The following is a 57,671-nucleotide window of genomic DNA, read 5'->3' as shown; positions in this document are numbered from 1 at the left end:
CTGGTTTTTGTGTTGATCACCAATTCATTGGCATCATCCAATACAGGAATGGACAAACGATTTGGACGCGTTATCTTTTTATATATGATCAGTACGTTTTTAGCAGCTGTGGTTGCGGTCACGGTTAGCTTTGCGTTCCCACAAACATTGGTGTTAACCGAAAAAGCAGCTCATGAAGCTGCAGCTCCAGGCGGTATTGGCGAAGTCATGACCAATTTATTGAATACCATTGTCATGAATCCCATCGAAGCCTTGGCCAAAGGACAATATTTAAGTATTTTATTCTGGTCCGTTTTGTTGGGATTGGCATTGAAATCCATCGCAGCCGAAACCTCCAAGACCTTCTTAAATGACATCAGTGAAGGCATTAGTACCTTGGTTCGTTGGATCATTAATCTAGCCCCTTTTGGTATCATGGGATTGACCTATCAAATGGTCAGTGCCAATGGTTTAGGTGTTTTTGAAACCTATGGTTCGCTATTGCTTGTATTAGTGGGATCGATGTTGATGGTTGCCCTGGTCGTCGATCCATTGATTGCCTTTCTTTTCTTACATCGAAATCCATATCCATTGGTATTCCGTTGCTTAAAAGAAAGTGGCATCATGGCCTTCTTCACCCGAAGTTCGGCAGCAAATATTCCCGTGAATATGGAACTTTGTGAAAAATTATTATTGGATGAAGAAATGTATTCGGTTGCCATCCCATTGGGATCAACGATCAACATGGATGGGGCCGCCATTACCATTACGATTTTTACGCTCGCAACTTGTAACACGGTTGGAGTTCGGGTTGATTTTGCTACCGCTCTGATCTTAAGCGTCTTAGCAACCTTTGCGGCTTGCGGAGCCAGTGGTGTGGCAGGAGGAAGCCTATTGTTGATTCCTATGGCCTGTTCTTTATTTGGCATTAGTGCCGATGTAGCGATGCAAGCCGTTGGTATTGGCTTCATTATTGGTGTTGTTCAAGACAGTGTGGAAACGGCCTTGAACTCTTCAGGTGATGTCATGTTTGCGGCAACTGCCGAATATACACAATGGATCAAAGATGGCCATCCCGAAAAACTCCCCAAGTTTTTAGGGGGTCAAAGAGATACAAACGTATAATAAAAAAACGTTGTCGCGACAACGTTTTTTATTTGTTGAAGAGTTGACGACGCTCGGTGGATTGAATAAATAAGCGTTTCATCTCTTCTATATCTTCGGTTTTTAAGGCATCTCGAAAATGCGTAATGGCTGTAATAAATTGATTGGTTTCATCCAATAAAATATCTTTATTTAAGATAAATAATTCAGACCATAGATCTTCATTGATCGAAGCAATACGGGTCAAATCGCGGAAACTATCACCGGTATATTCGACCAAATGGCTATTATCATGCGTATTCATCAAAGAAACCGCGATGACATGGGTCAATTGAGATAGGAAACCAATCATTCTATCATGCTCTTGTGGAGTCAGGGTTGCCACACGACTGCACCCTAAATACGATCCCAATTGTTCCGCCAATAAAATACTGGAATGGGTATTTTTTTCGGTGGGTACGACAATAAAGTTCGCATCATCAAAGATGGTTGGATCCGCTTGTTCGATACCACGACTTTCTCGTCCACACATAGGATGGATACTGATCAATTCCAGGCCATCTTTTAGGATCTTTTGACAAGGCGTCACAATATTTGATTTTACACCACTAATATCCATTAAGATGGATCCAGTTTTGATCGAAGATTGATATTTTTCAATCCAAGGTTGGATCTGCGTCGGATATAAAGCTAAAATGATAATTTGGCAACGATCCAATAATTCTTCGGGATTGGTTGAACCTTCAGTAATATAATTGCGATCTTTGGCAATCTGAATGGTCAACGGATTGATGTCAAATCCATAGACGGCATTATGACCCAATTCCATTAATCGACTGGCTAAACTGGCTCCCATAAGACCTAAACCAACGATTCCATAATTCATAGTATTTCCACCTTTCCACCAATATCTTGTATATCCTGAAAAAAGTTTGGATATGATTTTGTGATGGCTTGCGCATCATCAATGATACAAGAAGAGCGTGCACATAAACCAAAAACGGTCATGGCCATCACAATGCGATGATCATTATGACCATGAATGACCACATTATCTTTGGCGTATGTATCTTTACCTACAATGGTAATCGTATCATAGGTACTGGATATCTCCACGCCCCATTTTCTTAATTCGGTTTCCATCGCCTCGATTCGATCACTTTCTTTCATGCGTAAACGTTGTGCATGGATCAAATGCGTGGTTCCTTGACTATAGGCAGCCAAAACACATAAGATCGGCCCTAGATCTGGACAATCCGCTAGATCGATGGTTTGTCCCGTCAACGGTGCTGGATCAATGATCAGATCTTCTTGTTGCCACGTTTTATTCTTTATCGCCTCGATCACCACTTTATCCCCTTGTAAAGAATCCGCATTCATATTTTTTAAGGTCAGAGGACCTTGAATCGCACCCAATACCGTATAGAAAGCCGCTTGTGACCAATCTCCTTCTACGCGTACATCGCCAGCAAGATACGATTGATGAGTCGGAATTTGGTAATGGGTGTCATCGATTGGATGAATCGTGATTCCAAAGGATCTCAACATTTGTAACGTCAGATCTACATAAGATTTAGATTCAAACGGAGGAATGATCGCAATTTGACTTCCTTGATCTAATAATGGTAAAGCGAAAAGTAAACCAGTGATAAATTGACTGGAAATATCACCACGAATGGTATAGGTGCCGGATCGTAACGGTCCACACACCTCGATATGATCCGTTTGTTGAAAGGTGAGTTGTTGTTCATCAAAAATCTGGGTGTATACATCCATAGGACGTTGCATCAAGCGGCCATGGCCCATAAGGGTTGCTTTTTGATTGGATAAAGCGCATAAAGGAATTAAAAAACGCAAGGTAGAACCAGATTCGTTGCAGTCCATTGATACTGGCATCGTTCGTTTTTTGACATTGGTACCAGTAATGATACAAGAAGTTTCTTGTTTTTTGATCGTTGCTCCCAATGCTTCCATACAAGCAATTGTCGCATCGATATCTTTCGAATACGTAATATTCGATATGGTACTGGTTCCTTGCGCTAGGCTGGCACAAATGATGGCACGATGGGCTAATGATTTACTGGAAGGAATCGCAATAGATCCTGCCACTTGCGATGGAGATACTTTTACTCTCATACTAAATCTCCTTGTGCGTTTTTGGACATCCATAGATCCAATAGACCAAATGCCACAACGGAATCAATCACAATACGAGCGCGATGAATAATACATGGATCATGACGACCTTGGATCTGCAATTTTACATTTTCTTTGGTCAGATAATCCACCGAGGCTTGTTCCTTATAAATGGAAGGGGTTGGTTTGACACATGTATGAATGAGGATTGGCATCCCATTGGTGATTCCCCCATTGATTCCCGCATTATGATTGGTCATGGTAAAGATCTTGCCGTCTTGACAGGCAAAATCATCATTGGCCATCGATCCTTTCACATTCGCAAAGCCAAATCCTAAACCAAAAGAAACGCCTTTAACGGCAGGTACCGAAAACAATAAATGCGAAAGAATGCTTTCCACACTATCAAAAGCAGGTTCACCTAAACCAGTTGGTAAGCCAATAACAGCGGTTTCGACAATACCACCCAAAGAATCACCTTGTGCAGCCACTTTTTCAATCAATGATTTCATTTCATCTTCACATTGTGGATCCAAGGTCGCAAATTCCTTTTGATTGACTTGTGCGATTTGTTCTTGTAAGGTATCCAGATCATTCGAAAAAACATCATCATGAATGGTATACAACTGTTCGATATGGGACCCGATCTGGACACCATTGGCTTCAAGGATTTGTCGACAAATACTGCCTGCAGCAACAATGGGTGCGGTTAAACGGCCGGAAAAATGCCCACCGCCACGATAATCTTGAAATCCATGATATTTTTCAAAAGCAGTATAATCGGCATGACCCGGACGCAATCGACCATGTGTTTTTGTATAATCTGAAGAACGCGTATTGGTGTTCTGGATCAACAATGTTAATGGCGTGCCCGTGGTCTTCCCTTCAAAGAACCCCGATACGATTTGAACGGCATCAGCTTCATGACGTTGGGTAGAGATACGACCTTTGGCCTTGCGCTTTTCCATATCCGCTGCCAGACGATCCAAATCAATCGGAAAACCGGCAGGAAGACCGTCTAAGGTGATACCAATGGCAGCTCCATGGGATTCACCAAATAAAGTCATCGATATATTTGTACCAATATTATTCTTCATATGGACCTCTTTCTAATCGGCATCGAATCTTGTCAAACGATAGATTCTCTAAGTTATAAGAACCCGGTGATTGTACTTTCACGACGGTTACGGAATCACGATTGCTTTTTTTATCATGCGCAATATAATGCATCAATTGATCAATCGAATAATCAGGCACTTTAGGCAAATCTAAACGTTCATAGATCCGTAAGATTCGATCTTTTAAAGCTTTATCTTCGATAAAGAACAACATGCCCATGGCTACACATTCACCATGTAGGTAGGTATCCAAGCCGTAGGCACTTTCAATGGCATGACCGATAGTATGACCAAAGTTTAAGATCTTGCGTAATCCTTCTTCTTTTTCATCTTTTTCTACGACTTTTCGCTTGACATCAATGGAACGTGTAATGATCTGTGAAAGATCCAGGGTATCTTGTTCAAATAAATCAACCAAAACAGGATCTTGGATCAATCCGGTCTTTAATGCTTCCACCAAACCATTATTCACTTGTCTATGCGATAGAGTAGTTAACACATCGGGATCAATGATCACGGCTTTTGGTTGCCAAAAAGCCCCAACAATATTTTTATACGATCCCATATCAATCGCGACTTTACCACCTACACTTGAATCCACTTGGGATAATACGGTGGTCGGAATATTGTAGAAATCGATCCCGCGCATATAGCTAGCCGCCACAAAACCGGATAAATCCCCAGTCACACCACCGCCAATCGCAATGATGGCATCTTTTCGCGTCATTTCTTGGGTAGCCAGTTGGTCCAATAACGATTCATATTGCGCAAAGCATTTGGATCCTTCGCCGGCAGGAAAACGCAATACGAACGCATTTTCACATTGATCCTTAACGATTTGGACCCAAGTATCAGGTACTTGATCATCGGTAATGATCGCCATCTTACGATGTGTATCTATGGTATCTTGTATATGATGGATTGCCCCTTTTTCAATGGTAATGGGGTAAGAATTTTCACCTAAATGGACTGTCATCTGCATAAAGTTCCATCCTCCTGTGTACCATCATAGCACGAAAGAAACAAATTTTCAGAAAACGAAATGAAAATTATGATATGATGATACCGGTATGAATCAATTAGAAGAAGCAAGAAGAGAAATCGACGCGGTCGATCGTGAAATGGCGAAATTGTATACGCGTCGTTTGGATGCGGTGACAAAGGTTCTTCAGTATAAAAAAGAACATGGTTTACCCATATTAGATTCCAAACGAGAAGTACAAGTCATCGAAAAAAATGTCGACCAGATCGAAAATCCTCACTATAAAAGACCGTATCGTGATTTTGTGAAAATGATGATGCGAAATTCACGCGAATATCAACAAACATTGTTGTCAAACGAGGTGATCGCATATTGCGGAGTGAAAGGTGCATTTGGCCATTTAGTGACCGAACGCTTATTTCCAGGCAGTCCAACGATCCATTTCAAGTCGTTTGATGAAGTTTTTCAAGCTGTCGTCAATCGAAAAGCACATTATGGTGTGATTCCATTCGAAAATAGTAATTCCGGTTTGGTAGGGGAAGTATTGGATGGCTTACGAAAATATCCGGTATATATCCAAAAAATGGCCGATCAACAAATCGAACAGTGTTTATTGGGTATGCCCGAAGCAACGTTAAAAGATATTGAATATGTTTATTCCAAGGATCAGGCATTGGCACAATCCAAACGTTTTCTCCAACAATTGAGCGTACAAACGATTGCGTATCCAAATACGGCCATGGCAGCTCAATATGTGGCTAGTGAAAATGATATTCATAAAGCTGCCATTGGTGCGAAAGAAAATGCCGATTTATATGGTTTAAAAATATTAGCCGAACATATTGAAGAAAATAGTCAAAATACAACGCGATTCTTAGTGATTGGGCTGGAACCAGCCAAAACGGGAAATCGTTTTAGTATCATTTTTGAAACACAACATATTAGTGGATCTTTGGCAAAAATCATTGAGATCATTGCGAATCATCATTTGAATATGGACAGTATTCAATCGCGTCCACGTAAAAATGAACCATTTGAATATTTTTTCTATATTGAAATATTGGATGACATGCTCGATTCAGACAATGTGAAAGCCGCATTGGCTGAAATCAAAGAAGTATGTGAATCATTCAAAGTATTGGGTATGTATCCCGTTGAAGGAATAGAGGAGGAAAAGAAATGAGTTTTGTGAAAAAGAGTGTAAGTACTGAACCCATTGTCGATACGGTATTTGCGATTGTCAGAAAAGCGAAAGAAGATGTGGCCAAAAATGGTGCCGATGTTGTGACCGATGCAACCATTGGTTCTTTATATGATGAACAAGGACAATTGGTTGCGTTAGATACTTGTTTTTCATCTTTAAAAGCCTTGGATAATCGTGTTTTAGCGAAATATGCATCCGCTTTTACCGGAAATCCTGATTTTTGTAAAGATGTATATGATTGGGTATTGAATGGTAACAGTACATTACCACATGAAGTCATTGCGACTCCAGGTGGAACCGGTGCGGTTGATATGACCATTAGTGAATGCTTGGATGCAGGACAAACCGTAATTTTACCAGAAATTGCTTGGGGATCGTATAAATTGATGGCAGGCATGGATAGTTTGGAAGTGGAAAATTATTCCTTATTTGATGGGGATGCATTCAACATCAAAGATCTGGAAAGAGCTTGCCAAACGGTCATGGCCAAACAAGATAAGTTGGTCATCGTGATCAATGATCCATGTCAAAATCCAACGGGCTATTCGATGACAGTCGATGAATGGAAACAAGTTGTTGCGTTATTAAATGCATGTGCGAAGACCCATGAAGTCGTATTATTGAACGATATTGCCTATATTGATTTTGCGTATGGACAAGAAAAAGCGAAAGATTACTTTAAAGTATTTGATGATATCGATGAAAATGTAGCGGTCGTGGTATCGTTCTCACTATCGAAATCCATGACGGCTTATGGTATGCGTTGCGGGGCTGCCATTGTCATGACTAAAAATGAAGATAACCTACGAGATATGAAGAATGTCTTTGAGAAAGATGCACGTGCTACTTGGTCCAACATCAATAATGGTGCCATGGCTATGTTTGTGGATGTATTGGAAAATCATAAAGAAGAATACAATGCCGAGCGTAGAAAATATGTGGCTTTATTGAAACAAAGAAGCGATATCTTTATTCAAGAAGCCGCTGAAGTTGGATTAAAACACTATCCATATCGAGAAGGATTCTTCGTAACCTTATCGATGGACAATGATGTACGTGATGCTTTCCATGAAGCATTGATGAAAAATCATATTTATACCGTAAAAGTCAATAAGGGAATTCGTGTGGCTGTATGTTCTTTGTCGGTCGAAAAGACAAAGGGTCTAGCCAAAAAGATGAAAGATATCTTAGATCAAGTTGCGTAAGCCTCAGAAATGAGGCTTTTTTATGAAAAAAAGTGAATACGCTTTCAGTAAATTTATTGAAATATTTTATTGACTTTGAAAAAATTAGGACTATACTTGCAAATGTACATAGAAATAAAAGACTTCGAACAAGACAAGATCGATTCAACAGTCCCTGACTAGAGAGCATCACAGGGGTGGAAGTGATGCAGGCAACGTTTAAGAGATTATCCCTTGCGAGTTGATTTCTTGAAGCAAGTAAAGAAATCCGCGGATTCGGCGTTAATGAAAAAGACATTGTTGGATGTCAAAGAGATGTAAATTATTTACATAAACTGAGTGGTACCGCGGAACAGCTTTTCGTCTTAGTAAGATGAAGAGCTTTTTTATTTGTATGTACAAAGAAGGAGAGATTGTATTATGAATGGTTTAGTTTTGTTAGGATTGGTCGCTGTATTATTTGTATGCGCCTATCTATTCTATGGAAGGTATTTAGTTAAGACTTGGGGCATCGATCCCAATGCGAAAACACCAGCACAAGAATTTGAAGATGGTGTAGATTATGTACCTAGTAATAAATGGCGTGTATTCGCTCATCAATTTTCATCGATTGCCGGTGCTGGTCCAGTAACAGGTCCAGTTATGGCTTTAATGTTTGGTTGGTTACCAGCTGTATTGTGGATTGTCGTTGGTGGTATCTTCTTTGGTGCCGTTCATGATTTTGGCGCTTTGTATGCATCGGTTAAATCAAAAGGTAAATCCATGGGACAGATCGTTGAACAATATATCGGTAAAACTGGAAAACGTTTGTTCTTCTTGTTCTGCTGGTTATTCTGTATGATCATCATCGCAGCATTTGCCGATATGGTTTCTGGTACATTCAATGGTTTCTCAGCTACTGGTGCTCGGTTGACACCAAATGGTTCCGCTGCTTCGATTTCGATCTTCTATGTTGTTGGTGCTATCTTATTTGGATGGGTCGTACGTAAAGCCAAATTAGATGGTTGGAAACAAGTTGTATTAGGCATTGTCTTTGTATTAGCCATGTTAGCATTAGGAATTGCGTTCCCTGTATTCTTCAGTAAACAAGTTTGGACATATTTAGTTTTTGCTTATATCTTCTTTGCTGCGATTTCACCAATTGCATTTATGAAACAACCACGTGATTACTTAACTACATTCTTATTTGTTGGTATGATCGTTGCGGCTGTCTTTGGTGTCGTTGTTTCTAATCCAACGATCACAACACCCGCTCTAACCAATTGGCAACCTGTTAAAGGAACGTATTTATTCCCAACTCTATTTGTAACGATTGCTTGTGGAGCTGTCAGTGGTTTCCACTCTTTGGTTTCTAGCGAAACAAGTTCAAAACAAATTGCGAATGAGAAAGATATGTTACAAGTTGGTTATGGTGCTATGCTGCTTGAATCTATGTTAGCTGTCTTAGTTATCGTTGTTGTTGGATCTTTACCAAGTCTTGCAAGCAATGGTGTATTAAATAAACAATTAGCGAGTCTTGCTTTAGCCGATGGTGCAACTCCATTCACAAAATTTGCTGCTGGTGTTACTGGCTTAGTTGATCAATTGGGATTACCACAATCGGTTGGATTATGTGTTATGACCATGTTCGTATCTGCTTTGGCCTTAACGACATTGGATGCTGTTTCTCGTATCGCTCGTATGTCTTTACAAGAATTGGTTGAAGACAACAAATCATTACAATGGTTAACCAATAAATATGTAGCTACAGCTATTTCTTTGTTTGGCGGTTATTTATTAGGTTTAGGTGGATATCAAAATATCTGGCCACTATTCGGAGCAACCAACCAATTGTTAGCTGCCATGACCTTGATCACATTGGCCGTCTTCTTAAAGGTTACAGGACGTAAAGGCGCGATGTTATATGTACCAATGGTCTTCATGTTTGTTGTTACGGTATCTTCATTATGCTTAAGTATCTACAACATCGTCATGAAGTTATTCGTTACAGGTGGATTCGTCTTCATGACCGATGGTTTGCAATTGATCTTCGCAATCTTGTTGTTAGCCCTTGGATGCATGGTTGCATTCAAGTCAGGCAAGAAATTGGTTGAACCACAAAGTCATAGTGGATCCAGCAAGATGGCTTTTGAAGCTCGCAATAAAGACTAATCCATGAAACAGTGTATCGAAAGATATGCTGTTTTTTTGTGCTTGCTAAAAATATCACAAGTTCTATATAATGAGGGAAAGAAAGAGTGGTATTTTTATGGCAAAAATTCTCATTGCACCAAGCAAGTATATCCAAGGTCCTGGCGAAATGAATCATTTGGGTTTATATGCCAGTCAATCGGGAACCAAAGCACTTATTTTGATTAGTCCGGGTGGTTATAAGCGTTCGGGTGCACAAATCGAAGCGAGTTTTCAGGATCAAGATTGCGATCATGTATTTGAATATTTCAATGGCGAATGTTGTATGTCTGAAATCAATCGCTTAAAAGACATCGTTTATGACAATCAATGTGATCTTGTTATTGGTATTGGTGGCGGTAAGATCTTTGATACCGCCAAAGCGGTTGCTTATTATACGAAAAACCCTGTATTTATCGTACCTACTATTGCTTCAACGGATGCTCCTTGTTCTGCTCTATCGGTAATCTATAGTGAAGAAGGCGTTTTTCAAGAGTATTTATTTTTACCAGCCAATCCCAATCTGGTGATGATGGACACGGAAATCATTGTGAAATCTCCCGTTCGTTTAACCGTTGCTGGTATTGGCGATGCATTGGCTACTTATTATGAAGCGCGTGCTTGCCAAAGAAGTGATGCTATTTCTTGTGCCGGTGGAAAAACCACCCAAGCGGCTATGGCCATTGCGAAACTATGTCGAGATACCTTGTTGGCAGAAGGTGTAAAAGCGAAAGTGGCTTTGGAAGCTGGGGGATGCACACCAGCTGTGGAAAAGATCATTGAAGCCAATACCTTACTTTCGGGCATTGGTTTTGAAAGTGCGGGACTTGCGGGAGCCCATGCGATCCATAATGGCTTAACGTGTTTGGAAGAATGTCATGCCATGTATCATGGCGAAAAAGTGGCCTTTGGTACCTTAGTTCAATTGGTATTGGAAGATGCTCCGAAAGAAGAATTGGATGTCCTGGTCCCTTTCTGTATCGAAGTAGGATTGCCAGTCACGATGGCACAACTAGGTGTCAAAGAATTGACGGATCAAAAATGTATGGATGTTGCGACATTGGCTTGTGCAGACAATGATACCTTACACAATATGCCATTTGAAGTCGATCCAACCATGGTTGCCCATGCGATCAAAGCAGCCGATGCATTGGGGCACTATTATTTAAACAAATAAAAACAGCACTTATTGTAGTGCTGCGATTTGAAGGAGTCCTTGTTCATCAATAAGGGCTTTTTTTAGAATTTGTAGATCTTGATCATGGATAACATCGTATTCTGCTCGATTTAAACAAATCATGACCGTTTGAAGAAGTTGTTTCTCTTTGACCCATTGTTCGGTCGAACCAAAGTCTTCATCGGCCAAGCGATGGATGTTTTCATCGGTTAGCACATTCCAATACGATGGGATCGTCGTGGTTGCCGGATTGGTGAAGTTGGGTTCTTGTAACACATTCTTGAAGATGGGAAAGTGATATTCTCGTTCCATGGCTAAAACGGCTTTGGCATAGTAAAGAGCTGCGGCAGAAACATCAGCCATTTCATCATCTTCATAAAATTGTTCCATATCACTGGCAGCTTCGATATAATCTAAAACTTGACCAGGGAGTTCTTTATAGTCGTTTTCGTCGATATGTAAGTACTCATAAAAACTGATTTCTTCTTCTGGTTCATTTTGTACTTTATCCATCATATCTTGTGCCATAGAATTCAAGTCTTCTTTTTGTTCATCACTTAAATTATTCATCATATTGGCAAGGCTTGAAAAATCAATATCACTAAATTTCATATCGTTCATCCTTTCGTAGATAGTCATTATAGCACAAAAGAAAAGCTTGGAAACCCAAGCTTAAACGGATTCTTCTGCGAACTCATCCACCGCAACCGATTGTTTTTCTGGTGCCTTGAAGTAATTCATCGTTTCTTCATAAACGACTTTACGTAAGCCAATCAAACCAATCAAGTTTGGTATAGCCATCAAACCATTGACGATATCCGCTAAGATAAAGATAAAATCCAATGTCATGAAAGGACCAATGGCGATAAATACGATATAAATGATTTTGTAGACTTTGACCGCTTTTAAACCTTTTAGATAGTACATGCAACGTTCGCCATAGTAGTTCCAACCGATGATCGTTGTAAAGGCAAAGAAAACCAAACCAATATTGACAATATATTTACCAACATAAGGAATAAATAAACCATTTTGGAAGGCATATGTGGTCATGGCTGCACCTTCTAATCCAGTTGTATTCGCATTCATGATCAAGATGGCAAGACCAGTCATGGTACATACGATGATCGTATCAATAAAAGTACCGGTCATAGAAATTAAGCCTTGTTCAACATGGGATTCAGTCTTAGCAGCTGCTGCGGCAATAGGAGCAGAACCCAAACCACTTTCATTGGAGAAAATACCACGGGCAATTCCTTTTTGCATCGCAACGCCAAGTCCACCACCAACAACGCTGGATGGAACAAAGGCGGTTTTAACGATCAAATAGAAAACGTTTGGAATGGCAGTTAGATGAGTGACTAAAATTAAGATCACACCAGTAATATAGAATACACACATGAAGGGAATGATTTTTTCAGCTACATGGGCAATACGATGAATACCACCAATGGTAATGAAGGCAACCAAGATCGTTAAGACGATCGCCGTTACATAGTTTGGCACATTAAAGCTTAATGTCAATGCATCGGAAATGGATTTCACTTGGGTGAACGTACCAATGCCTAAAAGGGCAACACCAACGCCAAATAAAGCAAAGATCTTGGCTAATAACTTGGAATGAAGTCCATTTTGAATGTAGTACATGGGCCCACCTGCAATTTGGCCATTTTCATCTTTTACACGATATTTATGAGCCAATAAGCATTCGGAATACTTTGTGGCAATGCCAAAGAAGGCAGATACCCACATCCAAAATAGAGCACCGGGTCCACCAGCTGCAATGGCCGTGGCCACACCAACGATATTTCCCGTACCAATGGTGGATGATAGGGCCGTACACAAAGCTTGGAAACCGGATACATCCCCGTTTTCGTCATTTTCTTCACTGTCACCATGGAAAATATAGTGAAACGCAAGTGGTAATTTCCGGAATTGTAAAAAACCAAGACGGAAGGTAAAATAAATTCCCGTTCCGAGAAGCAAGAGAATCAATGGTAGGCCCCAGATGGCACTATCGATCTTAGTAAGTATGGCAGTAAGCTCAGACATAAAAAAATTCCTCCTTAATTGGAGGAGACATATAAAAAAACTGTATCTCCTCTGTCCTTTTACCTGAGAGTTTTGCTCCTTCGGTGTCCATACGGATCTCTCCAGAGGTTCGTCCAATAGTGATCTATAGACCTGAAATCATTAATTCTTCGGTACATGCTTTCCATGTTCTCTCACTATTTTCATCCGAACACATGAAATATTATAGGTACATCCTATATATTATGCAAGATATTATGCAAGAAAAAATCATAAAAGCGTTGACAAATCGTTTAGGTGTGCTTTGTAAAAGAGATAAAAAATTTAGTATATTTTGCTTGAATGTTGTACAATGAGCTAAGTAAAATAAGACAATTTGCCTTAGGGAGAGTCTATATGACAGATTATCGTTATTTGTTGGATATCGCATTAATATTATTAAGTACCAAAGTTTTTGGTTTATTTACTCGTCGTCTTCAAATGCCTAGTGTTGTTGGGGCTTTGATTGCTGGTATTCTTTTAGGACCTGCTTGCTTAAATCTTGTCCAGATGAGCAATTTAATTGAATCTTTATCCGAAATTGGTGTCATTATTCTGATGTTTGGTGCCGGTTTGGGAACAAGTATTACCGATCTAAAACGAGCAGGACTCAAAGCGTTCATCATTGCCACCATTGGCGTCATTGTCCCATTGATCGTTGGTTATATCATTGGTGGTTTCTATAATGTAGGACCTGAAGCTTGGCTAGGCAATTTATTCTTAGGCGTTATCTTAACAGCAACAAGTGTAGGAATTACGGTAGAAACATTGAAAGAAATGAATTGTTTGGCAACAGAAAGTGGCAATGCCATCTTAGCTGCAGCCGTCATTGATGATGTTTTAGGTATCATTTGTTTGACTCTCGTTTCGGGAATGGCGGATACATCCGTGCATATTGGCATTGTTTTATTGAAAATTGTTTTGTTCTTTGTGTTCGCAATTGTTGCTGGCATCTTTTTACATAAAGCCTTTGAATTTTGGTTTGAACACGATTCACGAGGAGGTCTACAAAGATATTCAATTACTTCCTTTGCGTTCGCATTGATCATGGCTTATATTGCGGAAGCTTTCTTTGGTGTAGCGGATATCACAGGATCTTTTGTTGCAGGTTTGATCATTTCGGGTACGCAACAATGTCCATATGTCACCAAACGAATTGGCACGGTATCTTATATTTTGATCACGCCTATTTTCTTCGCAAGCATTGGTTTAAAACTTTCACCGATTCATTTTACCGGTGAAGTGTTGGCCTTAACTGTCATTTTGTGTATTGCAGCGGTTTTGACCAAAGTTGTTGGTTGTGGCTTGGGCGCTGCCGTCTGTCATTATTCGAAAGAACAATGTATTCGCATTGGTTGTGGTATGATTTCTCGTGGTGAAGTGGCCTTGATCGTGGCCAATAAAGGAATGGCATTAAACTTGTTGCCACAAATCTTTATTACCCCGGTCTTATTGAGCGTAGTCTTCTCAACGATCATTACCCCGATCTTATTGAAGGTCGTTTATAAACATGGTGATAACGATCCAGATTTCAATGTTCAAAATGCATAGGAATACAGTCTGAAGTCTTTTATCGAGATTTCAGACTTTTTTTATATAAGCATAAATTATTGTATGGATACTCCTAGTGGAGTCTTTTTTTTATTTATAAAGTATACACTACATATTGAAAAAGTCTTTTAAAAGTATATACTATAAAGTACAAAAGGTATATTTTATATATATCATTTAGGAGGAAGTACGATGCGAACAAGAGAAGAAGCCTATGTATTGTGGTTTGATGAATTGCGAAGAGAAGATGTGGCATTAGTTGGAGGAAAATCTTCTTCATTGGGAGAAATGACTTCCAAGACCAAGGCACCGGTGCCTTATGGTTTTGCGACAACGGCCTATGGCTATCGATATTTCATGGAAGCAACGGGAACCAATCAAAAGATTCGTGATGCATTGGCCCATTTGCATGATGTGGATGATTCGAATGAACTGTCCAAAGTGTGTAAAGAAATTCGTGAGATCATCATGGCTGCGTCCATGCCAAATGATCTACAAGAAGTCATTGAAGTTGCCTATGATCAATTGGCAAAAAAGATAGGAGAAGCGGATCCATTTGTAGCGGTCCGTTCCAGTGCAACAGCAGAAGATCTTCCCGATGCATCATTTGCTGGGCAGCAGGATACCTATTTGAATGTTAGAGGAAAAGCGGAAGTTGTGGAAAAAGTCAAAGAATGTTACGCTTCTTGTTTTACCGATCGAGCAGTCTATTATCGGGAAAAACAAGGCTTTTCTCATGAGGAAGTTGCCTTATCCGCAACCATCCAATTGATGGCTTTCTCTAAGGCTGCAGGTGTCATGTTTACCGTAGATATTTCGAATGGCTCGGATGAAAATATCATGATCGAAGCAGCCTGGGGACTGGGCGAATATGTGGTACAAGGAACGGTCACACCGGATAATTTTTTGGTTCGTAAAAGTGATTTAGCTATCGTCCGAAAACAAATCAATCGCAAACCCGTGGAATTGATTCAAAAAGAAGATGGTGGTGTTGAAGAACATAAAATTCCTGATGATCGTGCCCATGCCCCATCGATCACGGATGATCAAGTAAAGGCATTAGCTAAAATTGCGTTAGCGATCGAACAACATTATGGCTGTTACATGGACATTGAATGGGCCGTAGATCGAAGAGATGACCAAATCAAGATCCTACAAGCTCGTCCCGAAACGGTTTGGTCACGAAAAAAGAAAGAAAAGAAGGAAGTATCCAATATGACAACAAATCATCTTGTTTTAGTGAAGGGATTGCCCGCCAGTCCTGGCATAGCCACAGGAAAAGTACAAGTGATCCTGGATCCAGATGATATGGATCAATTTAAAGCTGGTGATATTTTGGTGACATCCATGACTTCGCCCGATCTTGTGCCAGCGATGAAAAAAGCAGTAGCCATCATTACCGATGCCGGTGGAATGACTTGTCATGCATCCATCGTATCTAGAGAATTAGGGATTCCATGTATTGTGGGGACAAAATCGCGTTCGCAATGTGCAACCGAGGTCTTAAAAACGGGCATGGAAGTTACTGTTGATGCCCACAATGGGATCATTTATGAGGGTATAGTTGCGGATATGATCAAACCAAAGGAAAAGCCAGAAGCAACAAGTGTCCAAGTGGAATACTTTGCACCGACGGCCACAAAGATCATGATGAATTTAGGAAATCCAGATCTAGCTGAAAAATACGCATCTTTACCATGTGATGGTGTTGGGCTGATGCGTGAAGAATTTATATGGACCACGTTTATTCATGAACATCCTTTGTATATGATCAAGACCGGTCGAGCACAAGAGGTCATTGATCAATTGGCTGATGGCATTGCCAAAGTGGCTCGGGCCTTAAATCCTCGTCCGGTTGTATTGCGGTTCTCGGATTTTAAATCGGGGGAATATCGCAATCTAAAAGGTGGCGAAGAATTTGAACCCGTAGAACCTTCGGATTTATTGGGTTGGCGAGGAGCCAGTCGTTATTATGATCCACGATATATCGAAGGATTTAAATTGGAATTACGCGCTGTGAAAAAAGTGAGAGAAGAATTTGGCTTGATCAATCTACATTGCATGATTCCATTTTGTCGAACAGTTGGTGAGATCCAAAAGATCACGACCATCATGCAACAGGAAGGATTGGTTCGAAATGATGATTTTAAATTGTATTTGATGGCTGAAATTCCGGCAAATATCATTTTAGCGGATCAATTTAATCCATATGTGGATGGCTATTCCATTGGTTCCAACGATTTAACGATGCTCCTTTTGGGTTGTGATCGTAACAATGAAGGCATTTCCTATTTATTCGATGAACGAAATTTGGCGATCAAACGAGCCATTCGTCATTTGATCGAAACGGCCCATCAAGATGGTAAGACGGTTTCAATTTGTGGACAGGCACCATCGGTGTATCCAGAATTTGCCCAATTTCTTGTGCAAAATGGTATTGATTATATTTCGGTCAATCCGGATATGGTCAAGATTACGAAGAAAAATGTGGCATCGTTTGAACAACGCTTGATTTTAGACAAAGTCACCGGTAAAGGTCGCAAGGATCCAGAAGATACAACTTGGTAAATATGATAAAATAAGTACAACTAAGGATGGTGGAATCATGGAGCTGAGTGACCGACAAGAAAAGATCGTTGAAATTGTTCGTCGACAAGGACCGATTTCAGGCAATGCGATCGCATCACAGTGTCATGTCACACGTGCTGCATTACGAGGAGATTTTGAACTGTTGACCTCGTTGGAAATTATTGGTGCCAAAAGAAAATTGGGCTATTACTATATAGGAAAACCGATGGATCCTTTGTACAATACCCTTTTAAATCGAAGTGTTGAGCAATATTGTTCATTACCGGTTGTCGTAGCACCCGATAGCCATGTTTATGATGCCATCATTGCACTGTTTACAGAAGATGTGGGAAGCGTCTTTGTCTCGGATCAAGAGCATTTGATTGGTATTGTATCCCGAAAGGATCTCTTGAAAGCAGCAATGCGCAATGATGATCTGAAGACACTTCCGATTTCGATGGTCATGACACCGAAATCGAAGTTGGTGACGATCTTGGATTCGGAATCCATTGTGGTTGCTGCGCAAAAAATGATTGATCATGAAGTGGATTGTTTACCCGTTCTTCATCAAGAAGAAGATGGATCCCTTCGTATTCGTGGACGAATCACCAAAACGAATTTTACTCAGATCATCGTGGACTTAGCCAAACAGAAAAGGGGATGATGGTGTGTCAAAAACCAAACCGACAATCTATGTTGTTTCGGATTCGATTGGTGAAACTGCAGAGACCGTTGTGCGTGCTGCTATTTCTCAATTTCCTGATGAATCGTTTGATATGATTCGTTTACCGAATGTTCGCGAGTTTTCCCAAATTGATAGCTTGTTAGCGGAAATCGGAAATCAACCCACGATCATTGCGCATACATTGATTTCACCAGAATTACGTACGTATTTGAGTGTGCGTTGCCAACAAAATTACATTACAACGGTCGATATCATGGGACCGATCATGAGTGCGGTGGGAACGATCACGACAAGTTCACCCAGTCTAGAACCTGGATTGGTGCATCGACTTGATCAGGAATATTTTAAGAAAGTCAGTTCCATTGAATTTGCGGTCAAATATGATGATGGTAAAAATCCTGTCGGTTTTTTACATGCCGACATTGTCTTGGTGGGAGTATCCCGTACATCAAAAACACCATTATCCATGTATTTGGGAAATAAAAAGATCAAGGTGGCGAATTTGCCATTGGAACCACAATTGCCATTACCACCTGAAATCTTTCAGGTGCCTCCCTATAAAATTATTGGCTTGAGCGTATCCAAAGAAAAATTAAGTTCGATTCGTAGTGAACGATTAAAAACCATTGGTTTGGAACCAGAAGCCAATTATTCCAATGTGCATTGGATCGAAAAAGAATTAGAGTATGCCAATAACATCATGTATCGTCTACATTGTCGTGTGATTGATGTGACCAATAAAGCCATAGAAGAAACGGCCAGTGAAATCATTGAGATCGTTCAGAAAAATCGAGAACGATACGGCGAAGAATAAATGTTTATGAAAAAAGGTCAATGCCTGGAAAATATTCAGGAGCATTGACCTTTTTATTATGGGCTCTATCCATTGTGTCTTGTAGATTGTACTGGATCCACAAAATATTTTCTGGTGATACAGAACAGGGTATGTTACAAGCAGGTAAAGAAAAAAAGCCTGTATTCAAGGCTTTTGATAACAATGGCGGAGACGGAGGGATTCGAACCCTCGTGCCCGGATGGACAACTCGATTTCGAGTCGAGCTCGTTATGACCACTTCGATACGTCTCCATGCCCGATCATTATAACATAAACTTTCATGAAGAATAAAGAGTTTTATGCAGCTTACGAAAATCCATTGAAAAGGAAAAGTGGGAATGCTAGTATCATGGGTATGATTCAATGGTTAATTCGACGATATACAAAAGGACAAGATCCAACTTCTGCGCATACACGTGATATTGTGGGTCGTATTAGCGGCAGTTTGGGTATCTTTTTCAATATATTTTTATTTGTGATCAAATTTGGCATTGGCACCATTGTCCATTCAATTTCGATCCAGGCTGATGGAATCAATAACTTAACAGATGCAGGCTCCAGTATTGTGTCTGTCATATCTTTTCATTTTGCGAATAAGCCAGCCGATCAAGAACATCCGTTTGGACATCAACGCACCGAAACATTGACCTCCTTTGTGATTGCTTTATTTCTATGTGTCTTAGGCATTCGCATGATGGAAGAAAGTATCCTGAAGATCCAACATCCCAATGCGATTGATTTTCGATGGATCACTATTTTGGTTTTGGTAATTTCCATTTGTGTCAAAGGATATATGTATTTCTATAATATGGACCTGTCCAAAACGTATCATTCTTCTTTATTAAAGGCTGTGGCCATGGATGCCATCAGTGATTTGTTTGGTACCAGTGCGGTATTGCTTTCGACATGTATTTCACCACTGCTTCATGTGAATTTAGATGGATATATGGGTGTCATCGTATCTGTTTTGATCCTTTACAATGCTTTCCAACTCATCAAAGAAACCGTGAATGATTTGATTGGTAAGGCGCCAGATCCAGAAACGATCAAAGCTTTGAAAACAATACTGATGGAAGACGATAAAATTTTTGGTGTACATGATGTCATGATCCATGATTATGGTCCAGGTCAAGTCTTTGCGAGTGCGCATGTGGAAGTCGATGCCGAAGATAATATCTTGGATATTCACGATACCATTGATAATTTGGAACACATAGTCAAAGACCAGCTACAAATGGAATTGGTCCTTCATATGGATCCGGTAAAGATCAATGATCCATTGACGAATCAATATCGATTGGTCGTAAAAAATGCGATAAAAGAAATTGATGAAGGTTGGACTTTTCATGATTTCCGTATTGTGGATGGGCCCACCCATACGAATTTAGTATTTGATTTAGTGGTGCCATTTAATGAAAAAAGATCGAAAGCCGAGTTGACCCAAATCTTGGAAGCCCATATAAAAACCCATAAAAAAGTTTATTTAGTGATTACCATCGATCATCCCATGACAGGTGCTTGATCGATGGACATAAAACAAGTCCGGATAGAAAGATATCGGGGCTTTTTATGTATTTAAATTATGAACAAATGAGTGAAAAATATAAACAAATGTGGGAAATTATGGTATGATACCTCCATCGGGAGGAAAATGACATGGAGAAATATGTGGAAATCATTCGTGATGGATTGACACTTCGAGGCATGATGCATGTTCCAGACGATTTGAGCCAACCAGTTGGTATGGTCATCTTGTTGCATGGATTCTGTGATGATCGCAATGAAATCAATTTTGTTCATACAGAATTATCGAAAAGACTCTGTGCAGACGGCATTGCGAGTGTTCGATTTGATATGAATGGCAGTGGTGAAAGCGATGGACGCTTTGAAGATATGACTGTATCTAGTGAAATCAAAGATGCGGAAGCGATGTTGTCGTTTGTACGAGCACAAAATTTTGTGGATCCGCACAAAATCGCGTTACATGGAACAAGCCTTGGTGGAGCGGTTGCGTCGATGGTAGCTGGTCGTCACAAAGATGAAATCAAAGCGTTATCAATGTGGTGTCCAGCACCGGATCTGATCTACAACTTACGCGAACACAAGACATTATGTGGGACCGATGTATCGGATATTGAACAAATCCAATGTGCCGATGCCGAAGGATTAAAGATGGGCTATGCCTTTTATCAAGATTGTTTTCAATTGGATCCGTACAAAGAGGCGGCACAATTTGACAAACACGTCAATATTGTACATGGAGATCAAGACACTACGGCAAGTTGCCAATGTTCCTATACGTACAAAGAGATTTATCAAGACCGAGCCAATTTATTGATCGTACCTGGGGCAGAACATCGATTTATGTCATTTGCCTATCGAAAAGCACGTATGGAAAGTGCAGAAAACTTTTTGAGAAAGGAATTGAAATAGTATGGAGGAGAGAAATAAACCATCAACGGCGTTTGCGTTGATTTCATTTTTGGCAATCGTATTGACCTTGATCGTGATGATCAATATTGGGGTCAATACAACAATGTCCGTATTTGCCGGTGTTGTTGTGTCGGTCATCATCACAAAGATCTTAGGGATTCCGTGGAAAGAAGTTGAAAAATCAATCATTTCAACAGCTGCCGATTGTATGCCAACTTTTTTGATCGTCATCATGGTCGGTATGTTGGTCGGTATCTGGATGGCAGGTGGAACCGTTCCAAGCTTGATGTATTATGGCATGAAAGTCATTTCACCAAAGATCTTAGTACCATTGGCTTTTATATTATGTGGATTGACTTCTGAATTTACCGGTACGTCATTTGGTTCTGTAGCCACAATGGGGTTGGCCATGGTGGGGATTGCTTCCACAACAAGTATTCCCATTCCATTGGTTGTCGGTGCCATCGTTTCTGGTGCATGGTTAGGTGATAAAATGTCACCATTATCGGATACGACCAACTTAGCGAGTGGAGTATCCAAAGTTCCATTGTATGATCACATTCATTCGATGCAATTTACGACATTGCCTGCAGGAATCGTTGCCTTGATCTTATTTACGATTGCTGGTCTTCATTATAGTGGTGGATCCATGGATCTGGCCCAACAAAAATTGATCATGGATACGTTATCCAAAAATTTTAATATCAATTTATTATTGATCTTGCCCGCTATCTTAGTTATTTTGGTTTCGGTATTTAAATTGCCATCTTTATTGGGAATGGGCTTGGCTGTTTGTGTATCTGTCCTTTTTGCGATGGTGTTCCAAGGCGTAAATTTTGTCGATTTGATGAATTTTGCCTTCAATGGCTTCTCCATCAAAACAGGTGTAGCGATCGTCGATCCTATGTTGAATCGAGGCGGCGTTCTATCCATGGCCGAATTGTTGGTAACATTTATGATTGCTTCTGTCATGGGTGCTATCATCACATCCACAGGAATCTTGGAAGTCTTAGCACAAAATGTCTTATTGAAGTTTATCAAGAATAAATCCATCTTGGTCTTTGTAACCTTGATTTATTGTTACATTGTCAATTTCTTGACAGCTGGTGGCCAAACCGTATCGATCATCGTTACAGAACAAACTTTTGAATCGACTTTTGATGATATGAACATCAACCGAAAAGTACTGTCTCGTACCTTAGAGGATGCCGGAACTCTATCCGCACCTATCGTTCCTTGGGGAGTTGCTACGATTTATGTCATGGGCGTATTGGGATGCTCCAATGCATATATTCCTTATGCATGGTTTATCTTCATCGTGCCTATCTTCTCGATGATTTGTGCAATCACTGGAATTGGTATGTGGGATAAAGAAGGAAAGCCACTTCGCAATAAATAAATTTCTTCAAAAAGAGGGTTGACAGTAGACCCTCTTTTGATTATTATAAAAACAGTAATAGTTACTATTATTGAAAAGGAGAAAACATGGCAACATTGAAGTATACCCGACAAAGGGAAGCTATTTTAGAAAACATCAAACATCGAAAAGACCATCCTACAGCGGATGATGTGTATAGCGATGTATCTAAGATCTTTCCTAATATTAGTTTGGGTACGGTCTATCGAAATTTGTCAGTATTGACAGATTTGGGTGTCATACGTCGATTACCAACAGGTATCGGTGCGGATCATTATGATGGAAATATGATTCCCCATAATCACTTCATCTGCCAAAAATGCGGACGTGTATATGATATGGAAGATGATCTGGATATTTCGGAAATAGAAAAAAGAGCCAGTCATCAATTCAAGGGTCAGATCACGGGGTGTTCCATTCAGTTTTTTGGCACATGCGCGTCATGTTTTGAAGAATCCCAATCAAAAAATAGAAACTAAAGGAGGAAATTTTTATGGCAAAGTATAAATGTACAGTATGTGGTCACATCTATGATGAAGAAGTAGAAGGCGTTAAATTTGCAGATCTTCCTGCGGATTGGAAATGCCCAACATGTAAACAACCAAAAGACAAATTTGTTTTGGTGGATGAAACAGCTGAACGTCAATGGGCTGCTGAACATGTTGTTGGCGTAGCTAAAGGTGTGGATCCAGAAATCATTGAAGGATTGCGTGCAAACTTCGAAGGGGAATGCTCAGAAGTTGGTATGTATTTGGCTATGAGCCGTGTAGCTATGCGTGAAGGATATCCTGAAATTGGTATGTATTATCGTCAAGCTGCCTTTGAAGAAGCAGATCATGCCTCTCGTTTTGCAGAATTGTTAGGTGAAGTTGTAACGGATTCGACCAAGAAAAATTTGGAACTTCGCATTGAAGCAGAATATGGTGCAACCGAAGGTAAATTTGAATTAGCGAAGAAAGCAAAACAACAAAACTTGGATGCCATCCATGATACCGTTCATGAAATGGCACGTGATGAAGCACGTCATGGAAAAGCTTTTGAAGGTTTGTTGAAACGTTATTTCGGTGAATAAAAAAACAAAATCAAATCCAAACAAAATAGCCGGGTTATCATAGATAATTCGGTTATTTTTTGTGAAAGTAAAATATATGTAAAAAACGATATTTACATTATTCGGGGAAGGGGGGTAAAGTTTATGTAAGAGCATGCAATGTTTTAAAGGAGAGGAAAGAAGATGAACAAGTGGAGTAAGAGAACAATATCGTTTTTTTTAGTTGTCGTTATGTTTTTTGGTGTGTTCGGATCCAATGCAACAACGATACAAGCAAATTCAATGGATGACCCAACAACGGCAGTAGCTAATACATCATCCGAATCAGCAGAAAATACTACTTCGACAGAGGATACGACAACGGAACTAAACAATGTACAAAATCAAGTAAGTCAAGATGTATCTTCTTATTTTCATGCATCGATCAGTACCAACAATGATACCTTTCAATCGGGTACCACAGCGATTGTCTCGGTTCGCTACACAATTGATCAACAAAGTGCTACGGCAGGAGATTATATTATCGTATCCATTCCAACGGATATTGCGAATCACGTTCAATTTTCCCTAAATGCCCAACATTTTACCAATTCTATTGATTTAGGTAACGGGCAATATAAGCTGGTTCTTGCGCAAGGAATTGAAAGTGGTTTATCTGGTAGCTTTAGTGCTTATGTGAGCATGCATGCCGATACCACAACAACCGATGATATCACGGTAGGCGATGCATCTAAAACAATTACCGTTCTTCCGGTCAGTTCTTCGGGAGGAAGTGGCATATATACAGATACGATCATGAAAGATGCTGCCGGTAATGATGGCGTTTCCTTTGGTGGATATGATTATTCGGAAGGGAATGGGGATAGTGCCTCACAAATTGGAGTGGCTGACTTAAGTCAATCAGCTACGATTCGATATCGATTGCTCATCAATAATAAGAAAGGGAAAATTTCAGATTTTAATATTGTTGACATCATACCCGATGGAATGACATTGAATTTGTCAAAACCAATTGAAGTAATCAATACATCAACCAGTGAGGTAATTGATCCATCTCTATATTCGGTTCAGCTTTCAGGACAAACACTGAATTTCTATTATCCAGGAGAGTTAGAAGATGCTATCCAAATCAATTATTGGGTAGATATCCCAGAAGGATCCAATACCTCAAAGTTTACAAATACAGCTACAATTACATATACGGAAGATGGAAGTCGACACCAAGAAAATCGAAGCTATGTCTTACAAGGAAGAAATAACAGTGCCTCTAATGGTGAGAAAAGCGTAGATAAATCCATTATTTCTAGTGATCCAAGCGATCAATATGTTACCTATACTATCAAATTCTGGAATAGTAATGGTTTTGCGAAAAATGAAATTCGTTTGATTGATCATTTAGATCCACATGTCAAATATGTGAGTGCTGAATCCAATGACTATTTTTCCATTCAACAAGATACTACCAATCCGCAAGATATCCATATCACAAATATCAAAAAAATCGAAGGATCGATGACAACCTATGTACGATTTGTTGTGGATATGACAGATGTACCAATTGGATACACCGTCAAAAATACTGTAGGTGGGAATACCACAAAAACCGTTAAATACGGTGGAGGACTGACTCTAACAGCGAATAAAACAATCAATGGATCACAAAAACCGGATAAAGGACAATTTAATTTTCAATTGCTAACATCTACAGGAAAAGTACTTCAAACAAAGAAAAATGACGAAAATGGACAAATCCATTTCCGTGAAATTTCCTATGATAAAAATGATGTTGGTAAGACCTATACATACACAATAAAAGAAGTGCCGGGGCCCGATAATACATATACATATGATAATAGTGAATACACAGTTACGGTAACACCGCAATTGGAATACGATGCATCCGGCAATGAAACAGGACGAATCCTTGCCAATCCAACATATCAGAAAAATGGAACGAATGTTGATGCCATTACTTTCGATAACCAAGTAGCAACAACATCCATCCCGGTTTCCAAGAAATGGGAGGATGCGAATGATCAGGATGGCAAACGAGCCAAAGAAGTAAAGGTACATCTGCTGGCCGATGGCAAGGATACGGGAAAAACAGTAATCTTAAATGCGGACAATAACTGGAAAGCAAGTTTTAATGATGTGGATGCATATCAATCGGGAAAGAAGATCCAGTACACCGTTAGTGAAGACAAGGTCGATGGCTATACAGCTTCTATCAGTGGAAATGCCAAAGACGGATTTGTGATCAAGAATCATCATCAGACTGAAAAGGTAAATATTAGCGGCAAGAAGACCTGGTCAGACAATGACAACCAGGATGGCACTCGACCAGAGAGCATCATGATCCGTTTGATGGCCAATGGCACAGAGATCAAAACACAAGAGGTCAAAGCAGACAAAGATGGCAACTGGAACTATCAGTTTACTGATCTGCCAAAATATGAGAAGGGACAGGAAATTGAATATACCGTCAGTGAAGATGCGGTTGCTGATTATAGCACGACACAATCAGGATATGATTTCACGAACAAACATGATCCAGGCAAGACCAGTGTGAATGTGAAGAAGATCTGGGAAGATGCAGAAAATCAGGATGGCATCCGACCAGAAGCGATTACCGTACAGCTTTTAGCGAATGGAGAAAAGACCGATAAGACATTGACCTTGAATGCGGACAATGACTGGAATGGATCCTTTACAGATCTGGATGCCAAGAAGAAAGGCAAAGTGATTCAATACAGTATTGCAGAAGTATCGGTTCCAGATGGATACAAATCCGTTATTGAAGGCAATGCGATCGAAGGCTATATCATCACCAACAGACATAAGACGGCAACGATCGATATCAGCGGCAAGAAGACCTGGTCAGACAATGACAACCAGGATGGCAAGCGACCAGATAAGATCATTGTGCATTTGATGGCTGATGGCAAGGAGGTCCAATCCAAGGAAGTATCAGGCAATTGGTCATATACGTTTAATGATCTGCCAAAATATGAAAACGGCAAAGAAATCAAATATACCGTCCAGGAAGATAAGGTAGCTGGATATACTGCAAAAGTAGAAGGCTATGATCTGATCAATACACATAAGATCGAGAAGACATCCATCCCGGTTTCCAAGAAATGGGAGGATGCGAATGATCAGGATGGCAAACGAGCCAAAGAAGTAAAGGTACATCTGCTGGCCGATGGCAAGGATACGGGAAAAACAGTAATCTTAAATGCGGACAATAACTGGAAAGCAAGTTTTAATGATGTGGATGCATATCAATCGGGAAAGAAGATCCAGTACACCGTCAGTGAAGACAAGGTCGATGGCTATACAGCTTCTATCAGTGGAAATACTAAAGACGGATTTGTGATCACGAATAAACATGTAGTCGTTGATACAACTGTTAAAGAAAAACCAACTAAGCCAAAGAGTACACAGACAGGTGTACCAATGAATATGCGTGTGTATTCTATAATGGCAATTCTACCTTTAATAGGTATCATCCTGTTAAAACGCAAGTACTCTTAATGATTTCGATTAGCTATATAGGCTTTACATAGGCAATAGCTGAAAACGATAGCGGTTTTTCCGCTATCGTTTTTTAGTTGGAATGGAACTCATTTGGTAAGACATATCGGTTTTCACTGGTTGCTACACCACCCGACTTTACAACCGTGACATACAATGTCTTTTTGCCATCTTGTAAAGTGATATAGGCATAGGTATCATGAGCCAATTGATCGGTAATATCATATTTTTGATCTTTATAATAAAGATACATATGTCCATCTATTTTTTCCGTGGATACCATGTTTGCCTGATCTTCCATAATTTCTTCTGGCGTTAAAGAGCGTGAATGACCTTGGGCATCCATAGCTACACCACCGCCACTTTGTATGGCTTTTCCATTCGAATCTTGGATCGTGTAGGTTCCTTTATTTTCGTCAATGGTCAACGTCGCATCTGTCAATTCTCCATGTGTCCAGATTTGGATCGTTCTTTGTATGCCACCAATATTTGCCGCATAAATGGTTGAAGTGCCTAGGATCAGTACCATGAATGCTCCCGCAAATGCCCATTTTTTAGGCCGTCTGGTTGCTCTTCTATCGTCCAAATGTAGTGTAAAGTTAGGCGATGTGTGTAACGATGAAAAAGCTCGTTTATACCATTCTTTATTCGTCATCATGCCAATCCTCCTTTAATTGATCTTTTAACATGCGTCTTGCACGAAACAAACGGTTTTTAACAGCGCTGGGCGTTGCTCGTACCAATTTACTGATTTCAACTACAGAATAGTCTTCATAATAGTACAAATGGATCACGATCCGATATTTTGTTGGTAAGGATAAAACGGCTTCTATTAATCTTTGATCATCGGATACGGGAGGAGATGTTCCCCACATAGAATCAGGTAAATATACGCGCTTTTGTGACCAGAATGTCATCCGCATATTTTTAGCCTTATTGATGGCGATTCGTAAAAGCCAGGCTTTGATATGTTTTTCATTTTCAAAATCACGTGTTGTCAATACATATTGATAAAACGTTTCTTGGACGATATCTTCGGCATCTGCAGCATTTCGGGTAATACTAAATGCTGTACGAAAGATGCAGTCTTTATAAGTTGGTACCAGATCATCGATGGGAATTTTCATTGTCTTTCCTCCTTATTCAAGGGCCCTTTCACTATATATACAAATGAAGCTGTTTTTTGGTCTCAAAAAAAACAGCCCTTTTTTTGGGGCTGTCAACCAATCTTATTTCTTGATATAGGCAAAGGTGAAATGTTCACCGGTCGTCTTACCATCACGACGATAAGAAAAACAATGTGGATCTGGTTTTGTATCATAGGTCGAAGGATAAATGTGGGTAATTCCATATTTTTCTAACATTTTGATATTCATACCTTGATTATCGATATACGCTTTATGATTGGGCATATATCGGATACAACCATCCATATCAATATGGTTGTCTTTCAATTGATTAACTACTTCCAAACCAACCTCTAAGGTTTCAAATTGAAGACTCGGACTAAAATAGGCCCTGGTTGATGCGGGATGCAAAAGGTTTTCTTCCAATAATTGATGAACGGTCTTATCGGTAATGGCTTGTACGGTTCCTTTCCAACCAGAATGGATTGCACAAATACAAGGTGTTGCTTCATCAATCAACAATAAACCGACACAATCGGCTGTAAATACACCAATCAACGTTTGTGGTTCTGTCGTATAGATGGCATCCACACCCATGATCGAAGTGTCTTTGGAATAGGCACCTTTGGACCAATCAGCCTTGGTGATGCGATAAGACTTGTTGGTATGTTTTTGCCACGGCAAAGCCCAATGATCCAAGGAAAGGGTTTCTTTTTCTAATTGTTTGCGATTCTGTAGGATGGCTTGTGGATCGATACATACATGTAAGGCCATGTTGTTCGCTTCCGGACAAGAGATATCACGCATGGTTGTGGCTGCATAGATCCGATCATCATTTTGATAAATAATTTTGTTCATATTAGTATTCTAACAAAATCGAGTTGAAATATGTATCGGAAAGTAGTAATGTTTAAAAGTAAATCATTTAAAATGAAACGAGGTAGTTCTATGGAAGACTATGAATTTTTATCTTGGCGAAAAATCAAACAGCTCATCAAGAAAACGGTGGATGCTTTTTTAAAAAAACACGATCTAAAAATGATCGATGTGATCTTGATGAATGGATTGTATATCCATCCCGATGCAGATACCCTAAATGATCTGAGCGATGCATTATGTGTCAATAAAGGACAAGCTTCTCGATCTATGGATTCTTTAGTAAAACGAGGATATGTCACCAGTGAAGTTGATATTGCGGATCGGCGATTGATCCATTTCGCATTGACAGAAAAAGGGCAACAATTAACCAAGGAATTGGATGATGTACGTCAGAAAGGGATCCAAAAAATAATGGTAGGGATTCCTGAAGATAAAATACAAATATTTATCGATGTTTTACATCAAATCAATCAAAATATAAAAAGAATCAGTAAAGAAGGGGAATAAATATGGTACGAATGTTTCGATTTATGAGGAAGAATGTGATCTGGATATTGATCATTTTTGGCTTGTTGTTAGGACAAGCCTATTGTGATCTATCTCTCCCTTCCTATACTTCTAAGATCGTGGATACCGGTCTTCAACAAAAAGGTGTAGAAGATGCCGTGGCCGATAGCTTTCGTCCGGAAACGATGCAAAATCTTTTGTATGTTTCTACCGAAAAAAATCAACAAACGATTGAAGATGGCTATACCTATTCAAAGAAAAAAGACATGTATGTTGTCAAAGATTTGGATACCAAATCCCACGACCATTTGAATGATGTGTTATCCAAAGCCGAAATGATGCTTTATATTATGGAAAAACGAAATATTCCGGTTCAAATGATACCGCAAGTTCAAATGCCACAAGTACGCAAAGAAATCAACAAACGTTTAAAAGACTATCCCGATACGATGATCACACAAGCGGCTATCTTATTTGTGCAACAAGAATACAAAGCCCAAGGCGTAGATCTCGATCAGAAACAAAGCGACTATCTATGGAATACCGGAAAGAAAATGATCCTTATGGCTGTAGTGGCAATGGTTTGTTCCATCTTGGTTGCTTTGCTGGCCAGTCGAATTGCGGCTGAATTGGGAAAAGACCTACGTAATAAGACGTATGAAACGGTATTAACGTATTCCGCTAAAGAAATGAATCAATTTTCAACGGCCAGTTTGATCACGCGAAGCACCAATGATATCCAACAAATCCAATTGGTTGTCACCATGATCTTTCGGGTGGTCTTATATGCACCTATCTTAGCCATTGGCGGCATCATCAAAGTGCAGCAGACCGGTTCGTATCTGAGTTGGATCTTGATCGTTGCCGTGGGTGTCTTATCCGTGGTAATGGCGATCTTATTTGGCGTGGTGATGCCAAAATTTAAGATCCTACAAAAATTAATTGACCGCGTGAACTTAATTTCCCGCGAAATTCTTACGGGAATTCCAGTGATTCGTGCTTTTTCAGCGGAAAAGTTTGAAGAAAAACGGTTTGATCAAGCCAATCAGGATCTAACGAAAACCAATTTATTTGTCAACCGAGCCATGTCTTGTATGATGCCTTTGATGATGTTGATCATGAACGGCATCAGTGTTTTGATCGTATATTCAGGTGCACATGGCGTGGATGCTGGAAAACTGCAAGTCGGAGATATGATGGCCTTCATTCAATATGCGATGCAAATTATCATTGCGTTTTTGATGATCAGTGCCATTGCGATCTTTTTACCAAGAGCGAATGTGTCGGCCAATCGAATCAATGAAATTTTAGATACGAAATCATCGATTAAAGAACCCGAACATCCACAAACACCAGAAAAACAAGGCAAATTGGTTTTTGATCATGTTTCCTTTAGCTATGGTCGTGCCAAAGAAAAAGTCTTGGATGATATTAACTTTACGGCACATCAAGGGGATACTATTGCCCTGATTGGTAGTACCGGATCCGGAAAATCAACCTTGGTCAACTTGATTCCCCGTTTCTATGACGTAACTGAAGGATCTATATTAATGGATGATGTTGATATTCGCAATATCGATTTGAAGACTTTGCGTGATCGTATTGGTTTTGTCCCACAAAAATCGGTGTTATTTTCCGGCACGATCGCATCGAATTTGCGGTTTGGTAAAAAAGATGCATCCGAATCGGAATTGTGGGATGCCATCGATATGGCACAAGCGGAAGATTTTGTGCGTGAAAAAGAGCAAGGCATTTCTTCTCATATTTCACAAGGAGGTTCCAATGTTTCAGGTGGACAAAAACAACGATTGGCTATTGCTCGTGCCATCGTCAAGCATCCTGAATTTTTAGTGTTTGATGATAGTTTCAGTGCACTGGATTTTGCGACGGATGCCCGTTTACGAAAAGCATTGAAAGAAAAAGCAGCCGATGTCACAACGATTATCGTGGCCCAACGAATCAGTACGATCATGCATGCCGATCAGATTTTAGTTTTGGATCATGGCAAAGTGGTCGGACAAGGTAGTCATGAAGAATTGATGGCAACATGTGATGTGTATCAACAAATCGCACAATCGCAATTATCACAGGAGGAATTGGCATATGAGTGATCGTCAACCAAGACAGAACCATGGTCCAGGTCGTGGCCGTGTCGTTGAAAAACCAAAAGATTTTCGAAAATCATTCGCGGCATTGGCTCACTATATGATGCGTTATAAATTTCGCTTGTTGGTGATGGTGATTTGTGCCATATTAGGAACGATTTTTACCATTGTAGGACCCAAGATATTGGGACAAGCCACGACGGAATTATTCAATGGCTTGGTTCGCAAAGTACAAGGAAAAGGGGGTATCCACTTTGATACGATCGCGGCTATTTTGATTCGTGTCATGATCCTATATGCGGTGAGTGCCTTATTCTCTTTTATTCAAGGCATTGTGATGGCGGGCATTGCGAATGATGTCGGTTATAATTTACGAAAAGATATTTCAACCAAGATTAATCGGATGCCATTGAAATATTTTGAAAGCCGTCCTTATGGTGAAGTACTATCTCGCATCACCAATGATGTGGATACGCTTCAACAAGGCATCAACCAAAGTATCACCCAATTGATCACAAGTGTCACGACCATTATCGGCGTTGTCATCATGATGTTGTCAATCAATGGATGGATGACCTTGGCAGCACTTTGTATCTTACCGGTATCCATCGTGATCGTTGCTTTTGTGATGCATCATTCCCAACGGTATTTCCGTGACCAACAAAATTATTTGGGTGATGTCAATGGCCAAGTGGAAGAAGTGTTTGCTGGACAAAATGTGATCAAAGCATACAATCAAGAAGAAGAAGTCTTACAGACGTTTAAACAGGCCAATGATTCTTTGTATGAAAGTGCTTGGAAAAGTCAGTTTTTCTCAGGCATGATGATGCCAATGATGCAATTTATCGGTAATGTAGGCTATGTCATCATTGCGATATTGGGTGGTTTTTTAGTCATTCAAAAAGCCATTGAAGTAGGGGATATCCAATCGTTCTTCCAATATATCCGTAACTTTACGCAGCCGATCCAACAAATTGCGCAAATCATGAATATGTTACAATCCAGTACCGCAGCCAGTGAGCGGGTCTTTGAATTCTTACAGGAAGAAGAAGAACCACAAACCGTAGAAGATCCAACCGATCCAACCCATTTAGATGGGCAAGTGACATTTGATCATGTACGATTTGGGTATGATCCGGATCAAGTCATCATTCATGATTTTTCCGCAAAAGTTATGAATGGCCAAAAAATTGCGATTGTTGGGCCAACCGGAGCCGGAAAGACAACCCTGGTCAAGTTGTTGATGCGATTCTATGATGTCAATAGTGGAAGCATTTCCATTGATGGACATGATATTCGTACATTTGATCGCAATGGCTTGCGTTCCTTGTTGGGCATGGTCCTTCAAGATACATGGTTATTCCATGGCACGATCATGGAAAATATTCGTTATGGTCGTTTGGATGCCACGGATGAAGAAGTCATGGCCGCGGCCAAAGCCGCTCATGCCGATGAATTCATCATGCAACAGCCGGATGGCTATCAAACCGTATTGGATGAAGAGTCCAGCAATATCTCACAAGGACAGAAACAATTGTTGACCATTGCGCGGGCAATATTGGCTGATCATAAGATCTTGATCTTGGATGAAGCCACTTCCAGTGTGGATACACGAACGGAGGGATTGATCCAAAAAGCGATGGACCATTTGATGGAAGGTCGAACGAGTTTTGTGATTGCACATCGTCTATCTACGATCAAAGATGCCGATACGATCTTGGTCATCAATAATGGAGATATCGTTGAACAAGGAAATCATGAAGAGTTGTTGAAAAAGAATGGTTTCTATGCGAAATTGTACAATAGTCAATTTGAACAAGTGACATAAAGAGGGAAAATCATTCTCTCTTTTTTTTATCAACTTTTTAGCACTTTTTAGTTGACGGTGCTAATTATTGTGATATACTGTTAGCAGACGTGGAATAAGAGTGCTAGAAAGGAGTCCCTTCATGGAGTTGACACAACGACAAAAAGTTATATTTAAAACCATTGTTGAAGAGTTTACTCGATGTGCAGAACCCATTGGTTCGAAGACGTTGATGGAGCTACTGGATTTTCCTGTTTCTTCAGCCACCATTCGAAATGAAATGGCTAAATTGGAGAAATATGGATTATTGGAAAAGACCCATACTTCAAGTGGTCGAGTTCCTTCACAATTGGGATATCGATATTATGTCGAGCATTTGATGGTCACGGATCTGGATATGCCAACGAAAGTGTCCCTCCAACAAGTATTTTCGGAAAGACAATTTTCATTGGATGAAATGGTTCAGAAAAGTTGTGATGTCCTTAGCGACATGACCAATCTTACGAGTATCGTATTGGGACCGGATAGTTCGCAACAAACCTTACAAAATGTGCAATTGATTCCCATCAATGCACGAAGTGCAGTGGCGATCATCGTGACGGATACGGGTCATATTGAAAATAAGATGTTTCAATTTGATGAAGATGTTTCCGTTAATGATATGAAAACCTGTTGCGATATCTTCAATGACCAATTAAAAGATACGCCCATCAATCAAGTGATATCGAAAATGGAAGAAATCAAGCCATTGATGAGTGCTAAAATTGTTCGAAGTGAAGTTTTATTTGAAGCTTTTGTGACTGCGTTTATGAAATTTGCGACGGAGAAAGTTGCGGTATCTGGTCGAAGCAACATGTTGTATCAACCAGAATTTAGTGATATTTCAAAATTGAAGCAATTGATGAAAATTTTGGAAAATAGTGATCTGTTTCAGAAATGGACGGATCAAGAAGGAAATATTGCCATTCATGTAGGTGAGCGAAATGAAGTCTTACAGATTGGCGATGTCTCGGTGGTATCCACCAAATTTCATGTGAAGAATGACGAAGAGGGGCAACTGATGGTCGTGGGACCCAATCGAATGCAATATTCGAAAGTGGTTGCGCTAATGGATTATATGAGCGATGTAATTGAAGATGTGTTTACGGAAGGAGGCTTTTCCGATGGATCAGGAAACGAAAAAGACAAATGACGAAGAGGTCAAAGCGGAAGATGTCAAATCACCGAAAGATACGAAAGAGCAAGTAGAAAAGAAATCGGTCAAAGACAAAGTAAAAGAAAAGATCAACAAGGTGGATCCAAGAGATGAAAAGATCAAAGAATTGGAAGCTGCGTTGAAACAAGCAAAAAATGATCGTGCTCGTGCGTATGCGGATGCGGAAAATATGAAAAAGCGTCTACAAAAAGAAGCGGATAATGCGAAGAAATATCGTTTTCAACAAGCTGGTTTAGAGCTATTACCAATTGTGGACAATATGGGAATGGCCATCAAGGTGGATTCAGAAAATGAAGAACTTACAAACTATGTAAAGGGATTCGAAATGATCTACCAGCAGTTGCAGCGTGTGTTGGAAAACGAAGGCGTGAAAGAAATTGATGCCGAAGGAAAACCATTTGATCACAATACCATGCAGGCTTTGATGCAAGAAAAGAAAGAAGATACCGAGCCAGGTATGGTCATTGAAGTGATGCAAAAGGGTTATATGTTAAAAGATCGCATTTTGCGACCTGCACTTGTGAAAGTAAGCGAATAAAGGAGGAATTGATTATGTCGAAAATTATTGGTATTGACTTAGGTACAACAAATAGTTGTGTTGCAGTAATGGAAGGTAAAGAGCCAAAAGTAATTCCAAACCCTGAAGGTAATCGGACAACGCCAAGTGTTGTTGCTTTTAAGGATGGCGAAAAGATCATTGGTGATGCGGCTAAGCGTCAAGCTGTCACAAATAAAAATACGATTTCTTCCATCAAACGTTTGATGGGTACAAGCCAGAAAGTCGAAGCGGAAGGAAAGAAATATACACCAGAAGAAATTTCTGCAATGATCCTGCAATATTTGAAAGGATATGCCGAAGATTATTTAGGTGAAAAAGTAACAGAAGCTGTTATTACCGTTCCTGCTTACTTTAATGATGCGCAACGTCAAGCAACAAAAGATGCTGGTAAAATTGCTGGTTTGGATGTAAAACGTATCATCAACGAACCAACAGCTGCTGCATTGGCTTATGGTATTGATAAAACAGATAAAGAACAAAAAGTATTGATCTATGACTTAGGTGGAGGTACATTTGATGTTTCCATCTTGGATCTAGCCGATGGTACATTTGAAGTATTGTCTACCAATGGGGATACCCATCTGGGTGGAGATGATTTTGATAACGTTTTGGTAGATTGGATGGCTGAAGATTTCAAGAAACAAAATGGTATTGATTTGAAGAACGATCCAATGGCTTTACAACGTTTAAAAGAAGCTGCTGAAAAAGCTAAGAAAGATTTGTCTGGTGTCATGCAGACACAAATTTCATTGCCATTTATCTCTGCAGGTCCTGCTGGTCCATTGCATTTGGATATGACGTTGACACGTGCACGTTTTGATGAAATGACAAAGTTTTTGGTTGATCGTACGATGCAACCAATCCGTAATGCATTGAATGATGCCAATATGAGCCCTAGTGACTTGGATCAAGTTTTGTTAGTTGGTGGTTCGACTCGTATCCCAGCGGTACAAGAAGCCGTTGCTCGTGAATTAGGTAAACAACCAAACCACAGTGTCAACCCAGATGAAGCTGTTGCGATTGGTGCTTCCATTCAAGGTGGTGTCTTAAGTGGTGATGTCAAAGATGTCTTGTTGTTGGATGTTACCCCATTGTCTTTAGGTATTGAAACAATGGGTGGTGTAATGACCGTATTGATTCCACGTAATACAACCATTCCAACGAGTAAGTCACAAATCTTCTCTACAGCTACCGATAACCAACCTGCCGTTGATATCCGTGTCTTACAAGGTGAAAGACCAATGGCCAACGACAACAAAGAATTAGGTAAATTCCAGTTGACCGGAATTGCGCCAGCTCGTCGTGGTGTGCCTCAAATTGAAGTTACCTTCGATATCGACTCCAATGGTATCGTAAATGTCAGTGCCAAAGATAAAGCTACAGGCAAGGAACAAAATATCACGATCCAGAACTCTTCTCGTTTGAGTGATGAAGAAATCGATCGTATGGTTCGTGAAGCCGAAGACAACAAAGAGGCGGATGAAAAACGTAAAGAAGAAATTGATTTACGTAACCGTGCAGAAGGTTTGATCGCACAGATCGATGCAACGTTGGAAGACAACAAAGATAAGATCGATGCAAAGCAAGCCGATGAAGTAAAGAAAATGCGCGATGACTTGCAAAAATCATTAGATGAGAATAATATGGACGATGTCCGTACAAAATTGGATGCATTGGAAAAAGCAGCACAAGCAGCCAGTGCCTCTATGTATGAACAAGCCGGTCAGCCACAATCCAATGATTCAAATCATAACACCAATGATGATGTTGTTGATGGCGAATACACGGAAAAGAACTAGTTTTTTAAGAGTTCCACAATTGTGGAACTCTATGCGTCTACAAAGAAAGGGATGATGTCTCATGGCAGATGAAAAAAGAGACTATTATGAAGTGCTCGGCGTTTCGAGAGATGCAACACCGGATCAAATTAAAAAGGCCTATCGTAAATTGGCTATGAAATATCATCCGGATGTGAATAAAGCGCCTGATGCAGAAGAAAAATTTAAGGAAATCAATGAAGCCTATGAAGTCTTAAGTGATGAAAAGAAACGTGCACAATATGATCAATTTGGTCATGCAGGTGTCGATGGTCAATTTGGTCAAGGATTCTCTGGTGGTTATAGTGATTTTGGCGATTTAAATGATATTTTTGGTTCTTTCTTTGGTGGTGGTTTTGGTGGTTTTGGTCAATCCTCACGTCGACAAGCCAATACACCACGTCAAGGAAATGATCGCGTCATGCAGATGAGCATTGATTTTATGGATGCGATCTTTGGCAAGACCGAAACCATTTCGCTTGAAGTGGATGAGCCTTGTAGCCATTGTCATGGAACAGGTGCCGAAAGTCCTTCGGATGTACAAACCTGTCCACACTGTCATGGTACCGGATATGTCATGACCCAACAAAGAAGTATGTTTGGTGTCATCCAGCAACAAACGGTTTGTCCAGAATGTCATGGTACTGGTAAGAAAGTAACGCATGCTTGTCATCAGTGTCATGGTAAGGGTTATGAGCATAAGCGTCAAAAATTGGATATCAAGATTCCACAAGGTATTCAATCCGGTCAACAGATTCGTATTGCCGGTAAAGGAGAACGTGGTGTAAATGGTGGACCAAATGGTGATTTATATATTGAGATCCATGTAAAACCACATTCAACCTTTAAACGACAGGGCGATGATATTTATATCACTGTACCGGTCAGTGCCATTGATGTGACCATTGGTACGAAGATCCAAGTGCCTACGGTGTATGGCGATGTTGAATTAAAGATTCCCGAGGGAACCCAGCCCAATACGAAATTCCGTCTAAAAGGCAAAGGTGTAAAATCTCGTCGTGGAAGTACGGGCGATGAATATGTAGAAGTCAAAGTTGAAATTCCAAAGCGAGTATCCAAACGAGATCGGGAATTGTATGAAAAAATTCGCGATGGACAGTCGGAATCGCCGTTCGAACGTTTTAAGCGTGCTTTTAAGTAGAACAGTGCCAAACACTGTTCTTTTTTTAAATTCGTTGTAGAATAGTACTAAACGACAAAAGGAGCCAAAAAACTATGCCTATTAATATTCCAAATGAATTGCCGGCAAAGGAAATATTAGAAAGTGAAAAGATATTTGCGATTGATGATGAGAATGCACGTCGTCAACGTATTCGACCTTTGCGTGTAGTTATTTTAAATCTCATGCCTAAAAAAATTGAGACCGAGACCCAAATTTTGCGACTCTTAAGTAAGTCACCTTTGCAGCTGGATATTGATCTGATGAAAGTTTCGAGTCATGAATCAAAGAATACGAGCAAAGATCATTTGGTAAAGTTCTATGAAAATTGGGATGTATTAAAAGAAAATTATTACGATTGTATGATCATTACGGGTGCCCCCGTTGAAGAAATGCCCTTTGAAGACGTGGACTATTGGGAAGAATTGACCCATATTTTTGATTGGACCAAGAGTCACGTGCTTTCTACGATGCATATTTGTTGGGGCGCACAAGCGGGATTGTATTATCATTATGGTATCCATAAATATCAATTGAAGGAAAAACTATTTGGGATCTTTCCACATGAATTGTGCGATGAATATGATTTCTTGACCAATGGTTTTGATGAGATCCATAATGTTCCGCATTCACGCCATACCAAAATTGATGAGAAAGAACTCGCAAAAGAAGATCGTTTGGTTGTTTTATCACGATCCAAAAAGACAGGCTCAACGATCATTGTGACCAAGGGATATCGTCAGATCTTTGTGATGGGTCATTTTGAATATGGAGTGGATACATTAGCCCAAGAATATTTCCGTGACGTGAATGCCGGAAAACCCATTCATGTACCCGAAAATTATTTTCCTAATGATGATCCGCATCAAAGACCGATCTTGACATGGCGTTCTCATGCGAATTTGTTGTATCGAAATTGGCTGAATTATGTTTATCAAACCACGCCATATCATATTGAAAAGATTGAAAAAGCCCCTTTATATCAAGGCTTTAGAGAAGATCATGGATATGCACAAGCATTCCGAAAGGAAGATGATGAATGAAAACAGGATTAGTACTAGAAGGCGGTGCCATGCGTGGTATGTTTACCGCCGGTGTATTGGATGTTTGGATGGAAAACAACATTACCTTTGATGGAGCCATTGCGGTTTCGGCTGGGGCTACGTTTGGGTGCAATCTGAAATCGCATCAACCCTATCGAGTGTTACGCTACAATAAGAAATATTGTCAAGATTGGCGATATTGTAGTTTTCGTTCTTTATTTTTGACAGGAGATCTATATGGTGCAGAATTTGATTATGATCGATTGCCAAAAAAATTAGATGTGTTTGATTCAGCAACCTTTAAAAAAGATCCAATGGATTTTTATGTGGTCGCAACCGATGCGAATACAGGTGATCCATTGTATCATCGTTGCATCGATGGCAAAGATAATGATCTGACTTGGATTCGTGGATCCGCATCGATTCCGGTATTTGCTCGTCCCGTCCATGTGGATGGATATACCATTTATGATGGTGGTGTGTCCGATCCGATCCCTTATAAAAAAATGTTTTCTTTGGGATATCAGAAACAAGTTGTTTTGTTGACGCAACCCGCATCCTATCGCAAACAACCACAAAAAAACATGAAGACATTGCGTGTACTGTTGAAACGATATCCAGAAGTCATTAAAGATCTGGAGCATCGTCATACATCTTATAATGCGACGTTGGATGCCATCAAAGTGTTAGAAGAAGACAAAAAGCTGTTTGTGCTTCGTCCCCAAGAGCCATTAAATATTGGTTCGATTTGTCATGATCCCGAGGAATTGGAACGGGTATATAAAATGGGACGGTTGGAAGCGGTCAAACAATTAAAAGCATTGAAAGCCTTTTTAGAAGAACAGTAAGTTACTTTTCTTCTTTTTTCTTGAGAAAATACATCGTAAAGGTAGCACGGGAAATGATGGTTTCTTCTTCATTGAATAAGAAAACTTCATAGTTGCCAATTGTATGGCCTCTGGATATTTCGGTCGCAATGGCCGTGATTTTTTTGCCGGTTGCAGGTTTGATGTAATTGATGGATGCATTCAGGGTCACACTTTCTCTGCCACTAGCGAAACTGGCTGTCCCTGCAGCGGTATCGGCTAAAGAAAAAAGCAGGCCGCCATGAACGATTTGAAAGACATTTAACATCGAATCATCGATGGTCATATCGACACGAGCATGGCCCTCCCAAGCTTCGACGATCGTCATATTGTGACGTTGCAGAAAGGCTGTGGAATGATTCATACGTTGGATCAGAGCAAGATTATTTTTTGGTTTCATGCTACTAGTGTAGCACAGTATGCTATAATACGACTATCGATTCAGGGAGGATATGAAATATGTCAGGTAATTGGACAAGTTGGTTGATCATGCTGATCTTGGTTGCTTATATGATTTATTCCGTATTTCATACGGTTCAAATCTATTCCAAGCATAGAAAAGCATTAACAGAATGGAAAAAAGTGAATGCCGATGCAGAATTGTTTGATGATAGTAAAGCTTGGGTCATTTCCAGTGGCATCATGGCCGTTGTTGGCATTGTGATCGCATTGAATATTCAATCGATGAATGTCAATGCCGATTCTGTTGGACTATACCGTGTGGCTTATATCATGATTTCCATTATTTTTATTAGTATGGTCTTTTCTTCATTGGCAAATAAACGAATGTGGTTTGTGAATGATGGTTTCTTTTTTGGGGATCGCTTTTTCAAATTTAAAGATATTGAGAAAAGAGAACCCATTGGTGGGATTGGATCTCATACGTTGCATTTAGTTTTTAAAGATAAATATGCCATTCAAATCAATAAAAAGATGGATGATAAGATCACACAAAAAACAAAAATGTGGAAAGCAAATAAAAAGAACCGTAAGTAATCACAAAATTTCACACATTATTGGCATAAATAAGCCATGATTGTTGTGTATTCTTTCTACAGAGCTAAGGAAAAGCTCACTTCATAATCAAATTCCCTTTCTTAAAACTTTCTTGAAAGCGCCTTGGGTTAAAATACGATACCTAAGGCGTTTTCATTTGTCTGAAAAGCTATCAATTTGTATCAAAGCCCCACAAAAGCCCCACAAAAGCCCCACAAATTAGATAGAGTTAACTGCTTCCAACAGGGTCGACACATCAAGATGGGTATACACTTTCTCGGTCACGTCCATCTTGGCACTATGGCCGAGTATCTTCTTGATCACCACGGGCTTGACATCTGCTTCCGTAAGCATACTTGCACAGGTATGCCGTGTATCATGCGGTGTATGATGCATGCGCAATGACTTGAGTACCGGATCCCAATGGTATTTTCGGAAAGTGGTATATGTATATGGCCGTATGCCATCACGACTGATAAGCGTATCGGCACCAACAGCCATCCACTCTCGATAGAACGGCAGGACCTTGTCGGCAATCGGTACCATGCGCACACCACTGTCGGTCTTAGAGTGGGTCACATCGAAATACTGATCATCAAGATGCACATCCTCGCGTCTGAGACTGAGAAGCTCATCGATGCGCACACCGGAGTATATCAGGGCCAGTATGATGCGCACGGTGCTGTCATCCGTATGTTTCCATAGCCGCTTGATCTCGATGGCCGTGAAGCGGTCATGCTCGGTACGGTTCGGATTCTTGTTGCGATACCTGGACAGGTCGATATAAGAAGATAAGTCTCGATCTGTGATGCCTTGTCCAATCGCGTACTTATACAAGGCATTCATCATGGATTTGAACCTTTTAAGCGTTGGTGCATTCTTGCCGGATGCGTCGATAGAACGGATGATATCCTGGACAGTCAGGTCCTTGAACTTCATACCATAGACAGGCTCGAGAATCTGAAAGGCCGCACGGTAGCCTTTTTGCGTCGATTCCGAGACGATGAGAAAGTGGTCGGCCGACCATGCATCATATACTTCCTTGACCGTCATGCCCCTCTTTTCGAAGCCATACGGCGAGCTGTGATATGCCCGGAGAAGCTCAAAAGCATCGGTCCAGGTCTCTGCATATCCAACTGTCTGAAACTTTTTTCTAACTTTCTGAACGTCCATATCAAGCTCTTTGGACACTAGTACCCTAGCCCTATATGGCTTTCTTCGTGTGCCAGGTAGCTTATCGATCCATCCAAATCCATTTGGTAACCGTCTTAATCTCTTTGTCATGTTTGTACTCATTCCTTTCTCGTGTTAAAATGAGCACATAAAAAGATTAATGATTGTCAGTCATTCTTTTTATGTGCAAGCCCTCTATGACGAGTACCAGTCGCCAGTGAGGGCGCTTTTTTTATTTGTCTTCTAGAATATCATGCGCTGTCTTTCCATTGAGCACCCGTTCCATTTCTTCTACATGCTTTCGTGTTTGGCTTGTCTGTTCAATTAGTTCGCCAAACGCGAAGATAAGTGTGCAGGCGATTGTAGATTCAAAAAGATATCTAACAAAGCTTGAAGAGTCGAATTCGGTCGTTGTTTCTGGTTTTTCATCATCGCTATAATCATCATCGCTATAATCATAATCATCATCGCTATAATCATAATCATCATCGTCATATTTATAATCATCATACAAATTAGAATAGTCTGTTGTTTCCACGTACGATAGCATTATCGATCCTGCGACGGCGATCACGAATAGAAAAATTGAACCAAATTTCAAGATCTTAGCAATAGTGTTTTCTGTTTTCATTTTTTCTCTCTCCTCACTGTTCAATACTGAACTTAAATTTATAACGCCCAATGATTCGGAAACACTCATTGGTTACGTCTACCATTATTGGGTCATACCTGTCATTGGCAGACTCCAACATGATCATGCCATTAGGCAGACGCCTATATATCTTGCAGTACGCCTTTTCGTTATCGATACAGAAAGACCCGATCATACCGTTCTCCAAGACTGACGTACGCTCGAACACAAGCACGTCACCGTCCTTGATGCCTTTATTGATCATACTATCACCATGTGCCGTGTTGGCGAAGTACTCCACACCAGGTGTCAGATATTTATCCGGTATGGCTATATAGTCCTCTGGGCGATCATCTACGAACATGCCCGTGCCACACGAGATATGGTCATATAATGGTATATTGACAGAGCTCGGCACGATACGGGCTTCTTTTGGTTCAACTAGATCGGCTTTTTCAACACCAAAATAATTAGCCATCTGCTCTATCTTATCGATTCGTGGGTAGGTGTTCCCCTTGATCCAATCCACAAAAGTGGTATACGGGATATCCAGATCCTTACAAATCTGTGTTCTTGTTTTACCGGAAATATCTAAAAATCGTTGGATGTTTCCAGCCATTATATCTTTATTTCCTAGGCTAGACATATAGAGATTCTCCTTTATTTAATTGCCTATATTATACAAGATTACCCGTAATAAATTCAAGATAAACCGAAAATATTACGGAAAAACCGTTGACATTACGGTTAAACCGTAGTACATTTGAGGCAGATAAAGAGAGGAGTTGATTGACATGCCAAGCGATATCAAAATGACACTGAAAACTGCAAGAGAAATTAAAAAGCTGAGTCAAGAAGACGCGGCTAGACTTATCGGTGTAAGCGTTGATACTCTAAGTAATTACGAGCGCGGAAAGACATTCCCCGACGTCGTAACACTTAAACGCATCGAGAAGGTTTATGGCGTTTCCTATAATCAGCTTATTTTTTTGACTTAAAATTACGGTTAAACCGTAATATACAAAAGGAGGATCACAAATGACCAGCTACAAAAGTGAATTAGAAATTGGGCTTCCATATGAGATCAGCATAGTGGTCAGAGCCTACATGAAGGAAAAAGGTGATGTCTCAAGAAAAGACCTAGAGGCCCTTATGGATGATATCAATCAAGTCACTAGTTCCACAACATATGGCATCTTTTGCGCTTTATGCCAAGAAGACGCGGATAAAAAGGATGAACACAAGAAATTATGAATTACGAATTTATGAAAAAAATAAACGACCACCGAATCCAAAAAGAAATTGACGCCCGAATTGCTCAGGACGCTCTTCGAGAAAAGGCGCGTCAAGAAAAACAGGACAAGCATGATGCTGCCATATTAATTACGGCATTCGTGGTATGCACCTTTGTGATAGGCCTTTTAGGAGGATAGAAAGGAGGCGATCGGAATGAGAGAGGATGAACAGGCGATATTACGTAATGCGATTCGAGAGGCGATCATAACGAGAGAAGACAAGCAAGCAATCTGTGATGCGCTTCTATTAGCACTAAAAAAGACACGACACCTATACGATCTTATCAGTCTTAAATACACCAAGATGGATGATGATGAAATCGTAGTAGCCGAATTCGAAAACGGCTATAAGAAAGAGATTTGTGTCAATCTCGATAGCGGCATAGCCATGATCGCAGATATAGCAACCAAGATTCTATAGAAAGGAGGCAAGAGCCATGAGAATTACCGTAAATGAGGCGGCGGATTTGTTGGAAAGAAATCCGGAATTTATTCGGATCGCCTTGCAACAGAAAGCATTGCCGATCGGTATCGCGATCCGGATGCATGGTAGTACAAGATACACGTACTACATCAATCCACCGGATCTGGCCAAATATATGAATATCTCACTAAAGGAGCTTGAGAAAAGAAAAGAGCGACTACACAGATTCGAAGGACGTAGCGCTCAGTGGGACCGATAAGAACCCACAAATAGTATAACACAATTTCGGTGTGCCTCGACCTGTCGATGGTCAAAAAGCAGATATAGCAACCCTGTACAACCATGTAATCTCCCCTAGTCAATTACCGACCATCGGCAGATCGGGGCGCATCGAGAAACAGAAAGAAGGAAAAAACATATGGACCAACTAATCATTAAAGCGAACGCAAAGACAAAATCAGAATTAAGAAAGCCTCTCATGATTAATGCGAACAACTTCGAAAAGATTCAAAAGATCGCCGAGGAAACAGGATACAGCAAGGGCGCGTTAGGCGATTTGCTCGTCGAATTCGCACTGAAGCGAATCGTTGTCGAGGACAATGAGGAGGATTAATATGGATATCAAATTAAGTATTGATGTGACTGACAAAGCACTTGAATTCAGTCGCAACATGGGTTCACTGTTTGTGAATTTGGGCGTGATCGACAAGGAAAGCCTTGAGCGATCGGCCAATCGTCCGGTACAGAAAGCACTGGACGAGCATGCAGAAAAGGTAAGCCATGAGCCACCAGTGGATGCGCCATGGAACACGGATCCGATTGAACCCGATCCCATCAAAATGGATCCAGCTGAGACAAGCACAGAATCAACTGGATCAGATATTAAAAAGCCTGAGTACTCATTCGAGGATGTACGAAAGGCCTGTGCAGACTTTCAACGCTCGCACGGAAAAGATGAGCTAAAGGCATTGTTTGATCAGTTCGGCGCCAAGAAGCTCCAACAGGTTCCAGAAGACCGCATGGATGAACTATGGAGAGCGCTTCATGCCTAGTCAACACGCAGTACTGAGTGCAAGTTCAAGCAACCGATGGATCCACTGCACACCAAGCGCCCGGCTCGAAGAAAGAGTACCGGAACAGGCAAGCATCTATGCCGCCGAAGGTACAGTCGCGCATGCAAAAGCTGAACAGAAGTTAACCAATTGGAAAGAAGGCCATCCACGACGCAAGGTCAAATGCGAGGATGGCGAGATGGACGAAGCTACGACTGCATACCGAGACTATGTGGTCGAAGTGTTCAACGAAGAAAAAAAGAAATGTGAAGGGACCGAGCTATATGTCGAGGTCCAACTGGATCTAACGCCATGGATCCCGGGCGGCTTCGGTACGGCGGATGCGATCGTAGTATCAGATGACACCTTGCACGTCATCGATCTCAAATATGGCAAAGGCGTGCCAGTCGATGCGCCGCACAATTCACAATTGATGCTTTACGGCGCCGGAGCTCTCAATCAGTTCGAGATGTACTTTGATTTTGACCAGATCAAGCTCCACATCTTCCAGCCGCGCCTGGATCACATCAGTACATATGACATGTATGTGGATGATCTGACCACTTGGCTAGCCATGGTGGTCAAGCCAAGCGCCGATATGGCCTGGAAGGGCGAAGGAAAGCAGAAGCCTGGAGAGTGGTGCCGCTTCTGCAAGGTCAAAGGAAACTGCAAGGCACGAGCCGAACAAATCCAGCAGATGAACGAGAGGTACAAGCAATTGGACGCCATGCTTCTAACAGATGATGAAGTAGCGCAGATACTGCCGATGCTTCCGGATGTCAAAGCCTGGACCAAAGATATCGAAGAGTTCGCGCTAAACCAGGCCTTAAACGGTACACATTACGACGGCTATAAAGTCGTTGAAGGTGTATCAAGGCGAAAAATAGTGGATCAAGAAATGGTGATGTCTATGCTCGATAAGGAAGGCTACTCGAAAGAAGCCTACATGAAAGCGCCGGAATTAAAGACCATCACGGCACTGGAGAAGCTTGTAGGAAAAAAGCACTTCTCAGAGCTTACCGAAGGCTGTATCGAGAAGCCGCAAGGCAAGCCTGTGCTTGTACCAGTTACCGATAGAAGACCGGAGTGGCAATCCGGTATCGATGATTTCAAAGATGAAAAAGAGGAGGATTAATTTATGCCAGTAAAAAGAGTAAAAACAGGATTAGTAAGATTTACATTTGTTCACTTAGCGGAGCCATATGCCTATAATGATGCACCAAACCCAAAATACAGTGTATCGATTCTTATCGATAAAAGCGATCACAAGACTTTGGAAACAATCAAAGATAACTACAACGAAGCCAAACAGGAGGGCATCGAGAAGTTTGGCCAATTGTTTGCGAACAAGGCCACGCCATTAAAAAGAAAGCCAGGAACGATCAACGGCATCCTAGTCGATTGCGATGAGGATGAGCGCTATATGGACAATACCGATTATAAAGGCAAATACATGATGACCGCCAAAGCAGTGACTGCACCGGATGTCTGCATCCTGTCAAAAGGGGTCGTCATGAAACTGCAACCGGAACAGATCAAAGAAGAAGTCTATTCCGGATGTTATGGCAAGATCACTTTCAATTTCTATCCATACAGCCGTACTGGTACCGGTATCGCGTGCGGTCTGTCCAATGTCATCAAAAAGAAAGACGGCGACTTTATGGGCGGCCGCGTGTCTGGACTTACCGACTTCGCCGATGAGGTCGAAGAAGATGACGATGATGATCTATTCTAAGATACTGCACATCGACCTGGAGACCTTCTCCAGTGTCGACCTCGCCAAGTGCGGCCTATACAAGTATGCAGAAAGCGACGACTTTCGCATACTTCTTTTTGGATATGCGTATGACGACGGACCGGTCAAGGTCATTGACGTCACCAAAGAGGATATACCGATTCCATTGAGGATGGATATCGCGGATCCAAAAGTGCTCAAGGTCGCGCACAATGCCAATTTCGAGCGCGTATGCTTATCGCAATATCTATGTTCTAAGGGTCACTATCTGCCGCCTGATCAGTGGGAAGATACTATGATCATGGCCAGTGAACAGGGATACCCAGCAAGCTTGGCACAATTAGGTCCGGCACTTGGATTGGGTGAGGATGAGACCAAGCTCGATACCGGACGGCGTCTTATACAGTACTTCTGCAAGCCGTGCAAGCCTACCAAGGCTAACGGCGGACGCACCATCAACCGACCGAAGGATGCTCCGGACAAGTGGGAGCTTTTCATTGAGTACAATCGCCGTGATGTGATCGCCGAGCGAGCCATATGGGACAAGCTCAATCGCATGACACCAATCAAGCCATCGGAGTGGGTCTACTGGTACATTGATCAGCGTATCAACGATCGAGGCATACAGATCGATATGGATATGGTATCTGCAATCGAGAGCTACGGTACGCATCACTCCGATGATCTGATGGCACGGGCCAAATTATTGACCGGTCTTGAGAATCCCCGATCCATCGTCCAGCTGAAAGGTTGGCTTGAGGAGAAGGAAGGACATAAGATCGATACGCTGCGCAAGAGCGCGATCGACGACATGTTGGAAAGTGACGATATCCAACCGGAAACGCGCGAGATGCTCGAGCTTAGAAAGGAGCTTGGCAAGACATCCGTAAAAAAATATGATGCCTTTACGCGCTCGGTATGCCTTGATGGACGGGTACACGGATGCTTTCAATTCTATGGCGGACGGACAGGACGATGGGCCGGACGATTGATACAGCCGCAGAACTTCCCAAAGCCTAAGTTTGATGATCTGGACACAGCGAGAAGCCTGGTCAAAGATGGCAACTGGGACGTGCTCGAGATGCTCTACCCGAGCATGAATGACGTGTTTTCTACGTTGATCCGTACGGCCATCATACCAAAGCCCGGATGTTCCTTTGCGGTCGCTGATTACAGTGCTATCGAAGCCCGTGTGATCGCCTGGCTTACGCGTGAAACATGGCGCATGAAGGTGTTCGAAAAAGGCGGAGACATCTACTGTGCATCGGCTTCGCAGATGTTCGGTGTGCCCGTGGTCAAGCATGGTGTCAATGGAGAACTGCGCCAAAAAGGCAAGATCGCGGAACTGGCGCTTGGCTATGGCGGCGGAGTACCAGCAATGAAGAACTTCAAAGCCGATAAACTCGGCATGTCCGAAAAAGAGATGCAGGAAACCGTCGACCGATGGCGCCGATCCAGTCCGCACATCCATAAATACTGGTACACTCTAGGTCACGCTTTCGAGGGCGCCATCCAGGGCGAAACAGTCACACTGGATCGCAATATGATGTGCTTCCGACATGGCAATCAGGTCTATATCCGACTGCCAAGCGGTCGTAATATCGCGTACGTCAACCCTCGTATCAAGGACGGTCATATCGAGTTCGACGGTCTCAACCAGGCGCACAAGTGGACGACCATTACAACATGGGGCGGCAAGCTGACCGAGAACGTTGTCCAGGCCATCGCCAGGGACTGCCTGGCCGAAACCTTCTACCGATGCGACAGAGCAGGTATACCGATCGTCATGCATGTGCATGATGAAATCATATGCGAGGTACCGGCAGAGCAAAAAGAGGAAATCTATAAAAAGATACTGGATATCATGGCCACACCGATCGAGTGGGCACCTGGACTGATGCTCAAAGGTGACGGCTTCACATCCAGCTACTATAAGAAGGATTGATAGGGGGGGGACAAGATGAAAATAGCGACGTGCAAGAGCCGTCGGCAAAAACAGTATCATAATCTGGATATCACATGGGACGCATTCACAGAGCGCCTAAAGAGCACCGTACGAACACGCGAGACGGTGGCTGAATATAAGTCAATGAGTCGCGATGAGCAGTCGGAAATCAAAGATGTGGGCGGTTTTGTCGGCGGTGAGCTCAAAGGCGGACGGCGCAACAATCAGAGCGTACTGTCACGCTCCATGATCACACTGGATGCAGACTTTGCAGACAGTGAGTTTATAGACAATATAGACATGCTCTACGGCTATGCGTGTGTCATCTACAGTACACATAAGCATACGCCAGAAAAGCCTAAGTATAGATGGTGCATACCATTATCACGACCGGTCACACCGGACGAATACGAGGCCATAGCTAGAAAACAGGCCGAGTTCATCGGCATGGATCGGTTCGATGATACGACATATCAGCCGGCGCGAATGATGTTCTGGCCGTCTACATCCAAGGATGGTGAGTATGTATGCCAGGTCGAGGATGGTGATCTGCTGGATCCGGATGCAGTGTTAGCCGAGTATCCGGACTGGACGGACATGAGCTACTGGCCTCGGTCATCACATGAGACCGAGGTACATAAAAAAGTAGCCTCTAAGGCGGAAGATCCGCTATCCAAACAGGGTTGGATCGGGGCCTTCTGCCGTGCCTACACGATACAGGAAGCCATCGATACATTTATTCCAGATGAATACACACCAACGGCGGACCCGAACCGATGGACCTATGCCAAGGGGTCGACCAGTGGCGGACTGGTCATCTATGATGATAAGTTCGCGTACTCCAATCACAATACCGACCCAACCGGTCAGAAGCTGTGCAATGCCTACGACCTCGTACGGCTCCATAAGTGGCCGGATCTTGAAGATAAAGTGTCCAATGAAAAGATGGTCGAGCTCATGGAAAAGGACTCTAATACACGCCAGCAATTGGCGTTGGACAAGGCGGAAGCGCTCCAGGAGGACTTCGGTGACGAGACAGAAGAAAGTGATACCTCATGGCTCGAGAAGCTCGAATACGACAAGAAAGGCAACCTGAAACAGACCACAGATAATATTGTTCAAATCCTACTGAACGATCCAAATATCAAAGATGGCATCGGCGGATATGATCAGTTCAGACAGAAGCCTGTCAAGCTTGGAAGTCTGCCATGGTGGCCCTATGATCAGACGGATGCCACATGGACCGATACCGACGATGCCTCGTTAAGGTATTACCTTGAGAAGAAATACAAGTTGGTGGCTCGAGGAAAGACAGATGATGCGATCGCATATGTCCAGGAAAGACACGCATTCCATCCAGTACGCGAGTACCTCAAGTCATTGAAATGGGACGGTATCAAGCGACTGGATACACTGTTCATCGACTATCTAGGCAGTGAGGATTCTGAGTATGTGCGCGCCGTGGCTCGAAAGAGCTTGACGGCCGCCGTAGCAAGAGTATTTACACCAGGATGCAAGATGGACTACATGACCGTGTTCGTAGGTCGACAGGGCATCGGCAAGAGCCACATGCTGTCCATTCTTGGTGGAGAGTGGTTCAGTGACTCGATCACATCGATATCCGGTAAAGAAGGATATGAGGCACTGCAAGGTGCATGGATCCTTGAGTGGTCCGAATTGAGTGCCGCCAAGCGTGCAGATATAGAAGCCATGAAGCAGTTCATATCCAAGCGAGAGGACCGATATAGAAAGGCCTATGCAAGACGTGTATCTGACAACCCAAGGCAATGTGTCTTCTTCGGGACGACCAATGACACAGAGTTTCTAAGGGACTATACAGGAAGCCGACGCTTCTGGCCAATCGGTACGGATGCTGATCGAGCGACCAAATCGATATTTGAGGGCCTTCCTAAGGAACGTGATCAGATATGGGCAGAGGCAACGGCGTACTTCAGACAAGGCGAGAAGCTGTATCTTCCAGATGAGCTTGAGAAGAAAGCGACGGAAGCGCAGGAAGAGTATACCTATCGTTCTGTACGTGAGGACCTGGTACGCAATTATCTCGACACCAAACTGCCAAAAGGATGGAAAGATATGGACCTTGGAAGCCGAATCCAGTGGCTCAATGATACCGATGAGGACAGGGTACAAGGCACCGAGGTACGTGACTGCGTCAGTCTGTTGGAGATATGGTGCGAGGTCATGCAAGGTTCACGGATCAAATTTACTAACTCGGACCAGAGAGAACTGAAGGCCATCATGGACCATATCGGATGGCCAAAAGGGAAATCACCAAGGCAGAGAGGGCCAGAATATGGCAAACAAAAAGTGTACATCAATCCAGAAACCAGGCAATAAACTGGAAACGGTGGCGTTCAAATTGGAAACGGTGAAGCCAAAATGGAAACGGTTAAGATTAAATTAAATGTTTAATAATAAATGAACTTGGAAACGGTGGAAACGGTAAAATGCTTTTTTGGAAACGGTGAAATCGGTCACTGTTTCCAGTTGAAAAGCGATAAAATAAGCGTTTTAGAGCTATTGGAAACGGTGGAAACGGTAATTCTTATAACTTAGTAAAATATATAATATATAGCATATACACGCGTATAATACGCACATACACGCGTATACGCGTATAAAGTTTTAAACCTCACCGTTTCCGTTTCCGCGTTTCCAGTCAAAAAGATTTGGAAAAAAAACAATTGGAGATGATGAAGATGATTAATCAAGAAACACCACTAAGAACATTGATAGACGATAAGCATCAGCTTAAGGTGCTTGATTACTACGGTATCGAGCATCAAAGTCTGATTGCTATGGAAGAACTGTCCGAACTGCAGAAAGCAATTAGTAAGGCGGCAAGATACGTGGACGTGTATATGCTTGATCTTACTTCAGAGAACCCATTCCTTCGCAATATGGCCGAAGAAATCGCAGATGTGTTGATATGCATCCGGCAGATGGAACTCTATTACGTTCTGCCGGATGATCTGATCCTTTACTTTGTTCACAAAAAAGTCGAACGAAACAGGGCAAGACTTGAGGTAAGAACACATGGTCGAGAAACAGATTGAGCATTACCTGGTGCATCAGATCGGACTTCTCAACGGTTTGTGCTTCAAGTTCACGAGTCCATCCAATGCCGGCGTACCGGATAGGCTGTGCTTGATTTATGGATATGCCTTCTTTGTTGAGACCAAGGCACCAGGTGAAAAACCAAGAGAACTTCAAAAAGCCATAGCCAAACAGATCCGCAAGCGCGGCACCAAGGTGTACTGCCTGTCTTCCAAAGAGCAGGTCGATGATCTGATCCGGTCGCTGAGCGCTGGCATGCTTCCGCAGGAGTCACGATATGACAGAATTTAGACCACACGACTATCAGAAACGTGCGATACGGTTCTGCCTGGATCATAAGAAGTGCGGACTCTTTCTTCCAATGGGTGCCGGCAAGACCGTGACTACCTTGACGGTACTGGATCAGCTGGTACCGATCGATGTGTGCAAGGTGCTGATCATCGGTCCGGTACGTGTCATCCAGTCCACCTGGCCCGATGAGATCGAAAAATGGGACCACACGAAAGATATGAGCTACTCTGTCGTTGCTGGCACACCGAAGCAGAGAGAGGAAGCCTTACAGGCTGATGCCGATATATTCTTGATCGGCAAAGAAAATGTGCAATGGCTTGTTGATAAGCATGGCCGTGATTGGGCCTTTGATATGGTGGTTATTGATGAGCTATCGGCTTTCAAGAATCCAAAGGCACAGCGCTTTAAAGCTTTACGAAAAGTGATGCCTTTGGTCGACCGGTTTATTGGTCTTACTGGTACGCCAGCACCAAGAGGTATACCGGACCTTTGGAGCCAGATCTATCTGATGGATCGAGGCGAGAGGTTAGGCCGTACGCTTGGCCAGTTCCGTGAGCGATATCTCAAGCCTGGAAGACGGAACGGCTATATCGTCTACGAATGGAAGCCACAGGACGATGCAGAACAGCGCATTTACGAGCGTATAGGCGATATCTGTATGTCCTTGAATCAGAAGGAGTGCGCCGAGCTTCCGCCTGTCCAGCGCCTCGAAATACCAATCAGGATGCCTGCTATGGCGCTTGATCAGTACCGCGCTTACAAGCGAGAGAAAGTACTGGAACTGAACGATAATGATACCTTGATAGCTGCCAATGCCGGCGTACTTTGCGGTCAACTGCTTCAAATGACCTCCGGAGAGATATACACCAAAAACGATAATGGTGAGATTACAGGTACACAGATCGTCCACTCTTCCAAGCTTGCAGCACTGGATGATCTGATCGAATCCGCGAATGGGAATCCGGTGTTGGTATTCTACTATTTTCGACATGAGCTGTATCGCATCAAAAAGCACCTTCAGTCGATGAAAGTCAACGTCCGCGAATTGGTAGACGCGAAAGATGTAAACGCCTGGAATCGGGGCCATATAGATGTCCTGTTGGCACATCCTGCCAGTGCAGGGCATGGACTTAATCTGCAGAAAGGCGGTCACATCATGGTGTGGTATACACTGCCAAACTGGGATCTTGAGTTATATCAGCAAGCCAATGCTAGATTGTACCGCCAGGGACAGAATCAGAATGTATTGATATACCATCTGATCGCCAAAGATACGATTGATGAAGATATGATCATGGCTCTGGACCGTAAGAAGGTCACACAGCAGAACCTGATCGATGCATTAAGGAGGTAGAAGACATGACGTATGAAGATTTGATATCCGAGTTCAAGACGGTGCGATACTGCTGCCACCGTCTGATCGAGATCAATGAAGAACTTGAAGTTCTCAATCACAAGAAGACAGGACTAGCCCGATCTGGTCCAAACCTCACACCGGAGCAGATACGGAGCCCTCTGCCAATGCCGCACTACCAACCGCAGTACCACAGTCCACTGGCTTTGTATGAGATCATATCCAGTAAGGAGGCAGAGTTTGAACACTTCCGCAAGCGGCTGCTTGATCTGCGGTGGACGGAGCTATTGCCATTGGCGGATCAGAATATCTTGTGGGACCTGTACATCTACCGAAAGCATTCAGACGATGTGGCGGAGAAGTACGGGTATACACGTCAAGGTATGTGGAAGCACATCAAAAAAGAAATTAGAAAGTTATGTTGAGGTGAATAAGAATGCAAATAAAAGATCCTAAATTCAAAGAAGGTCAAAAAGTCAGAGATATCGAAGATGGTGATATCTATACTGTAGTAGAGATTGACAGGTATAGTTTTTCGGGAAATGAATACTGGTATGAACTTGAAGCTGATAGAAAGAAATATACATATACAAGACCAGAATCAAAGTTAGAAACATATATTGATAAGCCTAAAACGGTATGGGAATTGCAAGATGGAGATGCATGTTATTTTATCAATGTTAATGGAAGCGTCTTGCCTGGACCATGGGATGGTAATCCTTTACAAATTGGAAGCAGGGAAATATGTAACGTATTTTTAACGAAAGATGAAGCGGAAACCGAAGTGGAAAGGCGTAAGATTGAAGCAGAGATGCTGCGTCTTGGGGGAAGGAGAACGTTTAAAAAAGGAGAAAATAATTACTATATCGTCTGTGACTTTGATTCTCACTATGATATATGGATTTATAATAATAAGTCTGATGGCTTTGGAATAGGAACGATCTATTTTGGCTCAGATAATGAAGCGTATAACGCTATCGATTCTATCGGAGAAGATAGAATTAAAAAGTATATCTTCGGGGTGGAATCGTAAAGAGTTTACACTGTAAACCACTTTTAAGTGGTAATATGATATCGTACGAAGTCCTAAGGAAAGAGGGCTGTATGATAAGCACACGAGGCGGACGTATTTAACGGACCGCCTTTTTACGTGCTGCTTTCAGGGGTCTTATTTCAATCCTCTTGAAAATAACACTCGTTAGCACGCAGAAATGCGTGTTATTTTTTATACTCATTTTCAGAAAGGAACAGAATGAAATTTGAATCAGCAGAAACAAAGGAATATAAAGATTTTGTTGACAAGTTTAAGCCAAAGCTGACAACAGATGACTGCTATACACCGGAGAATGTATATGCAGTAGTCAGGAACTGGGCGGTTGAATACTACGGGCTTAAGGGCAGGGAGATAGTGCGGCCGTTCTGGCCAGGTGGAGATTATGAGAACTATGATTATCCGGATGGCTGCGTTGTGATTGATAACCCACCTTTCTCGATAATAAGCAAAATACGCAGATTCTATGTAAAAAATGGTATCAACTACTTTTTGTTTGCACCCGCGCTTACGCTGTTTTCTGCTTCTGTGGAGGATAACTACTTACCTGTAGGGGTAAATGTTACATACGAGAATGGCGCGGGCGTCTGTACGTCGTTTGTCACGAACCTCGGAGATTGGAAAATCGATGCCAATGCAGATTTGTACAAGGTTGTGCAAGTAGCAAACAATGAGAATCTGAAAAAGCAGAAAAAGCAGATGCCTAAATACTCATATCCGCCGAACGTATTGACGGCAGCTATGGCACAAAGGATTGCGCATAATGGCATAACATACCGAGCAAAAGCGGAAAGCATGCACTTTATACGAAGTCTCGAATCGCAGAGGAGACGTAAAAAAGGTATTTTTGGTTCAGGTTTTCTTTTATCCGAGAAAGCGGCGGCAGAGAAAGCGGCGGCAGAGAAAGCGGCGGCAGAGAAAGCGGCGGCAGAGAAAGCGGCGGCAGAGAAATGGACGTTGTCTGATGATGAGTGGACGATCGTTCGAGATTTGAAATAATCTTGCCGCCTTTTTACGTGCCTAGACGAAAGGAGGTAGCCATGACTGAAAAGCAGATGCTATTTGCGGAAGAGTATCTTAAAGATTTGAATGCGACAAGGGCTTATTTGTCTGTTTACAAAAATGTTAAAAGCGACAGAGTGGCGAGTGCCTGTGCATCTAAGTTGCTAGCAAAAGCTAACGTCAAAGCCTATATAGACGATCGCCTTGAAGCAATACATAACGATAACACTGCGGACATCAACGAAGTCATGGAGTATCTTACTTCCGTAATGAGAAAGAAATCGAAAGCGGAGGTCGTGGTTGTCGAGGGTACTGGTAAAGGTTATTCGAAAGCTAGGACCATCGAAAAAGCACCGGATGAAAAAGAGGCCTTGAAAGCCGCGGAACTGCTTGGCAAACGCTTCGGACTGTTCGACGCGAACCAGGTGGAAGATGTACATGATGAGGTGGTGATCATCAATGACGCACCGGAAGAAGACAGTTAGACTGTCCGATATCCTTATCCCAAAGTATCTGCCACTGGTCAACGACAAGACACATATGCATCAGATACTCACGTCCGGTCGCGCCGGAACCAAATCGAGCTGTATGGCTATACTGGCCGACTACCTGATCGTGGCAGAACCGGACACCGCTGTCGTGGTCATGCGCAAGCATCACAACAAGCTGCGTAAGACAGTCTATAAAGAGTGTATTCGAGCAATCCAAAGGCTTGGCCTTAAAAAGAGTCAGTTCAAGATCACCAAGAGCCCAATGCAGATGACATATCTAGCCAATGGAAATACGATCTACTTTACCGGATCTGATTCGATTGATGATACCAAAGGTATGATCGATGAGGAAAGAAGCATCCGCATGGTCGTATTGGATGAGCTGACTGAATTCTTTGACAAGGGAGAAGGCGCCGAAGAGCTATCCAACATTGAAGCCACCTTCGTACGTGGCAATGATAACTTCTTCCGTATGCTCTACCTGTTCAACCCGCCGAAGAACCCGAAAGCGCCTGTTAATGAATGGGTGCGCATGATGGAGAAGCGGTCCGACTGCATCCACATCCATTCAAGCTACAAGGATGTGCCGGCCGAGTGGCTTGGACAAAAGCTTATTGATGCGGCCAATCAGATGGCCGAGGCCGATAACAAGATGTATCGATGGGTGTGGCTTGGTGAGGCGGTCGGTATCGATGATCTGATCTACTACATGTTTGATCCGGACAGACACATCCGACATATAGGCTCTACGGATAACTATGCTTACTATGCGATCGGTGTCGACTATGGTCAGATGAACGCGACCACCTATCAAGTGTTTGGCATGGATATGACAAATAAGTGTATGCAA

57 protein-coding genes, 1 tRNA gene, 1 riboswitch and 1 other annotated feature (2 of these 60 cut by a window edge) are annotated in these 57,671 nt (G+C 41.7%); of the genes, 44 read left to right on the top strand and 14 right to left on the bottom strand.

Annotated elements, in window-relative coordinates:
* Nucleotides 1-1,104: the 3' portion of a serine/threonine transporter SstT gene (gene sstT / locus MOZ64_RS02055; RefSeq protein WP_320324961.1), read on the top strand. It extends 156 nt beyond the left edge of the window; 1,104 of the gene's 1,260 nt are visible here — the last part of the coding sequence; the start codon falls outside the window, past its left edge; it ends in the stop codon at nt 1,102-1,104.
* A gap of 28 nt (nt 1,105-1,132) precedes the next feature.
* Here sstT and MOZ64_RS02050 read toward each other — a convergent pair whose 3' ends face one another.
* The 4 genes from MOZ64_RS02050 to aroB are packed head-to-tail and all read right to left on the bottom strand — an operon-like array spanning nt 1,133 to nt 5,319.
* Nucleotides 1,133-1,969: a prephenate dehydrogenase gene (locus MOZ64_RS02050; RefSeq protein WP_320324960.1), complete on the bottom strand. Its 837-nt coding sequence runs from the start codon at nt 1,967-1,969 to the stop codon at nt 1,133-1,135.
* Complete coding sequence (gene aroA, locus MOZ64_RS02045; protein WP_320324959.1) at nt 1,966-3,219, bottom strand: 3-phosphoshikimate 1-carboxyvinyltransferase; 1,254 nt, start codon at nt 3,217-3,219, stop codon at nt 1,966-1,968. The genes MOZ64_RS02050 and aroA overlap by 4 nt, the downstream gene beginning before the upstream one ends.
* Complete coding sequence (aroC, locus tag MOZ64_RS02040; RefSeq protein WP_320324958.1) at nt 3,216-4,316, bottom strand: chorismate synthase; 1,101 nt, start codon at nt 4,314-4,316, stop codon at nt 3,216-3,218. Before aroC ends, aroA begins: the two co-directional genes overlap by 4 nt.
* Nucleotides 4,306-5,319 (bottom strand): 3-dehydroquinate synthase, encoded by a 1,014-nt coding sequence (gene aroB, locus MOZ64_RS02035; RefSeq protein WP_320324957.1) that lies wholly within the window; start codon nt 5,317-5,319, stop codon nt 4,306-4,308. The genes aroC and aroB overlap by 11 nt, the downstream gene beginning before the upstream one ends.
* Before the next feature lie 88 nt (nt 5,320-5,407).
* Here aroB and MOZ64_RS02030 point away from each other — a divergent pair, with 88 nt between their 5' ends.
* The 4 genes from MOZ64_RS02030 to MOZ64_RS02015 all read left to right on the top strand — a co-directional run bounded on the left by MOZ64_RS02030 (nt 5,408) and on the right by MOZ64_RS02015 (nt 11,053).
* Nucleotides 5,408-6,502 (top strand): bifunctional chorismate mutase/prephenate dehydratase, encoded by a 1,095-nt coding sequence (locus MOZ64_RS02030; protein ID WP_320324956.1) that lies wholly within the window; start codon nt 5,408-5,410, stop codon nt 6,500-6,502.
* On the top strand, nt 6,499-7,728 hold the full coding sequence (locus tag MOZ64_RS02025) for a pyridoxal phosphate-dependent aminotransferase (RefSeq protein ID WP_320324955.1): 1,230 nt from the start codon (nt 6,499-6,501) through the stop codon (nt 7,726-7,728). The genes MOZ64_RS02030 and MOZ64_RS02025 overlap by 4 nt, the downstream gene beginning before the upstream one ends.
* A gap of 115 nt (nt 7,729-7,843) precedes the next feature.
* Nucleotides 7,844-8,078: a binding site (T-box leader), on the top strand.
* Between the two features lie 49 nt (nt 8,079-8,127).
* Entirely contained in the window at nt 8,128-9,858 is a 1,731-nt protein-coding gene (locus MOZ64_RS02020) for a carbon starvation CstA family protein (RefSeq protein WP_320324954.1), read from the top strand.
* Between the two features lie 97 nt (nt 9,859-9,955).
* Nucleotides 9,956-11,053, top strand: coding sequence for a glycerol dehydrogenase (locus MOZ64_RS02015; protein ID WP_320324953.1), 1,098 nt, complete (start codon nt 9,956-9,958; stop codon nt 11,051-11,053).
* A 9-nt stretch (nt 11,054-11,062) separates the two neighbouring features.
* Here the strand turns inward: MOZ64_RS02015 and MOZ64_RS02010 are convergent, their stop codons facing one another.
* Both MOZ64_RS02010 and MOZ64_RS02005 read right to left on the bottom strand, forming a co-directional pair.
* A complete protein-coding gene (locus MOZ64_RS02010) occupies nt 11,063-11,665 on the bottom strand; it encodes a hypothetical protein (protein WP_320324952.1) in 603 nt (200 codons plus the stop codon).
* Between the two features lie 60 nt (nt 11,666-11,725).
* Nucleotides 11,726-13,105, bottom strand: coding sequence for an alanine/glycine:cation symporter family protein (locus tag MOZ64_RS02005; protein ID WP_320324951.1), 1,380 nt, complete (start codon nt 13,103-13,105; stop codon nt 11,726-11,728).
* A gap of 41 nt (nt 13,106-13,146) precedes the next feature.
* Nucleotides 13,147-13,220, bottom strand: a riboswitch (glycine riboswitch).
* 260 nt (nt 13,221-13,480) lie between these two features.
* Between MOZ64_RS02005 and MOZ64_RS02000 the strand changes: the two genes are divergently transcribed.
* The 4 genes from MOZ64_RS02000 (at nt 13,481) to MOZ64_RS01985 (ending at nt 18,741) form a co-directional block, all read left to right on the top strand.
* Nucleotides 13,481-14,674, top strand: a complete 1,194-nt coding sequence (locus MOZ64_RS02000; RefSeq protein ID WP_320324950.1) for a cation:proton antiporter — start codon at nt 13,481-13,483, stop codon at nt 14,672-14,674.
* Between the two features lie 192 nt (nt 14,675-14,866).
* Complete coding sequence (gene ppsA, locus MOZ64_RS01995; RefSeq protein ID WP_320324949.1) at nt 14,867-17,242, top strand: phosphoenolpyruvate synthase; 2,376 nt, start codon at nt 14,867-14,869, stop codon at nt 17,240-17,242.
* 37 nt (nt 17,243-17,279) lie between these two features.
* Nucleotides 17,280-17,906 carry a helix-turn-helix transcriptional regulator gene (locus MOZ64_RS01990; RefSeq protein WP_320324948.1) on the top strand — a complete coding sequence of 209 codons (627 nt, stop codon included), beginning with the start codon at nt 17,280-17,282 and terminating at the stop codon, nt 17,904-17,906.
* Nucleotides 17,907-17,910: 4 nt separating this feature from the next.
* Entirely contained in the window at nt 17,911-18,741 is an 831-nt protein-coding gene (locus MOZ64_RS01985) for a pyruvate, water dikinase regulatory protein (RefSeq protein WP_320324947.1), read from the top strand.
* A 184-nt stretch (nt 18,742-18,925) separates the two neighbouring features.
* Here MOZ64_RS01985 and MOZ64_RS01980 read toward each other — a convergent pair.
* A tRNA-Ser gene (locus tag MOZ64_RS01980) sits at nt 18,926-19,014 on the bottom strand.
* A 97-nt stretch (nt 19,015-19,111) separates the two neighbouring features.
* Here MOZ64_RS01980 and MOZ64_RS01975 point away from each other — a divergent pair.
* The 6 genes from MOZ64_RS01975 (at nt 19,112) to MOZ64_RS01950 (ending at nt 27,197) form a co-directional block, all read left to right on the top strand.
* Entirely contained in the window at nt 19,112-20,284 is a 1,173-nt protein-coding gene (locus MOZ64_RS01975; RefSeq protein ID WP_320324946.1) for a cation diffusion facilitator family transporter, read from the top strand.
* Nucleotides 20,285-20,418: 134 nt separating this feature from the next.
* Nucleotides 20,419-21,195 (top strand): alpha/beta hydrolase, encoded by a 777-nt coding sequence (locus tag MOZ64_RS01970; protein ID WP_320324945.1) that lies wholly within the window; start codon nt 20,419-20,421, stop codon nt 21,193-21,195.
* A gap of 1 nt (nt 21,196) precedes the next feature.
* Nucleotides 21,197-22,594, top strand: a complete 1,398-nt coding sequence (gene nhaC / locus MOZ64_RS01965) for a Na+/H+ antiporter NhaC (protein ID WP_320324944.1) — start codon at nt 21,197-21,199, stop codon at nt 22,592-22,594.
* An 86-nt stretch (nt 22,595-22,680) separates the two neighbouring features.
* The gene (locus MOZ64_RS01960) at nt 22,681-23,091 is read left to right on the top strand and encodes a Fur family transcriptional regulator (RefSeq protein ID WP_320324943.1); all 411 of its coding nucleotides are present in this window, start codon (nt 22,681-22,683) and stop codon (nt 23,089-23,091) included.
* Between the two features lie 14 nt (nt 23,092-23,105).
* Nucleotides 23,106-23,684, top strand: a complete 579-nt coding sequence (locus MOZ64_RS01955; RefSeq protein WP_320324942.1) for a ferritin family protein — start codon at nt 23,106-23,108, stop codon at nt 23,682-23,684.
* A gap of 162 nt (nt 23,685-23,846) precedes the next feature.
* Nucleotides 23,847-27,197 (top strand): Cna B-type domain-containing protein, encoded by a 3,351-nt coding sequence (locus MOZ64_RS01950; RefSeq protein ID WP_320324941.1) that lies wholly within the window; start codon nt 23,847-23,849, stop codon nt 27,195-27,197.
* A gap of 73 nt (nt 27,198-27,270) precedes the next feature.
* On the opposite strand, the gene MOZ64_RS01945 is transcribed toward MOZ64_RS01950, so the two are convergent.
* The 3 genes from MOZ64_RS01945 to MOZ64_RS01935 form a co-directional block, all read right to left on the bottom strand.
* Entirely contained in the window at nt 27,271-27,855 is a 585-nt protein-coding gene (locus MOZ64_RS01945) for a hypothetical protein (RefSeq protein ID WP_320324940.1), read from the bottom strand.
* Nucleotides 27,842-28,324, bottom strand: a complete 483-nt coding sequence (locus MOZ64_RS01940; RefSeq protein WP_320324939.1) for an RNA polymerase sigma factor — start codon at nt 28,322-28,324, stop codon at nt 27,842-27,844. The genes MOZ64_RS01945 and MOZ64_RS01940 overlap by 14 nt, the downstream gene beginning before the upstream one ends.
* A 102-nt stretch (nt 28,325-28,426) precedes the next feature.
* On the bottom strand, nt 28,427-29,182 hold the full coding sequence (locus MOZ64_RS01935) for a purine nucleoside phosphorylase YfiH/LACC1 family protein (protein ID WP_320324938.1): 756 nt from the start codon (nt 29,180-29,182) through the stop codon (nt 28,427-28,429).
* A 90-nt stretch (nt 29,183-29,272) separates the two neighbouring features.
* Between MOZ64_RS01935 and MOZ64_RS01930 the strand changes: the two genes are divergently transcribed.
* The 9 genes from MOZ64_RS01930 (at nt 29,273) to MOZ64_RS01890 (ending at nt 40,285) form a co-directional block, all read left to right on the top strand.
* A complete protein-coding gene (locus tag MOZ64_RS01930; RefSeq protein ID WP_320324937.1) occupies nt 29,273-29,710 on the top strand; it encodes a MarR family winged helix-turn-helix transcriptional regulator in 438 nt (145 codons plus the stop codon).
* A gap of 2 nt (nt 29,711-29,712) precedes the next feature.
* Nucleotides 29,713-31,821, top strand: coding sequence for an ABC transporter ATP-binding protein (locus MOZ64_RS01925; protein WP_320324936.1), 2,109 nt, complete (start codon nt 29,713-29,715; stop codon nt 31,819-31,821).
* On the top strand, nt 31,814-33,643 hold the full coding sequence (locus MOZ64_RS01920; RefSeq protein ID WP_320324935.1) for an ABC transporter ATP-binding protein: 1,830 nt from the start codon (nt 31,814-31,816) through the stop codon (nt 33,641-33,643). The genes MOZ64_RS01925 and MOZ64_RS01920 overlap by 8 nt, the downstream gene beginning before the upstream one ends.
* Nucleotides 33,644-33,764: 121 nt before the next feature.
* Nucleotides 33,765-34,814: a heat-inducible transcriptional repressor HrcA gene (gene hrcA, locus MOZ64_RS01915; protein ID WP_320324934.1), complete on the top strand. Its 1,050-nt coding sequence runs from the start codon at nt 33,765-33,767 to the stop codon at nt 34,812-34,814.
* Complete coding sequence (gene grpE / locus MOZ64_RS01910) at nt 34,786-35,376, top strand: nucleotide exchange factor GrpE (RefSeq protein WP_320324933.1); 591 nt, start codon at nt 34,786-34,788, stop codon at nt 35,374-35,376. Before hrcA ends, grpE begins: the two co-directional genes overlap by 29 nt.
* Nucleotides 35,377-35,390: 14 nt before the next feature.
* On the top strand, nt 35,391-37,196 hold the full coding sequence (dnaK, locus tag MOZ64_RS01905) for a molecular chaperone DnaK (protein WP_320324932.1): 1,806 nt from the start codon (nt 35,391-35,393) through the stop codon (nt 37,194-37,196).
* Nucleotides 37,197-37,257: 61 nt separating this feature from the next.
* Nucleotides 37,258-38,376, top strand: a complete 1,119-nt coding sequence (gene dnaJ / locus MOZ64_RS01900) for a molecular chaperone DnaJ (protein ID WP_320324931.1) — start codon at nt 37,258-37,260, stop codon at nt 38,374-38,376.
* Nucleotides 38,377-38,450: 74 nt separating this feature from the next.
* A complete protein-coding gene (gene metA, locus MOZ64_RS01895) occupies nt 38,451-39,437 on the top strand; it encodes a homoserine O-acetyltransferase MetA (RefSeq protein ID WP_320324930.1) in 987 nt (328 codons plus the stop codon).
* Nucleotides 39,434-40,285 (top strand): patatin-like phospholipase family protein, encoded by an 852-nt coding sequence (locus tag MOZ64_RS01890; RefSeq protein ID WP_320324929.1) that lies wholly within the window; start codon nt 39,434-39,436, stop codon nt 40,283-40,285. The genes metA and MOZ64_RS01890 overlap by 4 nt, the downstream gene beginning before the upstream one ends.
* Before the next feature lies 1 nt (nt 40,286).
* On the opposite strand, the gene MOZ64_RS01885 is transcribed toward MOZ64_RS01890, so the two are convergent.
* Nucleotides 40,287-40,703: a PaaI family thioesterase gene (locus tag MOZ64_RS01885; RefSeq protein WP_320324928.1), complete on the bottom strand. Its 417-nt coding sequence runs from the start codon at nt 40,701-40,703 to the stop codon at nt 40,287-40,289.
* 59 nt (nt 40,704-40,762) lie between these two features.
* Here MOZ64_RS01885 and MOZ64_RS01880 point away from each other — a divergent pair, with 59 nt between their 5' ends.
* Nucleotides 40,763-41,299 (top strand): hypothetical protein, encoded by a 537-nt coding sequence (locus tag MOZ64_RS01880; RefSeq protein ID WP_320324927.1) that lies wholly within the window; start codon nt 40,763-40,765, stop codon nt 41,297-41,299.
* Nucleotides 41,300-41,518: 219 nt separating this feature from the next.
* Here MOZ64_RS01880 and MOZ64_RS01875 read toward each other — a convergent pair whose 3' ends face one another.
* The 3 genes from MOZ64_RS01875 to MOZ64_RS01865 all read right to left on the bottom strand — a co-directional run bounded on the left by MOZ64_RS01875 (nt 41,519) and on the right by MOZ64_RS01865 (nt 43,749).
* Entirely contained in the window at nt 41,519-42,472 is a 954-nt protein-coding gene (locus MOZ64_RS01875; protein WP_320324926.1) for a tyrosine-type recombinase/integrase, read from the bottom strand.
* Between the two features lie 232 nt (nt 42,473-42,704).
* A complete protein-coding gene (locus MOZ64_RS01870; protein WP_320324925.1) occupies nt 42,705-43,103 on the bottom strand; it encodes a hypothetical protein in 399 nt (132 codons plus the stop codon).
* Between the two features lie 13 nt (nt 43,104-43,116).
* The gene (locus MOZ64_RS01865; protein WP_320324924.1) at nt 43,117-43,749 is read right to left on the bottom strand and encodes a LexA family protein; all 633 of its coding nucleotides are present in this window, start codon (nt 43,747-43,749) and stop codon (nt 43,117-43,119) included.
* A 148-nt stretch (nt 43,750-43,897) separates the two neighbouring features.
* Here MOZ64_RS01865 and MOZ64_RS01860 point away from each other — a divergent pair, with 148 nt between their 5' ends.
* From MOZ64_RS01860 to MOZ64_RS01770, 19 genes are all read left to right on the top strand, one after another.
* Nucleotides 43,898-44,101 carry a helix-turn-helix transcriptional regulator gene (locus MOZ64_RS01860; protein WP_317313202.1) on the top strand — a complete coding sequence of 68 codons (204 nt, stop codon included), beginning with the start codon at nt 43,898-43,900 and terminating at the stop codon, nt 44,099-44,101.
* Between the two features lie 40 nt (nt 44,102-44,141).
* Entirely contained in the window at nt 44,142-44,357 is a 216-nt protein-coding gene (locus MOZ64_RS01855) for a hypothetical protein (RefSeq protein ID WP_320324923.1), read from the top strand.
* On the top strand, nt 44,354-44,536 hold the full coding sequence (locus MOZ64_RS01850; protein WP_320324922.1) for a hypothetical protein: 183 nt from the start codon (nt 44,354-44,356) through the stop codon (nt 44,534-44,536). The genes MOZ64_RS01855 and MOZ64_RS01850 overlap by 4 nt, the downstream gene beginning before the upstream one ends.
* A 16-nt stretch (nt 44,537-44,552) precedes the next feature.
* Nucleotides 44,553-44,819, top strand: a complete 267-nt coding sequence (locus tag MOZ64_RS01845) for a hypothetical protein (RefSeq protein WP_320324921.1) — start codon at nt 44,553-44,555, stop codon at nt 44,817-44,819.
* A 16-nt stretch (nt 44,820-44,835) separates the two neighbouring features.
* Entirely contained in the window at nt 44,836-45,081 is a 246-nt protein-coding gene (locus tag MOZ64_RS01840; RefSeq protein WP_320324920.1) for a hypothetical protein, read from the top strand.
* A 159-nt stretch (nt 45,082-45,240) separates the two neighbouring features.
* Nucleotides 45,241-45,435 (top strand): hypothetical protein, encoded by a 195-nt coding sequence (locus MOZ64_RS01835; protein ID WP_320324919.1) that lies wholly within the window; start codon nt 45,241-45,243, stop codon nt 45,433-45,435.
* A gap of 1 nt (nt 45,436) precedes the next feature.
* Nucleotides 45,437-45,874: a hypothetical protein gene (locus MOZ64_RS01830; RefSeq protein ID WP_320324918.1), complete on the top strand. Its 438-nt coding sequence runs from the start codon at nt 45,437-45,439 to the stop codon at nt 45,872-45,874.
* The gene (locus MOZ64_RS01825; protein ID WP_320324917.1) at nt 45,846-47,009 is read left to right on the top strand and encodes a DUF2800 domain-containing protein; all 1,164 of its coding nucleotides are present in this window, start codon (nt 45,846-45,848) and stop codon (nt 47,007-47,009) included. The genes MOZ64_RS01830 and MOZ64_RS01825 overlap by 29 nt, the downstream gene beginning before the upstream one ends.
* A 3-nt stretch (nt 47,010-47,012) precedes the next feature.
* On the top strand, nt 47,013-47,609 hold the full coding sequence (locus MOZ64_RS01820) for an ssDNA-binding protein (RefSeq protein WP_320324916.1): 597 nt from the start codon (nt 47,013-47,015) through the stop codon (nt 47,607-47,609).
* Nucleotides 47,587-49,554, top strand: coding sequence for a DNA polymerase (locus MOZ64_RS01815; protein ID WP_320324915.1), 1,968 nt, complete (start codon nt 47,587-47,589; stop codon nt 49,552-49,554). Before MOZ64_RS01820 ends, MOZ64_RS01815 begins: the two co-directional genes overlap by 23 nt.
* Nucleotides 49,555-49,569: 15 nt before the next feature.
* Nucleotides 49,570-51,912, top strand: a complete 2,343-nt coding sequence (locus MOZ64_RS01810; RefSeq protein ID WP_320324914.1) for a virulence-associated E family protein — start codon at nt 49,570-49,572, stop codon at nt 51,910-51,912.
* A 362-nt stretch (nt 51,913-52,274) separates the two neighbouring features.
* A complete protein-coding gene (locus MOZ64_RS01805; RefSeq protein WP_320324913.1) occupies nt 52,275-52,631 on the top strand; it encodes a nucleoside triphosphate pyrophosphohydrolase family protein in 357 nt (118 codons plus the stop codon).
* Nucleotides 52,612-52,923 carry a PDDEXK family nuclease gene (locus MOZ64_RS01800; protein ID WP_320324912.1) on the top strand — a complete coding sequence of 104 codons (312 nt, stop codon included), beginning with the start codon at nt 52,612-52,614 and terminating at the stop codon, nt 52,921-52,923. Before MOZ64_RS01805 ends, MOZ64_RS01800 begins: the two co-directional genes overlap by 20 nt.
* Entirely contained in the window at nt 52,910-54,277 is a 1,368-nt protein-coding gene (locus MOZ64_RS01795; RefSeq protein ID WP_320324911.1) for an SNF2-related protein, read from the top strand. Before MOZ64_RS01800 ends, MOZ64_RS01795 begins: the two co-directional genes overlap by 14 nt.
* Before the next feature lie 5 nt (nt 54,278-54,282).
* The gene (locus tag MOZ64_RS01790) at nt 54,283-54,702 is read left to right on the top strand and encodes a hypothetical protein (protein ID WP_320324910.1); all 420 of its coding nucleotides are present in this window, start codon (nt 54,283-54,285) and stop codon (nt 54,700-54,702) included.
* Between the two features lie 11 nt (nt 54,703-54,713).
* Nucleotides 54,714-55,310: a hypothetical protein gene (locus tag MOZ64_RS01785; protein ID WP_320324909.1), complete on the top strand. Its 597-nt coding sequence runs from the start codon at nt 54,714-54,716 to the stop codon at nt 55,308-55,310.
* Between the two features lie 219 nt (nt 55,311-55,529).
* Complete coding sequence (locus MOZ64_RS01780; RefSeq protein WP_320324908.1) at nt 55,530-56,327, top strand: hypothetical protein; 798 nt, start codon at nt 55,530-55,532, stop codon at nt 56,325-56,327.
* Between the two features lie 41 nt (nt 56,328-56,368).
* Nucleotides 56,369-56,815, top strand: a complete 447-nt coding sequence (locus tag MOZ64_RS01775; RefSeq protein ID WP_320324907.1) for a terminase small subunit — start codon at nt 56,369-56,371, stop codon at nt 56,813-56,815.
* A 55-nt stretch (nt 56,816-56,870) separates the two neighbouring features.
* Nucleotides 56,871-57,671 carry the 5' portion of a PBSX family phage terminase large subunit gene (locus tag MOZ64_RS01770; RefSeq protein WP_320324906.1) on the top strand. 462 nt of this gene lie beyond the right edge of the window, so the window shows 801 of its 1,263 coding nt (coding positions 1-801); the start codon lies at nt 56,871-56,873; its stop codon lies beyond the right edge, outside the window.

It is taken from the genome of Absicoccus intestinalis, assembly GCF_033971885.1.
Lineage (GTDB): Bacteria > Bacillota_I > Bacilli_A > Erysipelotrichales > Erysipelotrichaceae > Absicoccus > Absicoccus intestinalis.
Note: the sequence above shows the minus strand (reverse complement) of the source record. Positions and strands in the feature narration are given on the sequence as shown.

Coding starts and splice junctions, on each gene's coding strand:
- MOZ64_RS02050 (WP_320324960.1), bottom strand. CDS start 1,969: ATGAATTATGGAATCGTTGGTTTAGGTCTTATGGGAGCCAGTTTAGCC.
- aroA (WP_320324959.1), bottom strand. CDS start 3,219: ATGAGAGTAAAAGTATCTCCATCGCAAGTGGCAGGATCTATTGCGATT.
- aroC (WP_320324958.1), bottom strand. CDS start 4,316: ATGAAGAATAATATTGGTACAAATATATCGATGACTTTATTTGGTGAA.
- aroB (WP_320324957.1), bottom strand. CDS start 5,319: ATGCAGATGACAGTCCATTTAGGTGAAAATTCTTACCCCATTACCATT.
- MOZ64_RS02030 (WP_320324956.1), top strand. CDS start 5,408: ATGAATCAATTAGAAGAAGCAAGAAGAGAAATCGACGCGGTCGATCGT.
- MOZ64_RS02025 (WP_320324955.1), top strand. CDS start 6,499: ATGAGTTTTGTGAAAAAGAGTGTAAGTACTGAACCCATTGTCGATACG.
- MOZ64_RS02020 (WP_320324954.1), top strand. CDS start 8,128: ATGAATGGTTTAGTTTTGTTAGGATTGGTCGCTGTATTATTTGTATGC.
- MOZ64_RS02015 (WP_320324953.1), top strand. CDS start 9,956: ATGGCAAAAATTCTCATTGCACCAAGCAAGTATATCCAAGGTCCTGGC.
- MOZ64_RS02010 (WP_320324952.1), bottom strand. CDS start 11,665: ATGAAATTTAGTGATATTGATTTTTCAAGCCTTGCCAATATGATGAAT.
- MOZ64_RS02005 (WP_320324951.1), bottom strand. CDS start 13,105: ATGTCTGAGCTTACTGCCATACTTACTAAGATCGATAGTGCCATCTGG.
- MOZ64_RS02000 (WP_320324950.1), top strand. CDS start 13,481: ATGACAGATTATCGTTATTTGTTGGATATCGCATTAATATTATTAAGT.
- ppsA (WP_320324949.1), top strand. CDS start 14,867: ATGCGAACAAGAGAAGAAGCCTATGTATTGTGGTTTGATGAATTGCGA.
- MOZ64_RS01990 (WP_320324948.1), top strand. CDS start 17,280: ATGGAGCTGAGTGACCGACAAGAAAAGATCGTTGAAATTGTTCGTCGA.
- MOZ64_RS01975 (WP_320324946.1), top strand. CDS start 19,112: ATGGGTATGATTCAATGGTTAATTCGACGATATACAAAAGGACAAGAT.
- MOZ64_RS01970 (WP_320324945.1), top strand. CDS start 20,419: ATGGAGAAATATGTGGAAATCATTCGTGATGGATTGACACTTCGAGGC.
- nhaC (WP_320324944.1), top strand. CDS start 21,197: ATGGAGGAGAGAAATAAACCATCAACGGCGTTTGCGTTGATTTCATTT.
- MOZ64_RS01960 (WP_320324943.1), top strand. CDS start 22,681: ATGGCAACATTGAAGTATACCCGACAAAGGGAAGCTATTTTAGAAAAC.
- MOZ64_RS01955 (WP_320324942.1), top strand. CDS start 23,106: ATGGCAAAGTATAAATGTACAGTATGTGGTCACATCTATGATGAAGAA.
- MOZ64_RS01950 (WP_320324941.1), top strand. CDS start 23,847: ATGAACAAGTGGAGTAAGAGAACAATATCGTTTTTTTTAGTTGTCGTT.
- MOZ64_RS01945 (WP_320324940.1), bottom strand. CDS start 27,855: ATGATGACGAATAAAGAATGGTATAAACGAGCTTTTTCATCGTTACAC.
- MOZ64_RS01940 (WP_320324939.1), bottom strand. CDS start 28,324: ATGAAAATTCCCATCGATGATCTGGTACCAACTTATAAAGACTGCATC.
- MOZ64_RS01935 (WP_320324938.1), bottom strand. CDS start 29,182: ATGAACAAAATTATTTATCAAAATGATGATCGGATCTATGCAGCCACA.
- MOZ64_RS01930 (WP_320324937.1), top strand. CDS start 29,273: ATGGAAGACTATGAATTTTTATCTTGGCGAAAAATCAAACAGCTCATC.
- MOZ64_RS01925 (WP_320324936.1), top strand. CDS start 29,713: ATGGTACGAATGTTTCGATTTATGAGGAAGAATGTGATCTGGATATTG.
- MOZ64_RS01920 (WP_320324935.1), top strand. CDS start 31,814: ATGAGTGATCGTCAACCAAGACAGAACCATGGTCCAGGTCGTGGCCGT.
- hrcA (WP_320324934.1), top strand. CDS start 33,765: ATGGAGTTGACACAACGACAAAAAGTTATATTTAAAACCATTGTTGAA.
- grpE (WP_320324933.1), top strand. CDS start 34,786: ATGGATCAGGAAACGAAAAAGACAAATGACGAAGAGGTCAAAGCGGAA.
- dnaK (WP_320324932.1), top strand. CDS start 35,391: ATGTCGAAAATTATTGGTATTGACTTAGGTACAACAAATAGTTGTGTT.
- dnaJ (WP_320324931.1), top strand. CDS start 37,258: ATGGCAGATGAAAAAAGAGACTATTATGAAGTGCTCGGCGTTTCGAGA.
- metA (WP_320324930.1), top strand. CDS start 38,451: ATGCCTATTAATATTCCAAATGAATTGCCGGCAAAGGAAATATTAGAA.
- MOZ64_RS01890 (WP_320324929.1), top strand. CDS start 39,434: ATGAAAACAGGATTAGTACTAGAAGGCGGTGCCATGCGTGGTATGTTT.
- MOZ64_RS01885 (WP_320324928.1), bottom strand. CDS start 40,703: ATGAAACCAAAAAATAATCTTGCTCTGATCCAACGTATGAATCATTCC.
- MOZ64_RS01880 (WP_320324927.1), top strand. CDS start 40,763: ATGTCAGGTAATTGGACAAGTTGGTTGATCATGCTGATCTTGGTTGCT.
- MOZ64_RS01875 (WP_320324926.1), bottom strand. CDS start 42,472: ATGGACGTTCAGAAAGTTAGAAAAAAGTTTCAGACAGTTGGATATGCA.
- MOZ64_RS01870 (WP_320324925.1), bottom strand. CDS start 43,103: ATGAAAACAGAAAACACTATTGCTAAGATCTTGAAATTTGGTTCAATT.
- MOZ64_RS01865 (WP_320324924.1), bottom strand. CDS start 43,749: ATGTCTAGCCTAGGAAATAAAGATATAATGGCTGGAAACATCCAACGA.
- MOZ64_RS01860 (WP_317313202.1), top strand. CDS start 43,898: ATGCCAAGCGATATCAAAATGACACTGAAAACTGCAAGAGAAATTAAA.
- MOZ64_RS01855 (WP_320324923.1), top strand. CDS start 44,142: ATGACCAGCTACAAAAGTGAATTAGAAATTGGGCTTCCATATGAGATC.
- MOZ64_RS01850 (WP_320324922.1), top strand. CDS start 44,354: ATGAATTACGAATTTATGAAAAAAATAAACGACCACCGAATCCAAAAA.
- MOZ64_RS01845 (WP_320324921.1), top strand. CDS start 44,553: ATGAGAGAGGATGAACAGGCGATATTACGTAATGCGATTCGAGAGGCG.
- MOZ64_RS01840 (WP_320324920.1), top strand. CDS start 44,836: ATGAGAATTACCGTAAATGAGGCGGCGGATTTGTTGGAAAGAAATCCG.
- MOZ64_RS01835 (WP_320324919.1), top strand. CDS start 45,241: ATGGACCAACTAATCATTAAAGCGAACGCAAAGACAAAATCAGAATTA.
- MOZ64_RS01830 (WP_320324918.1), top strand. CDS start 45,437: ATGGATATCAAATTAAGTATTGATGTGACTGACAAAGCACTTGAATTC.
- MOZ64_RS01825 (WP_320324917.1), top strand. CDS start 45,846: ATGAACTATGGAGAGCGCTTCATGCCTAGTCAACACGCAGTACTGAGT.
- MOZ64_RS01820 (WP_320324916.1), top strand. CDS start 47,013: ATGCCAGTAAAAAGAGTAAAAACAGGATTAGTAAGATTTACATTTGTT.
- MOZ64_RS01815 (WP_320324915.1), top strand. CDS start 47,587: ATGACGATGATGATCTATTCTAAGATACTGCACATCGACCTGGAGACC.
- MOZ64_RS01810 (WP_320324914.1), top strand. CDS start 49,570: ATGAAAATAGCGACGTGCAAGAGCCGTCGGCAAAAACAGTATCATAAT.
- MOZ64_RS01805 (WP_320324913.1), top strand. CDS start 52,275: ATGATTAATCAAGAAACACCACTAAGAACATTGATAGACGATAAGCAT.
- MOZ64_RS01800 (WP_320324912.1), top strand. CDS start 52,612: ATGGTCGAGAAACAGATTGAGCATTACCTGGTGCATCAGATCGGACTT.
- MOZ64_RS01795 (WP_320324911.1), top strand. CDS start 52,910: ATGACAGAATTTAGACCACACGACTATCAGAAACGTGCGATACGGTTC.
- MOZ64_RS01790 (WP_320324910.1), top strand. CDS start 54,283: ATGACGTATGAAGATTTGATATCCGAGTTCAAGACGGTGCGATACTGC.
- MOZ64_RS01785 (WP_320324909.1), top strand. CDS start 54,714: ATGCAAATAAAAGATCCTAAATTCAAAGAAGGTCAAAAAGTCAGAGAT.
- MOZ64_RS01780 (WP_320324908.1), top strand. CDS start 55,530: ATGAAATTTGAATCAGCAGAAACAAAGGAATATAAAGATTTTGTTGAC.
- MOZ64_RS01775 (WP_320324907.1), top strand. CDS start 56,369: ATGACTGAAAAGCAGATGCTATTTGCGGAAGAGTATCTTAAAGATTTG.